The sequence below is a fragment of the Kluyvera genomosp. 3 genome, assembly GCF_011765685.1.
GTDB classification, from domain to species: domain Bacteria; phylum Pseudomonadota; class Gammaproteobacteria; order Enterobacterales; family Enterobacteriaceae; genus Kluyvera; species Kluyvera georgiana_A.
On the sequence record NZ_CP050321.1, the window covers coordinates 2888169 to 2943854 of the forward strand.

Genomic DNA, 55686 nt, shown 5'->3' on the forward strand with positions numbered 1-55686 from the left:
GGTAAAGATTGCCTCCGAGCGCGGGCCATCATAACGCCCGGTGGAGCAGCATCACTCCACGCCCTCATGGACGTTCAAGCGTTCGTAGAAATTTATTCAGGACCTCTGAGCGAATGATTCGATGACACACCAGGGTGAGTTCGCTCTCCTCCAGCCTGTCGATGATATCGACATAGACGACATTCTCCAGGCTGACCGCCCTCGCGGAAACGGGCAGCAACGCGATGCCGAAGCCGGCGGAAACCAGGCTAAGCACAGTGAGTACGTCGCTCACATTCTGGATAACATGCGGCTGAAAACCCGCACTATGACAGGCATCATAGAGATATTGCTCCAGGCCTACCCCTTCGGGATCCCGCAAGGAAATCCACTTATCGTCTTTAACGGAAGCCAGCGTCAGCGCCGATGAGCCCGCCAGAGGATGCTGCTTGCCGATCGCCAACACCGTTTTTTCTGTCGTAAAAGCGCGGCTTTGCAGGTCTTCCGGCAGAACCGGAATCGGTGCGCGGATGATGGCCACATCCAGCTGGTTGCTCTGCACGGCGGTGTAGAGATTTTGCACATTGCCCGTCATCATTGAAATTGATATGGCTGGCCACTGCGCGTGCAGTTGGCGCAGACAGGCTGGCAGCTTGCTATCGAGCATCACACTCGACACGCAGCCCAGATTCAGTACCCCCTGCTCACCTCTGGCCGTCTGTCTGGCATCAACAGCGGCCTGCTCGGCCATGGCGATGGCAATTCTGGCTTTCTTGAGAAATGCGGTGCCGGCAGGCGTCAACGTCAAACGGCGGTTTGCGCGACTAAACAGCGTGACCCCTAAACGCTCCTCGAGGGTTTTAATCTGCTGACTCAGTGCCGGTTGCGCCATATTTAACCGCTCTGCGGCTCGATGCATGTGGAGTTCTTCAGCCACCACAATGAAATTGCGCATCAGTCGAAATTGCATCACTCACACCAGAAAGTTGATAATAAAATTCATATCAAAATAGCATAAATGATGCAATTGATGATCTGTCTCGTTCGAATAAAAATGGAGGTATTGATTAGCAGGAGCAAAACATGAAAAACCAGATTAACGATCTCAGAAGCGCTATCGCATTACTCCAGCGCCACGAGAGCCAGTATATTGAAACCGATCATCCCGTTGATCCCAATGCAGAACTGGCAGGTGTTTACCGTCATATTGGCGCAGGCGGTACGGTAAAACGACCGACCCGCATTGGCCCTGCCATGATGTTCAATAACATTAAAGGCTACCCAAGCTCCCGCATTCTTGTCGGTATGCATGCCAGCCGGGAAAGAGCCGCGCTACTGTTAGGCTGTGAACCCGCAAAGCTCGCGCAGCACGTCGGCCAGGCGGTCAAAGCGCCGATTGCCCCCATCGTCGTTCCGGCCTCGCAGGCACCCTGCCAGGAACAGGTGTTTTACGCAGACGATCCTGACTTCGATCTGCGTAAACTTCTCCCGGCCCCGACCAACACCCCCATTGATGCAGGCCCGTTCTTCTGTCTTGGGCTGGTGCTGGCAAGCGATCCTGAAGATGCTTCACTGACCGACGTGACCATCCATCGTCTCTGCGTACAGGAACGCGACGAGCTATCGATGTTTCTTGCTGCCGGTCGCCATATTGAAGTGTTCCGTCAAAAAGCAGAAGCAGCAGGCAAACCGCTGCCAGTGACCATCAATATGGGTCTGGATCCGGCTATCTATATTGGCGCCTGTTTTGAAGCCCCTACCACGCCCTTTGGTTACAACGAGCTGGGCGTCGCTGGCGCATTACGCCAGCAGCCGGTGGAGCTGGTACAAGGCCTGGCGGTCCAGGAAAAGGCGATTGCCCGCGCGGAGATCATTATTGAAGGCGAGCTGCTGCCCGGCGTTCGCGTCAGAGAAGATCAGCATACCGATAGCGGACACGCTATGCCGGAGTTCCCCGGCTACTGTGGCGAAGCCAACCCCTCGTTACCCGTTATTAAAGTGAAAGCGGTCACCATGCGTCACCAGGCGATTTTACAAACGCTAGTGGGGCCGGGTGAAGAGCACACCACGCTTGCCGGGCTGCCAACGGAAGCCAGCATTCGCAACGCCGTTGAAGAGGCAATTCCCGGCTTTCTGCAAAACGTGTACGCGCATACCGCCGGTGGCGGTAAATTCCTCGGTATTTTGCAGGTGAAAAAGCGTCAACCGTCAGATGAAGGACGTCAGGGCCAGGCGGCACTCATTGCGTTAGCCACCTATTCCGAGCTTAAGAACATTATTCTCGTCGATGAAGACGTCGATATTTTCGACAGTGATGACATTCTCTGGGCCATGACCACCCGAATGCAGGGTGACGTCAGCATCACCAATCTGCCGGGACTTCGCGGTCATCAGTTGGATCCGTCTCAAGCGCCGGATTACAGTCACTCCATCCGCGCCAACGGCATCACCTGTAAGACCATATTTGACTGCACCGTTCCATGGGCGCTGAAGTCCCGGTTTGAACGCGCACCGTTTATGGATGTTGATCCCACACCCTGGGCACCTGATCTGTTCAATAAATAGCGGTGACTGCCGCGATGAAGTTTTAGCGTGAAAAAAACTGGCCATATACTGGCCAGTTTTACCAAAGAGCACACCAAGGATACTTACTGTATAACGTCGCCTGTTGATGCATCTACACATGCGTGCATCATCCTGAATAATGACCAACACAAGATACCAGGACATTTTATACAGCCTACGACCACAGCGTTTGGCAGGCAGTACCGATATCTTCTTCATACCCAGTTATTTCACTAACGTAAGCGTCCTCTCCATTCAACTTCCCCAACGCTTATGCTATTGAGCTATTTTCCCCAACCGCCCGAAACACGTAGCCCGGGTGTCTGAGTGTAAGTGTACTACTGCGAACAGTTAATGATGCCCAAATAACGGGCGACTCGTGCACTATTTTCCTTTTCCTGACTCACTCTATCGTAGAAATGTTCGATATAGTTTTATTTCCGATATGATAGCAAGCTAAGTAAAAATATCAGACCTGTAAAAACAAGGTGATTATTCGTCATACTCTATGTAAAATAATCAAAAACCATACATCCAGCATTGAAATAACCAGAGATCATGATAAAACAATTCAAGCAGTGCATATTGATAACATGCTTTCTTTTTTCTCTTTTTTTATTGTCAAAATTTACCTTAAGGGCGACGGGTGATTCTCACCCGGAAGTCTTCAACGTCATTGTTCTTCTGTTGTTAACAAGTTTTACTTTGGGATCAAAAAAATCATATTACCTCATTACCCTCCCGGCATCGATAATTGTTGCTCTGTATGCCCCTATAGGATTTACTTACGGATATCCATCATATCAGTACGTATCCTCTTTATTTGCTACTGACGGTCAGGAAAGTTTTGAGTTTCTTACATTGATACCTTACAAATCATATATATATGCAATTTCGATCCCTATTCTTTTTTATGCATTACACTTGCTATCATATAAATTTAAAATACGACCTATTAAAAACAGAACTTACGTTATGCTAGTCGCAATTATCCTGACAATCTCGTCCGGCGCACTTATTTTCATAAAAAAAGCTGAAAATTCTATTAAGAACTTTAATGCTGATCAGGCTGAACTATCTAAATATGTATACAAAAATGACTGGAATGATGTTAATCTGACAAATGAATCAAAATATGATGACTATATTCTGATTATTGGGGAAAGTGCCAGGAGAGATTATTTTCATGTATATGGCTATCCTGTAGAAAACACACCATTTCTGGACAGTGTGAATGGTGTCATCGTTAATGGCCTGACATCCGGAGATACCTACACCATAGGTTCTTTACGCATGATGCTGACTCAAGGAGACCCTTACAGCAGGCAACCACACTACAACAAGAATATCATGGGGATGGTAAACCAGGCTGGTATTGAGTCCTACTGGTTATCCAATCAGGGCCAGTTTGGTGAATGGGACTCTCCCGTATCGGCCATTGCCAAAAATGCCGGATACTCCTACTTTACTAAATTTCAGGGATACGACGAATCTAACATCCAGGATTCAGTGCTATTACGAAAGTTAACTAACATCTTATCCCGGAGTACGAATAAAAAAAGATTTATTGTGTTGCATACAATGGGTTCTCATCCTAATGTCTGTGACAGAATCAAAGACATGGATGTTCAGTACAAATCCCGCTCCAGGATAAATAATTATATTGCTTGTTATATTTCTAGCATCAGGCAAACAGACGATTTTTTAAAAGAAACTTATAATATATTGAAGAGTAATAACAAAGGCCGGTCATTTTCTATGATTTATTTTTCAGATCATGGACTGGTCCATCGTGAAATAAATGGTGAGATTAAGCTCAATAATAACTATACCAGTAAATACCATCACGACATCCCCTTGGTTAAAATATCATCTGACGATGATAAGAGAACTGTCGTTACATCGCAGAAATCAGGTCTGATGTTTGTTAATGGTCTGGCTAACTGGATGGGCATCACTGGCGATTCAATTAGCCCCTATAACTTGTTTGATGGTATATCCAGTACACAAGATTATGGTTTAAGTAAACAGGCGTACAAAGTGAATGACCCTGCGATAGACATCACGAACGATTTAAAGTCAGGGCTTAAATAATAAGCATGGTAATTATTTGACTTTCAGCAGTTATTTCACGTTTACCAATGCCCGGTTATGCCGGGCTTTGTTATGCGTAATCGTAGCTCACCGTTTTGTTGTTCTGATCACTGTCGCTGTTTGCTAACTTCCGTACGTTTCTCAATGAAACCGGGACCATCTATACAAGGTTTTGCAGCGTTAAATCGCCCCTGCTGGCCGGGATCACCAAGTGTGCGATGAATTGGTCAGGCTGTTCCGGCGGAACCTCAAGCGAAGAAATGGTGCCCTGATAAACTTCATTAATAAGCGGCATTCTGGCAGGATCCGGAAAGGTCGGCTGATCATTACCAACAACAAAATCCTGAATGATAATCCGTCAACGCGACACATTTGAAATCAGAGGACGGCGCAACCTACGGGCTGGCATGGAAAGTTCTTGCCAGGCGTTTTTTTCTAGTGTTCACGTGCTTTTTCTTCCGTCATCTGCACAATGAGCATACAGACGGATCGCATACGATGTTGTAACCCACCCAGCCATCAATCAGGTCAATTGTCTTACCAGTACGTGCCGGGCCAACAAAAACCACCACGTCGTACTCCCGGGGCGCCAGGCAGTTCATCGGCTTCTTAGGCGATCAGTTCATCCTGGTAGAACCAACCCTTTTTCATTCCTCACCTCGGTAGAAAAAAGACTAAAAGAAATCGCTGACCTGGCTACACATCATAGAGTAAATCGGGGCTTGTATGTTTTGCCCCATGGTGTCTCCGCTGCGCAGCAGGTATAGGTTGTTCAGGTCTATAACTGGAGTTTCACAGAACCCGATGGAATCAGCTGACCAGGTCAGGATTTCGCCATTTAAATCGTTTATGCGAATAACGATGGTGTACCAACAATTTCATCCGGTTGTAATGGCATGAAGGATATCATATCGCCGCTTCGGTATATAATGGCGCTGGCAAATGATGCAAGTCTGGCGACAATAACACTATTATCACACCTAATGATGACATACCCACGATCGGGCATATTATGTTCTTTTTCCACAGCTATCCCCAGCAACAGCCATAATTAGCGTCGAATTAACAAAAGCACTTAACTAAGCTTCCTTACAAAAGGCCGTGTAAAGACACAAATAATCTACAGGGGAAAATGATCAATTAAATAAATGCATTTTTGAAGTGAAAACCCACCGAAGTGGGTTTGTATCGATCTGATATTGCTTTACCAGGTACTTAACTGCTTCCTCACGGACACCCTGACCTGATTGTTGATCTTCGCAAGCACAAAACTGGGATGATACTCGTACTTAAAAAACTGAAGTACCTGAAGACGACTGCGCATATTTAGCATCTTAGCCAATCGATCGACTCGTTGATAAAACAACTTGGGGCGTACACCAATTTCATTTGCTGCATCAATCATAGATTCTTTAAGCAACAGTCCGTAAACCGTCGTTTTTTCTCTGTGTGAGAAATGCTCCATATTCCTATGCGCTAACAGAAGATCCATAACCGTTTCGTAGTCAACACCAGGACAGTGGCGAATTGCTTCATAATATCTGGACAATGGCCATTTACTTTCTATTGTGATGAGAGGCGACAATGCCCGAGAATGCACGCCGGCATCGCCAATAAACATAAATCGTGTGCTATAAACATTCCGCCTGACGCAGTGAATAATATCCTTTATAGAATAAAACGAAGTAACATCAATAATGCAGGTTCGATGAGAATATCTGTTTTGCAGATACAAAGATTCCAGGGCGAACCGCATGTAGTTATTGCTGGTCTCAATGCTATAAGTCACTATCATGCCCCACTTAAACAGGAAGATACGACCGCCTCTTCCTGTTTTCCATTCCTGACTAGAACTAACGTGAATACCCGCCACGCTCTGCACCGGCTCTTCCACATAGCTCGGCAACGTAATCCCGGGCAACAAGATACCTCCCCCTTGATGGACTCAGTATTCAGAATACTCTCTAGCCAAACAATATTATAATCCACTGTCACGCTAATTTATTGGAAGGAATATTGCGTAAAACATGAAATATAGATTTATATACTATACAATTGAATCGGTATGACATACCTGAACAGGAAGAAAAGAAAGATCTATCATGTAAAGATGCTCAATTAAAGGAGACGAGCGATGTTGTATACCTTTGATGAAAGGGTGATCTATGATTCCGTGAACGGCACATTGCGCCATACCAATAGAAAAGCGGACGAGACGACACAACTGACGATTATCGCCAGTAAAATTCTGCACCACCTGGTGCTACACCACGGCGAATTGGTAACCCGAGATACGTTGTTCACTGAAGTGTGGGAAAAAGCAGGGATCGTATCCTCTTCCAATACTTTAAATCAGTACATCAGTCAGCTGCGAAAAACCTTAGCCGGGTATCTCGGTGAAGGGGACATTATTGTCACTGTACCGCGGGCAGGATATTATCTCAGCAAAGACATCGATGTATCGACGCAGATTCGCCATCAGCGAAACCTCCTGCCTCATATGTTAAAATACGTTATGGTTGTGATGACTCTGGTTGTTATTTTCCTGGGTTCGTTTTTATATACAGATCAACCCAAAAAAATCACTCCACGAAAAATTGGTGAGTTGAAGGGATGTCCTGTTTATGATATTTCCGGGGTAAAGAGTGATGTTACAGATGCATCCATTTTTGCTGTTGCGAAAGAAGCGCTGGAAAAAAACAATCAAATTTGTACTGCAACAACTGCTTTCTATATTTACGCCCAGGAAACGCTACACTTACATAAACCAGCTAAGATATTATTCAGTCGGTGTATTGAATGGAGCGACAGCCGAAACACTTGTCAAAATATTTACTATTTTTCCTGGATACGTTAATGAAAAAGTTCACTATTTTATTTATTTCCGCGGGCGCGTTACTGGCAATATTTTTAGTTCTCGGATATTGGCATTTTCAACATAACCTCAGTTTTACTTGTTCGTCTTCAACTGCGTCTTTTTCAACGAATGAAGGAAATAGTCCTTTTTTAAATTTCACTCAAAATGTAACGTTCTCCCTGAAGGGAGAGGCATTAGTCAATATATCGGGTGAAATCCATAATGAAGATAATATATATACGATCAACCGAACCATCATTTATGACTATGTACGCATTGGCAGTGCTGACTATAAGTTACATGCTATAAGTGTTACCCCAACCGGTACCGATGATGTTCCTGCCGAACTCACCCGGAAATATCTGGGTCAAATACAGCCTGGTTCATATCGAGTTGTAAACATTCGGCAGCTCCCCTCAGGGGACATGGTCATTTCCAATACCTCAGGGCCTTACATTGTCTGTGCTGTGCATTAGCACCTTTGGGCTATGCAGGCAGCGGTGGCCTTTGCCAGCGCTTCTGGTTTTCTGGTGCAGAACACGGCGACTATCAGGCAATTCAACTTCGGGGATCTCAGCGCCTGCACGAACCCGGTTTTCGGGCGTAGCCATGACAGATCGTCACCACGATTCACGCGGGAAAGGATGGGAAAAAACTGGCCATATAATGGCCAGTTTTGCGGGAGAAATCAGAAGCGATAACCAGCCGAGAACATAAACACCCACGGATCCAGTCTGGTACTGACGCTCTGGTTCACGCCGTTAGCTTTAAACTTCACGTTGGTGTCGATATCCATATACCAGACCGACACTACCAAATGAACTTTCTATCTATCTGTTTTGTAAAACTAAATCGTCCATTTTCACTCTCAAAATAGGTTCATTTCTTGTTATTTTAACTATCTGATTTTCATAGAGATAAAAATAGTTTTGCAGAACGATTTTCGTGCGACGACGTCAGCTTTGTGCCAAGCGGGCACTGCTAACTTCATGAAGTACTGATCGACGGGGAGCAAATCATACGCATTCCATGAGAAGAGCAAAACATTACCTAATCTATAAATCTTCGGGGGATCCAACTTCTGATGGGCCATAAGAAACTGGAAAGCACTGTTCGTCATTTGGGTATTGAAGTCGATGACATGTTGGAGATCTCTGAGCCAATTAAGAGCAGAGTCTGACAGGACTGCATTAAAAGCCCTGCATAAAAATGCATCACACATTCAACAGCATGGTGCCCATACAGTTCGGTCTGATATCGTCCTTTAATCAGATTACACTGCGCTATATCGTGCAAGAAATGAAGACATATGCTAACGGGTTTATCGGCGTTCCTCATATTTGCTGCGTTTATGCTGATAAAGCAACTCATCGGCTTTCAGCATTGCCACTTCCAGTGTGTCTCCTGGCAGTAACTGATATGCCCCCCAGGAAAATGCCACCAGTTTATCCGTGTCAATCGCGTGTAATTGTTCCTGTGCACGTGTAATAACATCACGCGATTTATTCAGAGAATAATCGATAAGAACCAGACAGAACTCATCGCCCCCAAGTCGGATACCATAGTCACTTTTACGAATGGCATTACCCAGCGCCATACCCAGCATCTGTATCGCTTTATCGCCCATATGGTGACCGAGAGAGTCATTGATTCTTTTGAGTCCATCACTGTCAATGGCGATGACCGTGACGGGGATAGATCTGTGGACGAGTGAGCTAATTTTCTGTTCCAGATCAGGCGTAATCACTTTTCTGTTATACAACCCAGTCATAGCGTCCGTCACATTATCCCTGGAAAGCAACGTTTGTCTGATTAATTGTTTATGGGCATACCGGCATAATGCCCAGGTTACAAGGAAATAAAGCAGTAACAACCATAAATTCGCAATAATGACGTAGATAGCATCTAGTTTCACATGCAGGGTGTAATACTGAGTGAGCGCATCTTCATAACTGATCAAAGCATAAGATTTGACATATGGCTTATGGAAAGCAATATGACTGCCGGCTCCATTATCGGTGACATACAAAGAAAGGAACCGCCACAACAACGGACGGTCGACAGTCTTAAACGACACCACTAGATCGTCAATATTGATGTCTGTGATCAGAATGCCTTTTACTTTATCCCCCAAAAATACAGGGGTAAGCATGCTAATTATATTATTGCGGGTATAGCCATCCTGATAAATATGTGACAGCGTGGTTTCCCCCTTTAGCAGATCTTTTAGGGCATTATCATCAATCGAAATCGTGTGTGCGCTGCGAGCGATATTGATATTGCCATTACTCCCCTCCAGCCAGTTACTGAAGGTATAGTTTCGAGTATCAACTAGCTGATTAATATAAATATAGCTGTGAGCAAGATCGATATAGTATCTGATATTCCTGAACGTATAGCCGGTATAATTTGAAAAGCTGTACTTCGACTGAACTGCGCGTTCAGCAGCGTGAATAACAGATAGCGCGCCAATATCCTCCACCCACTCATTACACGAACTATTGCGGGTTTGCAGGGTGCCGTCGAGGTTATTCCTGTTTTTCTTCAACAGATTGAATCCGTAAATATCGCCCTCGGTTTCAAGATGCTGACATATTGCTGCCTGTTCGCTATCGTCGGAGGGCGCATCGGCTATTCGGTGATAAAATTCCCGTGAAAGCCGGGTGGCTATATTCTGGTTAATAGACTCTTCATGAAAAAGCGCTGATTTCCCATTTTCAGCGACATACCCCATATAGTTCTGTAAATCGTGTGCTTCACGAACAGCCAGCACGGTAAACACTGAGGTTGTGCAAATCACGATCAGGATAATCGCACTGATATATTTTTGACTGGACAAGATGGTTAATTCCCTGTTGTACCACCTGAAAATAATAGCAAGTATAGCACAAAACAACGTGCTCGATGCAGGTGCAGTAGTGCTTGAAGATGTGCCTAACGGCTTACTTGTCGCCAGAAATTCAGCCGGAATCATTAGAGCTATTGGTGAGAAAGACGTTCAGCGCTAGAGTTAAAACCTGTATCTGTCCAATAACGCTGAAACCAGTCAGCCTTCTCTATTAGCCGGCTGGTTTATGGTGAATTTTTAATCTCCGCTTTTCGCTCATGGCCGACATTCTGACCTGTTCGCATTCTGTCTGCAGTAGCAGTTGAGCGAGTCCATGCTAATGCAGCTAATGGGCTGGCGCTGCCCCCTTCATCACACCGATTTTCGAGACCGGAGGCAATTCACTGTAAATCAATAAGTTATCTTTAATAAGTGGTATATCCATTGATTTTTATATCTATTACATTCAATAAGTTATCCACTTTTAATCAGGTAGTATACCAACATGAATGATAGATTTACCCTATACTTGCGCCAGCGCCCCGGCATGAACACCTGGCCCAGCCGTAGTCTTTGTTAGCTACCACAGACTACGGCATCTTTAAATCAAGCTGGTATTACCGGCCATACTGGATCTGAAGTATCGACACGATTCAATAAAACGCTGTAGCGCTCCAGTTCCTCAAGCCGCGCCGTTTCTTCTGGTGTGGCGATACCCAGCTTTACTGCACGCTCAAGTGGTGCTATTTCCGCGCTGACCTGCGTCATCAGTATTGCTTTTTTCTCATCCGCTTGTTTCTTCAGTTCTTCATCTGTATAGGTGCGGGGCTGGATTGCACCATCGGCATAAACCCATTTACCGTCAATGTTGAAATTTTCAGGTGCAGCATCGCAATTTATTTCTGCGACACTAAGATTGGCTGGCCAGAGCATGGATACATCCTTATCGATGCTACGAATTACTCCGTTCGCGTCATAGGTAAATTTAATCGTATCAGCGGAAAATAATTGCTGGCAGTCGTACCAACTCTGTCCGGATTCCGAAAAAAGAAATAAGACACCATTTCCTGCCTTTTTAACGTCTTCAGGTGTACGTGGTGCGCCCTGGGTAAAATTATTAATATTCTGCATGTTCATGCCTCCTTTAACCGCCAATCGTTATCCATGCCCCGTTTAAAAATACCTGAATCGGCTTGAAAAATAGATTTGTAGGGTTCCCGCCACCGCCTTTTGTAATCCCTGTCACAACACTCCCCCAGGGAGCTCTATACGTATTACCATCATTCATCACTACTGATGTCTCCGCGCCGAGTCGCACGCCTGTGGCGAAATTTCCTAAATAGTCACGCAACCACCCGCCCCACGCAGAACCATAGATATTTCCGTCAGTAGCTAAGATATTACCTCCATAACGAAACTCGCCGTTTTGCCAGAATTCAAAATATGCATCGCCACCACCACCTACAACATGAATAGACAAAGAGTGCCGAATTCCCGGTTGTTCATAATGATAAATATCGGCATACATATCACCTAGTCCATACAGGCGCATACCATTGGTGCCATTAGTGCCGTCAGCATTGGTAATGACTTTACGTTTGCCAATAAAATCGGCACCGTCTATGTAAAGATTTTGCAGCACTAAATCGCCGCTCATGACGTCGCCGGTGCGTTGCACTGCATTAGTTATCCGCGGATCGTCCCCGGCCGCCACAGTGTTGGATTTATCCCCCACATCCAGCAGGGCCGCCCCCTTTAGATCCATATTTTTACGCGCCTGAACCACGTCCTTTAAATCTGAAAGATTGGCATCCTGGCGCAGGAATAATCCCTCCCCAGTAGCAACGTTCAGTTCAATTTCTGCTGTATCAGAAACAGCAAGACGGAACTGAAGGCTGATACTGACCCCTTTTTGTGGTTTTTCAATCGCCGCGCAGTTCGCCACGGCATACAGTTCTCCGGCATCCGTCAGTAATCCGGCTTCCCGTACTGTAAATCCGCCGCTACTGGCCGGAATAACAAGGTGCGCAATGAACTGGTTAGCCTGTTCCGGCGATACCTCAAGCGAGGAAATGGTGCCCCGGTAAACTTCATTAATAAGCGACGTTCTGACTGGATCCGGAATGGTTGGCTCACCATTACCATCACCAATGACAAAATTCTGAATGATAACCGGGCTCCCTTTTGCAGATGACTCTGCTTCAAGTTCCTTTCCCCGGCTGGTGAGTGTACTGTAATACCTGGTGTCCGCCATGCTTATTCTCCGGCTTCAATAATTACATCAATCCAGGCGGTGAGCGCACCGCCCGTATAAAATGCCCCTTCAGCGCCAAGATCAGCAATCACATCAATGCTGCTGAGTTGGCTGCGCAGATTCTTGGCTTTATCCACCTGCCGTCGGATTCGTGCATAGAGTGCATCATCAATTTCCTGTGTACTGTAGACTTCAACCCTGAACGTGTACGGCGCACGCCGTGGCGTTTCCTCCCACCACTCCACGACCGTCGTCGGCAGGCTGACCGCGCCCAGCGAACGCCGGACAGCGCCCGCGGTACCCTTGTGCTGATGCACATACGCGGCGTCGCGGATAACCTGCCTTTTTTCCGCTTCCGTCCAGCTGTCATCCCAGAAATCAACCGCAAATTCCCAGGCAAGCCAGGGCAGCAGATGAGCCGGACAGGTATCAGGATTTTTAACTTTCCTGACCATGTCGGTATCAAGTGCCATGATCTGCTCACTGCCTGCCTGCTCGATGACCCGTTCCGGCTTAAACGCGCCAGGCGGTAACAGGGAGCGAAATGCGTTTTCCATCAGGCCTCCGTTTTTCGGGTAATCGTGATCGCTGAGCACCACGGTGCCTGTCCGGCTTCTTGTTCAATATCTTCCGCAGGGCTGGTTAGTCTCACCCTTACGACTCCGGGCTGCTGAAGAGCTGCATACAGCGCAGAAAGCGGCACCAGCGCCTTTATACGGTGCGATAGCTCGGCATACCGCGTAACAACCGTCCGCGCATTCTCCAGCACGGTCTGGGCGTCAGGCCCGTCGGGGATCTCGAGTTCGGCGGTAATCGCGTAATCAGCTATCACCGCGCTTTTCACGTTGACCAGGTCGGTCAGGGGGCGGATCTCATCGGCATTTAACGTGCCAGCGACGGTGGACAACAGTGCTTCGCTGGCGGTGCCGTCCCCCGTACGGGACAGAACATACACATCGACTTCACCGGGACAGTTATGTGTCTCCGGGCCGTAAGCGTCAGCGTCCAGCACGTCCTTATCTGCCGATTTGGCATGGAAGCGGTAAGCATTTCTGGCACCGGCTGTATTAAGCTGCGCCCATGACAGTTGGATCCGTTCCCGAAACGCGTCGTCATCCTCCATCACTGCTTCAACGGGCGGAATAGATTCCGGTTCGGCGGGCGAAATCACTTGCCGCGGAACGTTGAACGCAGCACCGATCTGGTCAAGGTCATCCCCCTGAGCGCTGGCAAGCAGAACCGCCCTGACGGCATCATTGACCCGCTGAAACGCAAGCGTGAGCTGATAGGCGTTAACTTCCCCCTGTTTGTAAGTCGGGTCGGATTCAACCAGTGCGTCGAATTCAGGATCCAATTCCTGCAGGCGCGCCAGCCAACGGATAAAAATATCGCTGGCTTCCGGTACCACAATGGCGTCCGGTACGGCCAGTTCTGACAGGTTGATAACGTCATAGCTGCTTGCCATAAACAGAAATGCCTCCGGTGCTGTATAGGATATTTGTTTCCGTGTTGATGCCTTCAATATTCAACACACAACCGGATGAGTCTTCAGGGAAGGAAACCGCAACGCGGGTAACGCTCAGACGCGGCTCCCATCGCGCCAGGGCGGAGGCCGTGGCCGCAATAATCCTCAGTCTGGTCAGATCGTCGCGGGGATTATCCACAAGTGAAAAAAGGTCGCTGCCGTAGTCCCGAACCAGGATCCGGCTGCCGACAGGCGTGGTAAGTATGTCAGTGATTGACTGTCGCAGATGCGCCGCGCCGGACAGACGTTTGCCGGTTCGGCAGTTGACACCGTTCATAAAGATTATTCCGTTAGAAAGTTACTACGAAGGGGCAAGCTTCAGCCGAAGTAATCCGGCCCGGTTTTGTCCTGTTTGGCCGATTTTTTGGCAGCATCTGCGGCCCTGATATCAACAACCAGGTTCCAGGTAAAACTGAGGCCTGATGGGGTCAAGGAGTAGATAAGAGACTCAGCTACCCAAGCCCGATCCTCACGGGTGCCGAAACCGGAAGTCGTGACGCGCGATTCTGCTGTCAAGGGGATATGTTTCGGCCTGCAGGGTCCCGTCAGGGTCATTTTTTGCCCATTACGTCTGGCGTGAGTCTTTTTCGATTTTGCCTGTTCGTCAGCGGTGGCCTTTGCCGGATGGGTGTAAGGGCTGGAAAGCGAAGGACCATCATGATCGACCGTGGTGGTTTTCGTGCGACCGTCCACCTCGTCGTAATAGCGTACGCCAATTTTCCCGGTTGGTTTCTCCTGGCTGCCTGACGCTTTACCCGTGGAGCTGCCGCGCTCGCCTTCGCTGTAAGACCAGCTGGACACATCCTCCGGCGTAACCGTCACCGCCCCCGTCTGCCCGCCAGATGCATTCATGGCTGCGCCCTGCTGGAGAAAAAGCCAGTATCCGCCAGACGGTTTGCTGACCGCGTTATAGGTTCTGGCGAGTCGGGAGAGCAGATTTGCATCCGATTCTGCAACCTGATCAATATGGTCAATATGAATATCCGCCAGCGCATCAGCCACTTTTGCCACCAGGCCGTTATCCGTGGCCACGGTTTTAACCAGGTCTGCCAGCCGGATTTCATCCCAGCTCCTGGTTTTCTGGCTCGTCACGTCGCCGGGCTGTTTCTGGGCGTTCATCGGGGCTGCCGTCGCGTATATTTCGATGCGCCGGGGCGGCCCGCTGCTACCGACGCCCGACACCACAAACCAGCCCTTATCGGTGAGCTGATCATTCAGCCCTAGCCCCACCCGTAGCCGGGCACCTTTGGAGGGGAGCGCCAGCGTTTCGGAAAGCAGCGTGATTTTTACTTCGTCTGCTTTTGCGGTGGCGCCGCCATAATCAGTCAGCGTCAGCCCCTGCAGGCTTTCCTGCAGCGCACGGGTTATATCCTTCCCTTCCGCGCTGACGCTGAACACCGGCGCGTATTCAGGTTTAAAAAGCTGCTCAGCCATGCTAATCCCATAAACTGAAAGGTGAATCGGCAACCGGCGCCGCGAGGTCAGGCAGTAAAATTGTAATGCCAGCTGGATAAACAGCGCCCAGTGCTGCCAGGTTGCGATTGGCTTCAAGAACCTGCGTCACGGTGGAAGACAGGTTTGCGGTTCCATAGTGCCAGGCGCAGATAGCATCCAGTACATCCCCGTCACGGGTTTGATATGTCGTCGGCATAGTGTTTAAGCGTCATTGTCCAGTTTTTATTACGATGGCCACCACCGGGCAAAAACCGGCTCGTTGAGTCCGAGAAGTCGACCACCACCCACCAGCCCAGCACATCTCCTTCTCCGCTGACCAGTTGCTGGGGTTTGCGCTGGTCGGCAAGATCATAGAGATCGTTAACGGCATCCACGCCCTTGCGGAAAAAAGCGTGTGTCTCTCCCTCTAATCTGACAGTTCGCCCGGATTTTCCTGTGTACTGCAGCAAATCCTGTTTGCCGATACGCTCCTGCTCACTCCAGCGCCAACTGGCTTCGCGGGTTAGCTGGTTATAAGCCGTGGTATCGATGGAAAACGCAAAGTCGCCCAGCATCATCATGACCCTGGCTTCCTGCGCACCGCGCGCCGCCGATGACTGCGCCCGTCCGGAGTCTTCAATAAGGGGAATAATTTCACTCACCAGATATCTCCTGAATCCATCATGCTGTTATTACCGTTAAACGCCGGGCTGGTTTTCGTCACGCCTGCAACTGCATCAGCGATACCCTGCTCACTTTGCCCGGGGGCACCTTTGATTTCGAAGTGATATTCAAATTTTCGGTTGTCGCTAAGCTGTGCGGCCTGCGACTGCTGAGAGGCGGTATCGAGGCGATGCAACAATGTATCCCAGTAACCGTCGCCGGACGCGGCTGGGGTGTTTTTCAGTGCATCGCCCAGGCCAGACAAACCGCCGGGTTCCGGCGACAGATATTTATCCAATGATTTGTTGAAACTTTCATTATCATCCCGAAAGAACCCCCGCGTATCTGTGTAGGATTTTTTCACATCCCCGGGCAGATTCGGTTTTTCTCTCAGCTGTTGTTCAAACCATTCCCCCTGTCCGTTTCGCTGCGCTGTCATACGGGCTATATCGACCGAGCCAGTCATGGCCAGTGATTTGAGCACATCCCGCTGATCGCTTCGCTCATCAGGTAGCAACCAGGAGAGTTTTTTCGCCAGTGCGTAGGCCACTTTCCCGACGAAAACTATGCCCTGCCCGAACGTCAGCACGCCGGGATAAAGATCGTTACGCAGAAATGTCGCGATACGTTTGATGCCGCCACCCCTGAACCAGTCAGCGAGATCGTCAGTCAGACGACGGATGTCTGGGGCCAGTTCGTTGCCCAACTGACCAGATATTTCGGCCACGGCGGAAGAGAAAACGGTGCGCAGGTTGGTAATAGCCCGGTTACCTTCCATCGCGCCTTCGGCACCTTCTTTGGTCACGAGATTATACCGACGCTGTTCATCCATCAGCTCACGGTAACTTCGGCCTGACTGCTTCAATAACATAAGCAGCTTGCTGGCTTCACCGCCAAACAGCGAATCGAGGGCAAACGAGGCTTTTGATTCATCCTGAAGACTTAGGGCGCGCTCAACGATTTTTTCGAACTGCGCCATATCCGACAGACCGGCAAAGTCGCCGGCTTTGAAACCCAGCGTTTCGAAGGCGTCCTGAATAGCCCCCTGCTTACCGTTCTGTTTATATTCCCCGGATTTATGCAGATATTCTTCGAAGAGATCGCCAAAGTTCTCTGCGTTCATGTCGTACTGTTTTGCCAGCGTGTCCCACGCATCAAACGTCGTCACGTCGACGCCATAACTTTTCGCCGCGCCGGCGCGCCGGGCTGTTTCCGCGTTAGCCGCCGCCGGGGCTATCAGAGTACCGAGCGCGGAAGCAACAACGCCTCCGCCTCCAATCGCCAGACCCGGTGCCATCAGGCCACCCAGTTGGCCTGCAATCCCAAGGCCGCGGCGAAACAGTCCCTTTCCTGCCCCCTTAAAGGCGGCAAGCCGGCGGCTTTTCTCCATCTGCTGGTTTAGCTTCTGCTGCTCCGTTTCCGTTTTGCGGATTTCACGCGACACTTCGCTATAGTGGCGCTTAAGGCCATCAAGACTCTGGCCTGCCAGCTTTGCACGCTTGATTTCTGCCGCCAGCTTAGCCTGGTCTTTTGTCAGCTTTTCTGACTGCCTGCCGACATCCTTCAGGCTTTTCTGCAACCCGTTAGCTGAGCGGTTCCAGGAGCTGTCGATATTCCCGCCAAACGTAATGACGGCCTTAAGGTTCTGGCTTAGTCCGGCCACGGTTTACCGCCTCCAGTTCGTCAGTGAGGAAGTCTGAAAAGGTGCTGAACGGCATATCGAGATATTCCGTCATCGAAAAATGCAGTCGCCGACCGAGGAACCTCAGCGAGCAAAGGATCACTCTTTCGGTCGCTCCCCGGGCGGGAGCATAAAAACATTAAATGCATCCAGTAGCTGCGCATAATCCGCCGCGGTAAGTTGCCAGATATCCTGCTCGCTGAGATTGCACAGCAACGCAATCATGCGTGCTTCTTTTTCTTCTTCACTGCCGCGATCTTTGGAAAACGCAATGCGGTCGCGCACCAGCGGTTCACGGAGCGTGACCTGTTCAAGAAAACCGCCGTTTTCAAGTACAACGGGGGAATACAGTTTGATCACACGGGCTTCACCGGGAAAACTCATAAAAAACTCCTGAAAGAAAAAACGGCCCGGAGGCCGTTAGTATTGTAGGGGATGAATCAGAGGCGAACTTTTGCCGCAAGGCCGGAGAGCACGTCCACGCCGTTCACCCGGCGCGCAAAACGCTCTGTATCGATGGCGAAGAGTTCACGACCATCTTTCATCTGACGGTAGTAACTCACGGCAATATCGACCGTGACGGCATTTTCAGAGAGGCTGTCCTTACCGCGCGCATCCGGCGTGACCGTCTGGACAAATCCTTCAATCTCCTCGATGGTACCCAGCGCCGTACCGTCAGCCAGATAACCCTGGTAGGCCGTAAAGCGCGGACGGCTGCCGCTGACAAAGCCGAACGCGGTCAGCATGTCCGTATCGATGCCGTAAAACTTGACCTGGCACGTCAAAGCCTCCATCCCGTCATCAACCGGAGAAGGCGCATCCTGTGCGCCGGTGCGCAGGTCAGTTTTGACAATTGACAGCGTGGGCGGCGTAAACTCATGCGCCCCCTGAATACGAATGCCCTGCCGGAAAAACGTCCAGACACGTAGTGTGTTTTTTTCGCTCATGCTGCCAGCATCTCCTCAAGCGCGTAGTTGTTGTTCACCCGGACACGCAGGCTGATAAGTTCAGTCGGTGATTTCGGACCAAAGTCATAGTTGATATACAGCACACCGGCCGCCAGGCTCTCAGCGGTATTGAGCTCCTCGTCCAGCCAGGCACGGCCGCCAAAAATCGCGCCCAGTTTGACCAGCTGGCGCAGATAAGCGTTGATGGTTCCGATCACATCATCAGCGATTTCCCTGTCTAGCGGGCGATCGTTGTATTCCAGCATCGTCTCCTGAATGCTGTCCTCAATGACGTCGGCAGTGCGCCGCACCGACTCAAAGCGCCATTGCGGATCGGTGGCGCAAAGACGATTTCCCCAGTGTTTAAAGCCGGCGCGGCGGATAATGGTGGAGACGTTCTGCATGTTGAGCAGGTTCGCATCACAGTTTTCTTCACCCAGGATAAATTCGTCGACCTGTTCAACGCCGAGAATATTATTGATGTCCTGATTCGATTTGCTCCACCACCATCCCTTTTCATAATCGATACGTGCGCGCAGCCCGGCAGCAAAGGCTGAATACGGACGATAAACCAGCTGGCCATCCGCATTGCTGACCTGCACGCGCGGGCGCAGCAGTTCAACGCGGGCGCCATACGACTGGCGGCGCTGTACCACTTCCTGCAACGTGGCCCCCGCCGCACAGTCCACGTACGCTACCGCGCGCAGTTTACCCGCCACCGTTTCCAGCGCCTTGCCTACCGCATCGTCCTCGCTGAATCCGGTCGCCAGCACAATCCGCGGCTGGTAGGTTGTAACGGACCTTGCCGCAGTCAGGCGAGCGATACCCGCCAGCACCGCGGCGCGCTGCTCTGTTTCACTGGTCAGTTCCTCCACACGAACAACAATGGTCAGCGCATTTCGCTGATCGTTGATTTCATTCAGCGCCTGGCTGAGGGTGCCTTCACTGCCCAGGCGGGAGAGCATCGTCGTCCCGACGATGGCTACTGGCGTATTCAGCGGAAAGGGATCGTCCTCCCCGCCTGCCAGTTGCTGACTGAAAGGCGTGACGATACCGCTGCCGGTACCCGCGGCGGTCACTTTCGCATCGGCGAGCGCACCGACAATATTGACCACGTCTGCCGGTGTTGCAGTCAGTTTGCCAGCTTCATCACAGCCCAGCGTGATATTCAGGGTCAGGGTTGCTGCATCCCAAACTGCGGTGGTGTCCACCATGGACGGAGATTCTTTCTCCGGTATACCTGCCACGGCATTTACAGTAATAACATTCCCCGGTCTGCCGGCAACGGTTGCGGTAAAATCCACCACGTTATCCATAATCGGCGTGCCCGTGCTGGCGCTGGCCGGCGTTCCGACAGACGCATCAGGCGCCGTGCCCACCAGGCCAATAATTGCCGTCTGGATTGTCGAGACAGCAACCGTTCCCGACGTCAACTCGATTGTTTCCACACCATGTAAATTCGCCATATTTTTTCTCCAGGCGTAAAAAAACCTGCCGGAGCAGGTTACATTTTCTGATTGGGTTTCCCGGTTTTGCCGCCGTTGTCTCCGTTATGATCGTGATCGTTGAATTTCTCCCGAATCGCGCTCATTTTTCCGGTACCGTCGGAAATTTCCTGCGTTGCACCGATACTGCCGGCTACATTCGCGTTGGCGTTAATTTTCGTTTCACCCTGTACGGTCAGGGTGTCGGTAATTTCCACCGGGCCATCCAGCGTACCTTTGCCGGTAATTTTGTATGTGCCACCGTCCACCAGAGTGATGGTGAGCGCATGTGCCGCACGGTCATAACGGATTTCGGTACCGTCCCCGTATCGGGTAATGTGTTCGCTGTCGCTGCCTTCAGGTACGGGCTGACCGCCGGTATTCCAGCCAGGAAAAACGCGACCATTATTCAGTTCACCGGCTTCAGACAAAACCGTGACCGCATCACCCACCGCATAAGGATTAGAATCCGCACGGTTCGTCCCGGAGAACCCCTGGCAAAGAGGAAGCCATGTCGTGACGATATCCCCGAGGTCGACCCGACATTTGGGGATCTTTTCGTGCTTAACGGAATGAATAACGCCGCGACGCACAATGTTCGCCAGTCGGCGCTGGAGATCGCCAGCGAGTTCAGTCATCCGGTTTCGCCTCATAAATCAGACGATAGTCGTCAACATGGTCACTGCCGGTATCCGGCGCCCTGCCAAGCCACGCCTGCTTAAGCGGAGAGTTGAACTGAGCAAACGGATCCACGCCGAACGCGGCGGTCTGTGTAAACGAAATACGCCACACAAGGTAATCATCCATACGTGGATCAAACTCATCACGGGCAGCATCGATAAATACCGCGGGCGCCAGCTGCGGCAGGCCAAACTGCTGGCCGTCAAGCCACTGGGTGATATCAGCTGCCGCGGTGCGCACAAAAATTTCGGGTCTGCTGACGCCGGCGCCAGCGGCATCCACCACCACAAACAGATCGCAGGAAAGTGACACGTTAAGTTGCCCTTCGTTGCCGCCGCCCTGCTCCCAGCTGTTAATCGTGAAATACACCGCCGGCGTCACCAGCCCGTTGAAACGCGGAACGTTTTTTTCGGGATACGCGTCAGCGTCGCGGATCCAGTCGATTTTCTTCAGCGCGCCGGTCACGGCGTCGTGATACTGCCCCAGCAGTAATGGCTCGGCCATAGCCACCTTCCTTACACGAAGATGCGGGCCTTAACACGCCCGCGCAAATCGGTTTCAAAGTGATGCATGAAAATCTCCATCGCGTCAGCAAAAGCGTTATCTTCGATGTAGTTCAGCATCGGTTCATAAATATCGATCTCCGCCTCACGCGTGCGCCGCGTATCCGGATCCCGGATGACCACCGTCCGCTGGCCACCATATCGGGAGCGTGCCATCTCCCCGTTTTCAAACGGGCGGGGTAACAGCAAACTGCCCTTTGGCATAAAACCAGCAACTTCTGCCTGTCGTCGGGCCCTGATAAACCGTCCGGTTTTTTTATCCCTGCGGGTATGGTGTGGCCGCAGCCGCCCGGAAATTCGCCCTTTCAGATCCTTCACTTTGATGGCGTTAAGGCCGAACCAGAGGCGAAAATTATCGAGTCTGGACTGTGATGCGCGATCCAGCCGAAAAGAGAGCAGGCGCCGGCGTACCATATCCAGGCTGCGGGGCGCCAGCCCGCTTTTGAGATCAGCTACCGCCTGTTTGCGAAGCGTCGCCGCCGTTCTTGTCAGGGCACGGGAGTATGCCGCCCGGAATTGCTTCTGCGTGGCGCCAATGTTTTCGGCTATACGCCAGATGGCGTCCACATCGATATCGACCGGCAGATCGCGGCGCAGTCTGGACTCTCGTGCCATATCAGCTCCATTTATCAATAGCCGGTTGAGGTTTACCAGGCTCACCATACGCCAGCGTGACGCGTGTCCGCCCCTCTTCGTCGGTACCAACGTGCGTAACACGGTACGCCACCTGGTTCATCACCACGCTATCGTGCTTTGATAATCCGACAATATCCGCTGTCATGGCGCTGAATGCCGGTGAGTGGTCCTGAATTTCACCGCCACCCGGCACGCTGACAGGCGCATCCGGCGATTCAAAAATCACCGTCACCGCGCGCTGTTCATCGCCGATAGACAACATGGCTGGAACCTCTTCGGCAAATGCCCGGCTTATCCGGGCATCCGCTTTCATCAGACGTTCGCGAAAGCGATTCATCAGTAACCCAGTCGAACGGGAACCTGATCCACATCGGCAGCAGCATCCGCCCAGGCGGTACCTGCAAGGGAATTCGGTGCTTCAGGCGTGCCGGCTTCGATGCTCAGCTTGCCGTCAACCAGATACAACTTCTGGCCGACAGCCACAGCCTCAGCTGCTTTTGGCAAAGTAAACACTCCGGTCGTGTGCAGTACTCCCCATTCACCCGGAGAGATATCCCCGTGCGCCACGCCAACCAGTGTGCCAGCGGCAACCGATTCACCCGACAGAATCGTCGTCGCACCCGCGTTAAGAAAGTCGAGAGTGTGACCATCCTGCTGATAATTTGTAGCCATTGTAATTCTCCGATAAAAGGCAGCCTGGCTGCCTTCAGATAGAAAAAAACCGCCAGGCGGCGGTCATTATTTTTTGGTGACTTTAACCAGCCCACGCCAGTCAAGCGGTGCCACACCGGCATCAATGCGCACCTTAAAGGCCGCTCCATCAACGGTGAAGCCCTGCTGCTGTTCCAGATAAGGCGTATCAATACCGTCCAGATACGCCACTTCAATGGTGTCGCGTCCCTGTGCAGCGGTCAGGTAGTAATCCGTCGGGCTGCTGTCATCCAGGCGAGCCTCGGAGGCCACCGTCACAAAGTTCTGGATTGGGTTCACGATACCGCTGTTGGCATCTGCGCCCGGTACGCTTGCAGATTTGATCAACTGGTTTGCCCGTGACTCAATTGCCACTGGCGTGAGCATAAAGGCCGGGCGAATGTTCAGACGGCGATCGCCCGACCTTTGTAGCAGCATCGCTTTACGCGCCGTATCCAGGCCTTCGATACTCAGATCGGCGGATACAAGGTTGCCGTGATCGGCGTGGAACAGCGGTTTACCATCGGACATTTTCGGGTTGCTGGTCAGCACCGCCCACACCAGATCGCCCACGGTAGCTCGCGCAGCAAGACCCATTGCCTGCGGGATACGGGTCAGCATGTCCAGGTCATCGTTGATGATTGTCTGGCGGTCAATGCTGAAAAGTTCTCCGTAGGTCGCCAGGGCAATTGGCTCGCCGCGATCCTTGATGGTGACATACTTATATTCTGCCCCGGCGCGGACCTTACGAAGCGATGCCAGCGATTCCAGACCGACGCGGTGCGCGGTTTTGAAATCGGTCAGCGTGCCTTTACGGGTCCACTGTTCAAAGGTTTCGGTGGCTTCATCCCAGCCCATCAGAGCCGCTTTGTGTGCCACATCCATCAGGATATTGCCGAAATCGCTGCTGCTGTGGGTGAACGCCAGGCCGACCATCGCCTGTGCCGTGCCTGCGCCGGAGATACCGATACCGCGATCGACGAGGGAGGCACGTGCCAGTTCGCGCAGGGTGTAACCGTTGTATGCGTTATCCTTCTCGGCCTGCGCATAGCCCGCACGGGTCATTACTGCAGCACGAATGGAATCACCAACCAGATTGCCGTTACCGGCATAAAGATGAATCGCGCCCGGACCAGCGCTCGGCGTCGTTCCGGCCGCCAGTGCATTTAACAGCTTAGTGCGGGCCTGTTCAGCCGAGCAGGAAATATCACCGATACACTCCGCTTTCAGCGTGGCAAAAGCCGGGAATGCCTCAAACACCGCGGAAACAGCGGTGGTGCGCTCCGTATTCGCAGCCTGCATCTGCTGCTGAAGTTGCGCCGCCAGGGCAGTAATATCAATGTTGCCCATTTGCTGCTGGGCGGGTTGCGGTGCCTGAGCCTGTGGCGCTGGCGGCTGGTTAACCGGGGCTTCTGCGCGCGGCGTAAAAAGATGTTTAATCTGTTCTGGCATATTCTGATAGTCCTTCAGTTTATTTTCATTCACACAGGCCGCGGCCTGCAGTTCAGGTTCAAGCGTGTCGGCGAAACCTTTTTCCACCGCCTCGGCACCGTTAAGCCAGGTTTCCGCTTTCAGCATCGCTTCCAGTTCCTCCCGCCCCAGTCCGGTTTTGTTCATGTAGGCGCTGAGCATCAGGGCTTCGTTACGATCAAGCCATGCGGCGTAATCGCGCATGTCGTCAGAATCCCCGGCGATACCGCCCCATGGTTTGTGAACCATAATCCAGGCGTTTTCCGGCATGTGCACCGTGGCGCCCGGCAGGCAGACAATCATTGAGGCCATGCTGGCCGCCACACCGTCCACCCAGATATCGATCTTCGCTTTCAACCGAGACAGGGTGTTGTAGATGGCAAAGCCCTGCATGACATCGCCGCCGGGGCTATGGATATGCAAATCCAACGCGCTGGCCTCAAACACTCCCGCCTCTTTACAGTCAGTGACGAACTGCTGGGCAGTAATGCCCCAGTCGCCGATCACGTCATAAAGGAATATTTCGACCCGTCCGGCAGCCAGCGCGCGGATTTCGTACCAGCACTGACCGTTTGCCGCATCGACACCCGCCAGGCTGGCGCGGGGGTCAATCATCATCGTCCGGCTCACGCCGTTTATCGTCTGGTTTTGCCGTTGCATCTGGCATCGCTCCTTTGTCATTGGCGGCGTCGGAATCAAACACCAGCCCGTGTTTACGGTTAAATTCTGTTTCACGCAGTCGCTGGCGCTTAACCTCCTGAGGATTTTTTCCCCTGGCCCGCGCCCATTCCGCTTCGGTACCCGCGCCGCCACGCACAATGGCTTTCCAGGCGTTCGCCTCTTTGCCCGGATCAATCCACGGCATCACCGGCCCGAGATAAAGCGCGTTATAGAGAGAATTCGGATCCACATCCGGCGGGACTTCAACGCCGCTCAGCAACGCCATCGCCAGCCATGCGCGGTAAACGGGCCGGCTGTGCTGGCCGACAAACCACTGTTGCAGGACGTTGTACCCTTCGAAGCTCTCCACCAGCTCCTGACGCTGGGAGCTGTAGGTACCGTTATAGTCCCGGGCAATGCTGGAATAGCTGCCGCGCGTACCGGCGGCCACGGCCCGCATCTGCCCGTTTCGGAATTCGTAGAGATGAACGTTCGGGCGGTTTGATTCCACCATGCCCAGGTCTTCGCCGGGCCGGAGTTCGTCGTAAATCATGCCCGGCGCGATATCGTAGTGACGCTGACCACCGGGCGGTGAAAACTCACTTTCATCGCCAAGAGACTGTGCATCGCCACGCTTGATATAAAACCCCAGCGCAGCGGCAATACGGGCAGCCACGCGCTCGCTCTCTTCATAATCCTTAATGTCTGACAGACGGGTAATGACCCCGTGGATCAGGCTGATACCCCGCAGCTGGTGCAGTCGCTTGCGCTGCGCCAGGTGAAGCATGTTGTCAGCTGAGACGGTTTTGAGTTCAGCGCTGAACCGCGTCATGTTCGCCGGGTGGTATTTGTAGACCCGGTACCCGATAGGGCGGCCCCAGTCGTTCACGATGATGCCCTGCCGAACCTGCTGGCCGGCGGTGCTGTTCAGGTTGAAAGGTACAAAATCCGCCTCCAGCATTTCCAGCGAGAACGGTACGGAGGTGGCATGCTGTAGGCCCGGCACATTGCCCCTGACCAGCTGCGTGAACACTTCCCCGTCACGCAGTGCAGAACGCAACAGCAGGCGCTCGGCTTCCGGTCGGGTAAACATGCCGGTTACTTCCGGACGCACCGACCATTCCGCCCAGAGTGCCGAAAGCTGCCCGGCAAAATCGGAATGGAGATTGCCTTCCAGATCGAGTGGCTGAGGCTCAACATGGATGCCGTGGGCACCGATTACCCGGTCTTCCATTTTGTCGAACAGGCCGATCACGAGGTCATGGTTTTCATCAAGCCAGCGGGCCTGTTCCCGCAGGGACTGGCCTGCTGCAAATACCGAGGTGTCCGCAGACTGGCTTTGCTTTTTGGCCTTGTGCAGCCGTGACGGGTTGGCCGCTTCATATGCATTGAGCCGGAGACGGTCCCGCGCACGCGCTGCTGCCCACCCGGGGGAAATAGCCCCCAGTGTTCTTTCAAGAATGCCCATAAGACGCCTTACAGAAAGTTAGCGAGTTTGTACGAACCACCACGGCTGTTAACTGTGCGCCAACGTCGCTCCCAGTATTCAAGCTCGTCGCGCAGCGCTTTCGGATCGTGGTTGGTAATGGCGCGACCATTTACGCCGGTAAAGGAGATACTCTTGCCGTCCAGCGAGTCCTGGTAGGACTGGCGCACCATCAGCAGTGTTTTCCAGATATCGTCTTTCGTCACAGCCAGCCTCCCTTACCGGAAGACCCGAGCCAGTTGCCGGAGAGGGCTGTGTCCTTTTCAGGTTCAGCCTGGACAGGCGACTGAACAGGTTTTGTTTTTTTCACGGTTATCTCCCGGGGGCGTTCCCCTTCATGAATATTTGGATTGAGATCCTGCGGCTCAGCCCAGGCAGGAGGTTTTTCCCAGTCTCTTATTTTTTCGTATCCGCGCAGAACCGCCACGGCGTGCGCATAGCAGAAGAGGTCAAAGGCTTCGTTGGCGCCCTTGCCGGGTTTTCGCCATTTGCCATCAACACCGCGTTCTTCATAGGTCAGTTCCTCGTAGAACCACTCCCCCAGCCAGTCAGGGAAATGGATATACCCCGCGCCGGGGGTCTCACGGTCCAGATTGTTGCTGAGCTGATCTTTAAGCAGGTCGGTCTGCAGCAGATACACCGGCACCTCGCCACGCGCATCGGCGCGACGGTCGCTGCGTTCGGTATTGTTCGGGTGGGTTTTGGTGATGATTTTCTGACGCTTTGTGCTGTCGCCTTTGACCAGGTAAACACGTTTACCCAGGCCGTCACGACGACACTGTCGCCAGAATTTATAGGCGTTGTCGGTTACGCCCTCTTCACCGCCGCTGTCGACTGCCATGGCCAGCACCGACATACGCCGCGTCGGTTCAGCCTGAAGGGCATACGTTTTTTCCAGCACATCGGAGACCAGCAGTTGCCAGTCCTCCGGATACGCGCCTGGGTGGATCGGCTCCGCCTCGCCGTGCTCATTGCAGCGCAGCGACTGGCGGATGTTGTAGCGATCCACCAGCCAGCGTTCACCGTTTTCGCCGTAACCGATAATCTGCACGACGAAACGCCGCTTTTTGCCGCCCTGGACGTCCACGGCGGCCAGCAGGAAACGTACTTTTGGCGGCACCTGGCGTTTACCGTAATCCTCCGCACGCAGCATCAGCGCATCAGCGCGGCGTTGTTCGCTTGCCGATCGCGGCAGATACGGTAGCCCCCAGTCGGTATTGATTACCGCCTTGAGGGTTTCTTCACTGCCGGTGGCCTCATATTCCTGCTCAGCTGTCAGCAGCTTGTACACCAGCTGCGCCCAGGTCTGATAGGCAGCCGCCGGGCCTTCCATCCAGAACGACGCGATGCGGGAGCGGCGCGCTTCACCAGAGACGGCGCCATCACGATCAATGTGCTCCCCTTCACGCAGCCAGACGCCGCGCCCGTTAAGCTCTCGTTTCAAGTCAGCTGTGATGACGTTGCCACAATGCGGGCATAAAATATGCGCCGCTTCGCTGGCTTTCACCGGATCCGGTTCATCCCGGTAGCCAGTCATCGCCTCCATCGCTGGCTGAAAATATTCACCACAGTGCGGGCACGGCCAGTACCACCGACGGCGATCGCCGCGATTGTACAGAGAAAGCGCACCTGTCGTCGGTGGCGCTTCATGAGGAGACTTACGGCGCCATTTGCTGTCACGAATATCACGACCTGGAGAACACTCCACCAGCGTCATCCCGGCGGACATAAACGTCGTGGTACGTTTGGAGGCCAGGGTAAAGCCGTCACCCTCGCCGTCGATGTCCTCAGGGAAGCGGTCATAATCCGTGAGCGCCACACATTTGAAATCTGACGAGGACATGATGTTGATTGAAGGCCAGCCAATCTTGAGATAGTTGCCCGCCAGAAAAGTACGATCATGCACGTTGTTGTCATTTCGCAACGGGCTCAAGCGTTTTGCCACCTCAGGACTGACTCGGAAGGTTCGGGCCAGTCGCTTTTTTGAGTGCTCCCGGGCTTTCTCTTCGGTCATCTGAACGACGAGCATATCGGACGGGTCGCAGACGATGTTGTAAACCACCCAGCCATCCACCAGGCCAATAGTTTTCCCCGTTCGTGCCGGCCCAACAAACACCACCGCATCGTATTCACGCATCGCGAGGCAGTTCATCGGCTCAATCACATACGGGGCAACGGCAGGGTCCCACGGTACCGAGTTACCAGCCCCCATGGGTACGCGCATAAATTTCTGAACCGCCTCAGCCACAGGCATACGGCGCGGGGCTTTGAGAATGGCGGAAGCATTACGCCTGACTTCCGCTGCCGTGGCCTGTCGCATGACTTACTCCTCTTCTGGCGTATCCTCCTGTTCCGGTGAGTCGGCCTGCTCAACTTTGAGGGCTATCTGATCGCGCAGATCGTCAATAACCTGCTGCACCCTGACAACCGCTGCAGGGGTCATGGCGCAATCCCGCTCAAGAACATCGGGTAACGTTTCCAGCACCTGAACCATCGCTTTCGCCATGGAGGAAAACTCCCTGGTGACTTCAGAAGCTGGGATCAGCTCCCCGGTTTCCTGCTGAAACTTGAGCCTTTCGCGCTCTGACTGAAACCAGGCTTTACGATCCGGGGGGATCATTTTGTCGACGTCCACCCGCTCGGATGGTGTAGTGCTTGTCAGCAGCTCCCGCAAAATATCGGTGACGGCATAAAGCTTGAGTTTCGGATTGCTGCCGTGTGCGGGTTGCACATTTGCCAGCTTGCCTGCGACCGTCTGGCGGTGCAGATCGGTAATGGCTGCCAGCTGAGTGATATTCAGCCGGAGATTTTTCAGTTCGTTATCCATGATGGTGAACAAAAAATAGTCATTTCGACATCCTGCAAATGCTCAGGACTGAAATATCAAGAGGTTAAACGGATGATGATGAAACCCATAAAATGCAAAAAACTAGCCGTTTTCCGCGTGTCCTCGCCCCCTCGGTGTTCAGAATTGTCAGGAGGACCCGCGAAAATGATAGTAATTATCAACAAATGTAATAAAAAAGGCCGCCTTCGCGACCTTCTTCTACATTATGTGTAATCAGTAATTTGCATCACGTCTTTGCTGCTCGATGATGTCTTGCTGCTCATTCCGTTCTTCATCTTGTGAATCATGGTAAGCCTTAGCCTCTATAATTTCCCCTATAAGACCATCAACAAACTCTTCGGACTTATCTTCAAGAGATACACCTTCAGGAAGGAGATCGTACTCCCTAGCCAGCTGCTCCAACTCTTCATCACTCAAGTGTTCAAGCTGTTTGCGCTCGTCATCCCAGCCAAAGTTGTCAGTCATTTACATTCTTCCGTCAGTAATAAGGAGGTACCATTATGTCTGACGCATTTTTACATTCAATAACCATTATTAACCCCACTTCCATGTGAGCATTTGTAATGCTTAATTCATAGTTCACGGATTGTTATTCGAGTCCCTTACTGATTCGTAAATACGCTCACACGTCATTCCAGCGCGGTAGCGTTCGTCAGCGATTCCAGCATAATATTTAGCTTCTTCTGCAAGACTTCCGAGCATGTCGGCGAGCATTGCGGCATCGGCTCCGGTTGTTTTGCTTCTGACGGCAGCGGCAAGATCTGCGGTGTGCTTTGCGGCGTCCAGGCGGGCAGCGAGTTTTGTTGCTTCGGCGCGCAGCTGGCTAACAGTGGTAGCCAGGCTAGCAGAAGTAACGGCAGCTTTCGCTGCTTTAGCTTGAGCATCTTTAACGGCCTCATCACGGGCGATAGTCCGCCCTTGTTCAATCATTCGGGCTGCCGTCTGCGCGTTCGCCACCTTTGATAAATTAGCGCTATCCCGTTCGGCCCACCTTGTTTTCCAGCTGTGACTCGTCCACTGGCTGCCAGCGAGAAACGCACCAACCATAGAGACAATCACGAAAATGCATACCGTGCCCGCTTTCACTAGTCTATCCCCCAGCACGTCAGCGCGCTTTCCTGGTCCCGCCGTTCCACCTGACCATAGCATCCATTCTTCTGGCCTTTGGTCAGGCGGCAATCGCGGCCACCGTCTTTAATCCACCAGCGGATCGCTTCACAGGCGCCTTTCGTATCACCGGCGTTCATACGCTTATAGAATGTTGACGGGTAACATTTGCCCGGCCCGATGTTATAGGGGCAGAAAGACGCGATACCGACTTTTTGCGGCTCAGTAAGCGGAACCTTGATATTGCGGTCAACCCACGCCAGTGACTTGTCGCGCTCAATGGCGTTAACCTTTTTGCATTGGGCCTCGGTTGCAGTTTGACCTTTCACAACGGGCTTACCATCGATAACCGTCACGCCATGGCATAAGGACCAGACACCACCGGGATCGACAACAGCCACCAGCGCATTGCCTTCTTTCTCACCAACGAACTGATCAAACAATTCAGGAGCAGTTGCCCCGGCAGCGAGAAGTGCCAGCATGGCGGCGCTGAACTTCACTTTGTTTGACATTACTCACCCCGCGCAGCCTTTCGCCTGTCGTCTTTAATTTTGAAATAGAGGTTTGTCAGGTACGTCATCAGGCCAAACATCAGACTTCCGAGTACGCCGATGGCAGCCCATTGCGACGGGCTGACTCTGTCCAGCAACTGAAGCACCCAGAATCCGGCGTTACCGGCTGACGCACCGTAGGCAATGCCCGTTGTCAGTTTATCCATTCGATACATGCTCTCACCTCGCTGCGTGGCGGGTGCTGTGTGTGGTGGAAGGGATCAGGCTCGCGGGCTCATAGGTAAAGGGGGATGTAAGAAGTGATTCCTGGAGCCTGAAATGAAAAATCCCCGGCGGGTGCCAGGGATTGAATGTATAGTGTTTTTTTATTTCGGCGGCTGCAGCGGCCCTTCAAGAACCTCGGCTTCACCGTTGTGGCAGATATCGTCATTCATGGCCAGATGCCAAACCCCGATTACCGTTTCTCCGGTTTCAATATCTTCAAACTCTTCCGGAGTAAAGTACGCTACCTGCACAATCCCGCCGTGCTGGATCCAGTAATAGCCTTCTTTCATAGCTTCTCCTTCACTTGATAAGCGAAGTATAAGCAGCATTGGATCCATATGGCGTTAGAAAAACTACAATCTGATTTAAGCAGAATAAAGCCGACGATGTGACAGGGGTACTGATGCAATGCACCTTCGCGAATACCCCTGTCGTATCGCCGAAAAACAAAAACCCCGACTGGCGGGGCTTTCGCTATATTCAAATTGTCGCTTAACGTCGCTGCCATCGTGGCGCAGCTCTGCCAAGCATGAATGGATTATCTTATTTTCTGGTCAGTTTTCAACAGAAAAACCAATTCAGAGCACAAATAGCCAAAACAACTTTATTTTTCCATCAGCTTACGGGATGAGAGAAATACCTTTGCCCGGAAAATCTCAAGACACCAGCGAACCCGCTTCCGGGCCTCTCCATCAGTCAGCCATGGGGCTATCGATTGTAGTTCCCTGGTAATATCCGCTATTTTCTTTCGCGTGGTGTAATACTGAAGGCCGATAATGTAGACGGGATCGTTGATATCAAAGGCCGACAGTACAGACTCTTCTATAAAATCCACATCATCATTAGTCATTGCCTCATCAATGATACTGTGTGGAGCTTGAGGCCAGAGTATGCAATGCGCCCTCTTTAAAGCCTGCTCCCCCTTGAAACCCTCGTGCCTTGCCTGGTCAAGAGCAACTGTAAATCGCTCCAGAGCTTTGTCTGACCATCGGCCTCTTCTGATTACGTTCCAGCATGCATGCTCGCGCGGCATACGCGGAGCGGCTCCGCCTCGAACCCCTTCCCCCCATGTTGAAAGCAATGATTTGATCCATGCGGACTGAATGCAGGTTAGGAGCATACTTTTACCCAGCCAGCTTTTGCGTGGTGCTGCAGCTGCTTTCCCAAGCGCTTCAATATGATTACGGCGTTGACGTGGTGTCATGATGATTCTCCTTTACGCCAGAACGCCGAGCGCATAGGCCCGGTCCAGCAATTGAATGATTAATACTGGCTGCGGCGCATACTCGCGCTCGAATGCGGCGGGATTGTCATGTAACTGCCGATGATGGACCCGGCATAGCGGTATGGTGAAAATGTCGTGGGCTTTGGTTGCCATGCCACCCTGTCCCCAACCGATAAGATGGTGGGCATCACCGGCCCGCTGCCCGCAACACACACACGGCTGGGTTTTAACCCACTCAATAAAGCGCGGAGAGATCCAGCGAATACGCTTGGGCCGCGCGAATAATGTGGCCGGGGCTTCAGCGTCCACCTGAACCTGAACAACTGGTTTTACGGCTTTAGGTTGCGTTTGTGGTTCAGCAGCGACTGGTCGAGCGGGAACAAGACTAGCTCGTTCGGCGAGTATGTCCGCTGCAGGACGTGACGGAACTATCTCGCTTTCTTTGTAGACTGACTGGATAGGGTCATCTTTGAGTCCAAGGGAGCGGCTCGCCATATTTTCGGTTATTGCATCGCCTATCCCCTCAGATACAGCCCACCAGCACAATTCAGCCAGCGAAAGCATTCTGTCCGCCGCGCAGCCGGTTTTGATCCGCACACATTCAATCACCCAATCAGTGAGGTTTCTGGCAATCAAATCATCCAGAACTTTGTCGCTCTGGTTACGTAATTCGTTGTCACAATGCCAGCAGGCAACTATCGTCCCCGGTTCATGCCGGAACATAACCAGTTCGCGGTGGTGGTAGTTGCTGTGTGGCCACTGGCATTTTGAAACATGCCGTCCCAGCCAGTCTTCAAGCGCCGAAACGCCACCAGCAGCGCGAACAACACGCTCATCCAGAAAGAAAGGGGTTAATGTCGGGTCTTCCGCCAGCAACTGCCGGGCATCCGCTATTTTTCCCGACGGTAAATCCTTCATGGAGTCCGGTTGCTGTTCAATTAGAACGCGGCCGACGCTGAATAAGCCCATCAGCTCCTTGCCGGGCTTCAGCAGAACAATTCCCATATGACGGGCAATCTCAGGCATCAGGAGAGCTCGCACGGTTCCCCCTCCCGGATGATCATCTTTCCGGTCTCGCCCCAGATTTTGGTTACACGGCCATCCCAGATATGGCTATCCTCGCCAAAAATGGCATCCAGCAGCGCCTTCTCTAAATTGTCTTTATCGGGCTTTTGCTGGTGGGGCTTCCCGTCCATCAGGGACCGTTTCTTTTTGCTCCAGCTCGGTGGCATCGGCAGCACAAAAATAACGTGATACCCGCTTTCCGGGAGTGAAACATTGTTTAACCTCACCTCATCACAGAAAGCACGGTACCGGAGAACCTCCGGGCGCTTTTTCCATTTATCGGCGCGGGTCATACGTGGTTTGCCCAGTGGGGTAATGCTGAAAACCTTCTCGTTCATTTCCACCCTCGCGAGCACATAGAGCGCTGTGTACGCTGGTGGTCGTTTGATACAGGCAGATACGCTGATACAACCCAAAAGCGGGGATCCACATCGAGGCTTTTTTCTACGGTGATGTTATTCGCACGATAACGGGCCACCAGCTCTTCGGCCTGTTCTTCAGTCAGGTTGTCCTGGTAAAACCAGTCTCTTTTCATACCGTACCCCGGCAGAAAAAAGACAAAAAGAAACCGCTGACGTGACTGCACATCAGGGAGTAATTCGTAGTGTGTATTTTTTGCGCCATGGTGTCTCCGTGGCGCAGCAGGTATAGGTTGTTCAGGCCTATGACGGGAGTTTAACAGAACCGGATGGAATCAGGTAACCAGGTCGGGACTTTGCCATTTCAAGCATTTGTGCGAATAACGACGGTGTGCCGACAATCTCGTCTGGTTGCAAAGGCATGAAAGAAACCAGATCTCCACGGCGGTACATCAGCGAACGTTCGCTGGCAGGAAATGATGGAAGCCTGGCAACAATAACGCCATCATCACATCGAATTACGACATAGCCCTGATCAGGCATATTCTGTTTTAGATCCACTACAACCCCCTAGCTACGGCACGTCGAAGAGTCTAATAATAAAACAAATCAGAGCTCTGCCACGCAAATACTGTATGCATGTACAGTATACTTATGAGGATAAATTATCAATCCTATAAAGGCATTTTTTGCGAGGCTTACTATGTTGTTTCTAATGAGTTTTTCTGCAGCTAACAAAAAACCCGCCGAAGCGGGTTTTAATGATTAGCCGAAGTAAAATGAATATGGAAGATAGAGACTACGGAGTATCCTCCGGTCTCTATGGCATCAGAAGTTATACTTGATACCCACCATAGCGCTAGAATCACTGTACCCTTTATCACCTACCTGTGTACCGATATTCCCCCATAGATTCACACGAGAGTTAATCTGCCCTTCAACACCCACTTTAACCTCACCAATATTGCGGGCCCCAGCCTGGGAAATGCGCTCACCATCCATAGTCGTGCTGTAAGTACGAGTATTATGCAACCAGTTCGCCTCTATGAACGGTTCAAAAGTACGACCTTTGCCTTCATCCATTGCATGGTGGCTTTTAAGATAGGCCCGCATGCCAAGACGGGTCTGAACGTTACCGTCTCCATCACTGCTGACACGTGTACCATTCTCTTCACGATGATCGTCCGCCTTCACGCCCATCCATATTGCCTGAGCTTGTGGTTGGATAAACCATTCATTGAGCGTACCTTGACTACCAGCAAATTCGCCCATCTTAATGGTATAACCAGTCTCAACAGAAGCCGTCAAACCTTTTGACTTGTAACTCTCGCTGGCAAGTTGTTGTCCATTAATCTGGTTGTTAAACCAGCTATACTGCAACCAACTGTCAACATACAACCCGGTTTTATCCGCATCGTTTGCAAACCAGGTACCGTAAGTACCAACACTGTAACCGTTAAGTGAGCCCTTTGAATTGTAATCCGTAACTGAAGAACGGGTCGTGTTGTGGTTATTACCGTAACCTGCCATCAGGCCAATGTGCCCTCTGTTCAGACCGTTTGTGGACCACTGAGCTACATCCCCTCCTAGTTGCGCGACATAGCTGTTGCTCTGTGTTTTCAACTGGCCACTACCATCACGCCAACTATTATGGTTACCAACCTGACGTAGCCATAGGCTGGTGACTTTCTTCTCACCAGTCAGAGCATCAACATACTGTGTTTCACCCAAGCGGTCATGTAGGCGAGTGTTGAATAAGGTGTTAGCTGCTGCCATGTTGGCAATATAACTACCTGCCTCCGGGCGATTTACATGCTCATCCGGAGGATCAACCGGTGTCAGACTGCTGGTTAAATACCAGTTACTGCTGTTAGCGCCCGTACCACGAACCAAAGAATAGTCATATGCACCAGCAACAATTCGACCATTCTGAGTGAAGGTGCCGTCAGATTGTCCACCAACACTGATAAGCTCAATACCATTCAACGTGCTGTCACCTGTACCTCCAGCATTTGTTACGCTAACGAAAGTATCCCCTGACGTATCTCCCGTGACCACTAGTTTGTCGGTGACCGAGCTATCATTTCCTAACACAGTATTAAATAACAGGTGCCCATTATCTCCTGCATAATTACCGTTGACCGTCAGTGTAGTCCCCGCGACTGCATTACCTGCAGCATCATTATGACCAATCATAACCGTGCCGCTATTGCTCAAAGAGCCGGTTTGGTAACCGGTAGGTGTGGTACCGGTGGTGTTTTCCCCAAGTACAAGTAATCCCTGGTTATCTACATCACCGCTACCAAGTGCATCGGTAGACAACATATTGATTGTGCCATCGGAAGCAATCGTTGTTTTAGCTGTCATTCCGGTGCCGCTGCCACTAACCGTGACAGTGCCACCAGTAACGGTCAGATCACCTGCACCGGTCATATCGCCAGCAATTGTTCCGTTGCTTAAAGTCAAGCTACCCTGGTTAAAGTCCAGTAAACTTCCAACTTCCGTCTGAATATTCTGCAATGTCTGAGCGTAGCCGTTCATATTGAATCCGCTACCACTCCGGAGATTCAGCAACTGGGTCAGCCCCAGAACATTGTTGTTCCCCATTTTCAACGTGCCAGCGACCACATCTGTAAGACCGCTGTAGCTATTTTCACTATTGGATAGACTCACATCGGTATCAGTATCAATGCGCAAGTCCCCTGTCCCAGTTACTTTGGCACTAAGATCGGCTGCATTTCCAGTATTGCCCTCGGCATTCAGAGTCAAAGCATTGCTACCCTGTGCCAGTAATTCGACCTCTGTTAATCCATAGTTAACATATAGACCATCGGCATTATCACCACTAGTGAGACGATAATCATAGGTGCCTTTCGCGACCGTTTCGCCATTTTGAGTAATATCAGAAATCACCGGTTGGGAAATAACATCACCATTTTGATCGATGAAAGACAGATTCCCGCCATCACCGGTTACTGTACCACTGGCCCCTGCCAATTTTACCATTACTCCGGCGCTATCTTGCTGGAGCAGAGGTAAGCTAGTGTTTGGCGTTTGCGGGAGGTTTTCAAATGGCGCACCATTATTAATCTGGACTTGACCGGAGCCAGTCAAATCAAGTTCTTTGCTGGTTTCGATATAACGATCGCTGGTCGCGTCGCCAGGATTAACATCACCAAAAATGAGTTTGCCGCCATTAAAGGCCAGCCCCCCGATATTCTGGGTTCCAATTCCTACCGTAGTTGCGTTTCCAGTACCGACATGCAAAGTAGCATTAGTAAGTGCTGTGGTATTAATGTTTTCCAGATCGAACGTATTATTTTTTAAAACAACATCCCCGGCAAACTGATTGCCAGCACCCGCGGTAAAATTAAACTCGGCATTGTTATTGTCAGCAATGAGAGTGCCATCCCCGACTAACAGGTTAACGAAATCAAACGCACCAGCGGTTTGCGCTATCAGGGTACCACTATTGTCAATTTGAATTTCACCAGTACCAAAATTAGTGAGGGTTGAAGACACGTTCTCATCAGTCATTGCAGTACCAGTGATATTCCAGTTACCTGCATAAGCCTGGTTAGAACCAACAATGCGCGCTTTCCCAGAAACTGTTGTATATCCCGAACCTGATAGTTGATTTCCAAACGATGCGCCGTCTGCATAGGCAATATCGAGCCCTTTTGTATTATCGTTGTTAGCGGTGTTAATGGCGACTCCGGCACTACCCAGAGCCTGGCTGTTGGCAATGGAAAGCAAACCGCCGCTGATGACCGTTCCCCCATTGAAGCTGGAAGCCGCACTGAGGGTTGTATGGCCAGATTGTTGCTCAACAGAACCATTACCGTTAATTGCAACATCAAATAAATAACCGGTACCAGTTTGAGTGTTTATATTATTGTTAAATATAACTTTATTGTCACCATCTCCTGTCATATCAATGCTTTTTGCTGAAATGTCGGTTGGAGCTCCGTACATAGAATCACCTATGTAAAGATTTGTTGCACCACCAGCTACGCTGTTAAGTGTAATATCCTGGTAACTTGTCACTTTGGCCGCGTGACCAAAAATCACATCGGTTGTGTTTCCACTCACTGTTGACGATATATTAAAGTCGCCAAGAGATGTTATGCCTGTACCAGCACCATTAATAATCTGCAGCCCAGTACCGCCGACATTTTTCCCTATCACATTGATATCGCCATCAACGTTTACAACAGTAGAATATATCCCAGCCTCTGAACTTACCGAATTTATATCAGAAGATAACTGAGTATTGTTTGTCAATGTAAGATCGCCGCCAACATTGATCCCACTGCTGTTACTATTATTAGTCGCAAGAAATGAACCATTGGTTGTATCAAGATACAGATTCCCACCAACATTTAGCTGCGAATTGCCAACTATTAGGAAGCTTCCTCCAACCTTATTAATGACTGTCATATCGTTGACTACGTTGATCTCTGCCCCCAACTCCGAGCTGCTAGGGTTAGAAATGTACAAATCATTCTTGTCAGCTTCCAGATCAATACTGTCTGCATATAATTTTGCTGTCGATGAGGCAGAACCGAACATCCATAATGTCGCATTCGTTGCCCCTGATACCGTTTTTAACTCACCAACAGACAACGTTCCTGCAGAACCACCAGACTGCGCTGAGGTCAACCCACCTATCTGAGCTCCCCCTATTTGCAACATGCTATTGGTACCCATCAATAGAGTGCCGTTATTACTAGCGGTCAGCGAACCACCATTCATCCATAGAGAAGTATAACCCCCAGCGGCAGGATTCATATTCAATGCTGAGCTACCTGATGTATTTGAAACAGTAACATCAGCCCCCTGATCTACCTGGACTACTGCAGTACCATTCCACTGTAAGCCATCAGAAATCGATGTCGAAGAATTAAAATTAGTATATCCATTAACGTCATACGCATACACATTACCGCTCGCAACAAGTAGTGCTGAAGCAACCAGACTCGCATTTCTAGTGGATTTTGAGTTTGCTTTTGGAGTTGAGCTTTTTGTTCTTCCTCTTCCCAATTCAGACACGACAGTCCATGCCAAAAGAGAATGATTCCAGACGACATTATAAATGTGATTCATTAATTTTAATCCTGATTTTGTGTTGGCTCACTATCAAGCCTAGCTTAAAAAACTTAGTCCATTAACCTTCGCAGGCTAAGCAATACTAATAACGTTTTCCCTACGAGTTTATTATGCATCAGACCTGAACACTTACTGGGTACGGCTCAACATCTAAAGCATATGAGGGAAAACATGCCATTTATGATACAAATTTATTTTAAATTTTTTACGGGGAACAAGTAATCAGTCCTTACTCAACAAATATTTCAAAATATTTCAAATGATTAATAGGAATTATCTTATATTTCAAATCACAATCTTAGCATGCTAACAGTAATTCAACCCTTAACACCCTTGATTATAAGGAAATTTATCAACACCCTATTTATTTTGTTCCTCGCATTAAATACGTACTTTAGAAATTATCCTATTATGGCAACCAACATTTTGTAATACAAATGAACTATAATACCTAGGCATAATTGATAACAAAATGCTAAAAAAAGCATGCTGCGCAACAAAAACAAAACAATACCGGTACATTCACCCACTTTTAGTTACAGTATAATTCCAATTAAAAACAAATAAAGCAAGAAATGAAAGGACATATAGATGTTACCAAATATTGAAATAAACAATATTTCTCGCATAGAAGACAATAAGTAAAATACCTCATTAGTAGTTACTGTGAATCGCCACGGATAGTCCAATATGTTTCGACTTAGTTTTTTAGCTGTCGAAGTATAGTTATTCTGACATGCTCATTAATCTTTGCTCTCACGAAATCAGGATGGTACTCATACCGAAAGAAATGATGAGCCTGCAACCCATTACGTAAGTTGAGTTTCTTTGTCAGCCTTTCTACACGCTGGTAGAGCATCCTGTTAGAAATCCCGATTAATTGAGCGGCCTGTTGCATGGACTCCCTTTGCAGTAAACTGTACACCGTAGTTTTATCCCGGTGTGAATACCCATCCATACTCTGATGCTCCAAAAGCAGATCCATCGCAGCATCGTAGCTAACCCCCGGGCAATGACAAATTTTTTCATGAAATCTTATCAGAGGCTCACTGCTTTCCACTGAGATAAGAGATTGCAGCGCACGAGATAGCGCGCCATCGTTACCAATAAAAATAAACCGGGTAACATCATTGTGATGCCTGACGCAATGCAGGATCGCTTGTAGGGATTTATAAGAACTTAAATCAATAATGCATGTGTCTTGCCTATTTTGTTCATGAGGAGAAAGGACTTCCAAGGCATAACGTAGATAGTAATTTCGAGTCTCAATACGGTAGGTCACGGTCGTATTCCATCAGAAAAGAAGAGGCACTCTGGCCTCTTCATTGTTTGGGCAGGTTTAAAAACTGATGCGAATACCGGCCATGCCCTGCACCGGATCTTCCACATAGCTGCCCTGGCGGTAGTTCAGCTCACCGTACAGGGTGACGTCTTTCGCTGGGCTCACGGTGATACCAGCGCCGTACTTGCCGGATGTGCCATTCTGGTGGTTCTTGAAGCGGTTCACGTCGTTAATGACTGCTTCATTCGAGTGGGCCAACTCCTGCTCGACGCTAATGCTCAGGTACGGACGCAGCGCAGTGTTACCCAATGAGAAATTGCTGGCCACACGGCCGCCGGCTTCGGCGGTCAGGGAACGGGCTTTCCCGGTTTTCGCGGTCATACCGTTATTCAGCTTCACGTTTGCATCGTTGATGGTGGTACCAGTCATACGGGCAAACGGCGTCACGCTCAAGTTGTTCATCGGGGTGAAGGTGTAGCCGGCTTCCAGTGCCGTACTCAGACCGTACTGGTGCCATTTGCCGCTAGTCATGTCACCGTTGGTCATGCGGGCGCTGAGCTGGCTTTCCAGACGGTTGGCCTTCAGGGTGCCATCGAGGTAGAAGCCGCTGTTGTCATACCAGGTGGCATACGCGCCAAGGCCGTAGCTGTCGACGGAGCTGGTGCCGCCGCGGGCGTGCTTCACGTTGTTGCCGGTCAGGGAGACAAAGCCACCGGTGACCAGTTGGCTGTTGCCCAGGTCCGTGACCACGTCACCGCCAAGCTCCATGCCATTCTGATAAAGCTTATAGGCTGCGCCGTTACTGGTTTCAGCGGCGCTTTTCTTGCCCAGATAGTGACCCCAGACGCTGCCCTCACCGTGCTGACGGTCGCGACTCTGGCTCTGACGTGCCGCGCGCAGGCCGTCCATTTCACCGCGCATGATGTTGAGGCCGGCATTGGCCAGACTCAGGATGGCATCGGTGGACGGGGTGGTGACCAGGTTGCCACCGCCGTTGCTGCCACCATTGCTACCGTTGTCACCGTCACCGCCGCCGTTGCCACTATCACCGCCTTCCTCATCGGTCATAGCGCCGAGGTACCAGACGTTGCCGTCCATGCCATTCTTGCCGGTTTCCTGTTTCAGCACGTACATGTAGGCCCCGCCATCGACCGCACGGGTGCTGCCGCCACGGGCGGACTGCAGGGCGAAGTCAATGTCGCCGCCCTGGTCGTTAATGAGGTTCAGCGTCAGATCGGTGTGATCAGCGATTTCTTTCCCGGAGTCCTGAACAATAACGCCGAAGCTGCCACTGCCGTGGCCAATGGTGACGAAGCTGCCAGCTTTATCGGCCAGCGAGGTTTCAAACCAGATATTGCCATTACCATTCAGTTCCCCAATGTTCAGCTGCGCGTAACCGTACGTGTATCCGGTATTAAACTGCACAAGCCCACCGTCCATCGTGAGCTTTTCCACTTGGGCACTTGGCTGCCCAGACGAACTACCAGATAAGGCCGCCACTTGCAGCGTGCCTCCGTTAAGGGTGATGTCTTCGGCCACAGCGTTGGTATAGATAACCAATGCGGCATCGCTGTTCACTTCTGTATACCCTTCAGCCCGGGAACCGCTAAAAAGCAGGGATTTTCCAGCATTCAGGGTGGTATCTGTGATCGTGCCATAGACATGCTGCTGACCACCGTTAACAATGGTTCCGGTGGCATGCCCACCGCTGTAAATGCGCTGCAAGCCATCATTCACTTTTGTGCCAATGGCAGAAGAGCCATTCATGATATTCTGCAGGGTCGAACTGCCGTTCAGTTCGGCATTACGGGAAGTACCGGAAACAATTGTTTGGATTGCCGAGTCGGTGAGCACAGAGCCATTGGATACACCATCATCTGAAATATTTTCATATGCATAACCCGATAACTTGTTGTCGTTATTGGTCCCACCAGAAACATAAACTGTGTCACCCTGGGAAAAGGTGCTGTTCGCTGTGCCACCGGCATTGATGACCACTGCACCCGAATAATGCATGGCGTCATTAGCTACGCCATTCATATTAATTGTCATGCCACCACCGTTAATCACGGTATTATTTGCCGTGCCGTAGACAACCTGCCCCCCGGTAATGTTCAGCGTGGAATTCTCCGCCAATCCACCAGCATCAACAGTCTGAGAGCCCGAATTCACCACAGTGTTGTTTGCAACGCCACCACTGTTAACCGTCTGGAAGCCGCCGTTCAGAACCGTGCCGTTCGCGCTCCCTCCGTTATGAACGGTTTGCATACCATAACTTCCCACTTGAGTCCCGTGACTAACCCCTCCGTCAGATATCACCTGCTTTGCAGCACCGTTCAATACACTTCCCGTTGCCGTTCCATCCACCAATTGAGTGCCACCACTCTGGATTATTGTGTTGTTTGCATTCCCGCCGACCAGCACCGTTTCCAGCCCGCCATTGTTGACCACCGTGTCGTTAGACTCTCCGCCGGAATTGATATTTAACTCATCGCCGTAATCCACCTCCGTATTATTGACAACCTCACCATTCCCGACATCGGTAACGATAGCCTGCGCCAGTGGCGTAAAAGCGAGTGCAGAGGCAATCAGCAAAGAAAGAGGCTTGATTTTATACTGTGACATTTAAAACACCTTGGTTTATTTAATTCGATGAAAAGCAGGAGCCATAGCTCCAATTATTAACCTCAGACAACAATCAGGTTCTGTCGATTCCACAGATAGCCCTGACCAATATCGGCGCCATATTTCATACTTTTATTTTTCACGCCTTCCGTTTCTACACCCTCAATAAGAATCGGTAGATTACCCAGCACTTGCCTCACTAACTGGATAATATTTTTAAGGTGTGTTGAATTAATTTCACCCTTGTCGATTTTGATTCCATCAATATTATTTTTATACGCGGGCAGCGTGATCAAATCGTCAATAGAAAAATCGTCAACCCAGATATTTATACCGGTGCAACGCAGGCGACCTATGTTTTTAAAAAAAAGATACTGTTCTTTATCATTCAGGCATTTCAGCGCCGATGCATCGGAAACTTCCAGACAAACACCTGCATAGTTGGCAATACACCCAATATCGCAATGGTTTAAATTCAGAAATCCTTCTACCGTCAGATTATAAAAACAGGTGTCTTTTACCTGTGCACTGACACAGTGGATTTGCTGCAGCAGAATATCAATCTGCTGGCGCCCTGACAGTCCGGTAAACCAACGCTCCGGGTCGATTCCATCACGTAACTGACTTAACACCTCATAACCGATGGCACAGTTTGCAGTGAGATCCATAAACGGCTCTAGGCGGAAGTGTTCAATGTTGGGATGCCAGGTGTATTTCCGGCGGGTAAAGAGGTTTTTCATGTCTGTGCCTTATCCTGTTACGGTCCGGAGCGACAGGATGCCGTCCGTTTTGATGGGCTCAGTATTCGGATAATTCCGCCTCCAAACAACATTATAATTCATTGTCGCGTTAATTTATAAGATTCAATATCGTAATATAGCAACAATACAGATTTAAATTCTGATTATTGATGTTCACATGAATTGTCGGCACGAGTAAAAAAGAAAGGACTATCATGTAGACATGCTCAGTACGAGGAGACGAGCGATGTTATATGTCCTTGATGGTGCGGTGATCTATGATCCCGTAAACGGCACCTTGCGCCGCACCGATGAAAATGTAACCGACGCTATTCATCTGACAGAGATAGCCGGAAAAATTCTGCACCATCTGGTGCTGCATCACGGGGCGCTAGTTACTCGCAATACGCTATTTAATGAAATCTGGGAAAAGGCGGGGATCGCCCCCTCCTCCAATACCCTGAACCAGTACATTAGCCTGCTGCGAAAAACACTGGCCGGATATATCGGTGAGAAAGATATTATTGTCACCGTACCGCGGGCCGGTTATTACCTCAGTAAGGAAGTCAGCGTCGAGTCGCATATTCATCTGCGGCGGCGGATACCCCATATCCCGAAGTACATCGCGGCAATAGTAACGCTGGCGATTATCGTATCGGGAACATTTTTATATACAACCCAGCCGGAGACGATCACGCCGCGAAAAATCGGCGAGCTGAAAGGTTGTCCAGTGTACGATATTTCTGGGGTGAAAAGTGATGTCGCCGATGCGTCGAGTTTTGCGGTGGCGAGAGAAGCCCTTGAACGCAATAATCAGATTTGTACCGAAACGACTTCGTTTTATATGTATGCCCAGGAAGCGCTACATTTACATAAGCCGGCAAAAGTCTTATTCAGTCGCTGCATTGAATGGGAGGATTCCCGGGATACCTGCCAGAATATTTATTACTACACTTGGATACGCTGATGAAAAAAAAACATCTGCTTGCTTATAGTGCCGGCACAGGCGTACTCATTATTTTTATGGCTCTGGGTTACTGGTATTCCCAGCATAATCTGAGTTTCACCTGTTCGTCATCGACAGCATCTTTTTATTCTAATGAAGGGGAACAGCCATTTGTGAATTTTACTCAGAACATCTCTTTTAACCATTTTGGTAAAGCCTCAGTATATTTATCCGGAGATTTGCATACTCAGGATGGTCAGAAATATCCAATGAACCGCAGTGTTTTTTATCGCTACGTGCGGATCGGAACCAGCGACTACCGCCTGCAAGTAACTGGGGAAGTACGCTCCGGCAATGACAGGGTACCCGCCGATCTCGATAATCAGTATCTGATGCCTGTACTGGAAGGAGTGAGCCGGATCTTCGGCATTCGCCAGCTGCCGACCGGTGATATGGTCATTTCGAACAATGCGGGCCCCTACCTAATCTGTGCGGTACACTAATTTCGACCCCGTTATTTTCTATGCTCTGATACCTGCAACACTAATGAATGCTCATAGTGTTGCAGTGTTATTCCTATACTAGTTCTATCTCATTGACGTCCCATACATCTGGGCATTTCTGAGGCAACGTTTCCTCTGCCTAGCGATGTCCCATAGTTCGCCTGAAGTACTGACCATCCCCATCATCGAGGTGTAGGCCGTCGCAGCTCTCCGCCAGAGCCCTTTGCTCTCCAGCGCTTTGGCCTTTGCCATCGCCTCCTGAACTTCCTGCAGGTTTTCTGGTACAGAGCGTAGCGCTATCTCTGGCAATTCAACATCGGGGATCTCAACGCCTGTACGTACCTGGTAAACGTACTGAGTGCCGTTGTTAATACGTCCCAGCTTTCCTGCGTAGTACAGCTGGCGCAGGTGATTTCCAGCACTGCTTGACGGAAGATCCAGCGCTTCGCAAATATCCTGCATGACGCAATCTGGCGTTCTGTCCACAATGGCTAGCACCAGCTGCGCCTGTGTTACTCGGTTTTTGTTTTTTTTGGTCATTGGTCAAAACTCGCTTACTTAGTTAAACCTGCCGCTTTGCGGCGCTTGTACTCATCCATCAGAATCTGTGCCGGCGTCGCTCCCGAAGGGTGATGAGGCGCGGCTAACTGGCGACGTATCGGCGGGATTGAAAAGCCGTTTGCCAGATGCTTCGTCCACTTCGTCAGTAAATTCTCGGCCAGCTTTTTTAGCTCTCCTTCTGTCAGGTTTCTTTCCACCCCGGTTCTACGCATTTCAATGCAGATGTGATAGAGCACGTCCTGTTTCCAGGGGTATTTGTCGCTCCCTGAATAACGGTATGATTCGTTTCGCCAGAGTCGGTACTCTGCAAGAACGGCGTCAGAGGTCAGATTGAACGGGTTAGCTCCACTGGCGGAAACCAACGAAACAAACTCGGCGAGATCTGGCGGCCATGTGTGGCCCAAAGCACACCGCTCCATGCACTGACGACACACCAGCGTAATCTGGGCTTCACTCATCGACCCAATCTGGGCAATCCACATATCCGAGGGCGCCGCCCCGTTCTTCTGGGTCCACCGGTTCGAGAATATCTCTCCCATGACCGTCCATAGCCGCCACGCCGTATCCGCCGCCAGCAAGTCCGCGTTGTTTCTCCCAGAGTTCTCTGGCTTCCTGAATTTGCTGGACTGCCCGGGATGCGGTGTTAACTGGTTGAATTCTTGCATTACCGTTACCTCTGGTTGCTTGTTGTGGTTTGGATTGGGCTCTGGCATTTATCACGCTGCGAGCAAATTTCTGCTCCCACTGAACCTGCGTAAACACTTTTCCCTCGGACTTCCAGTACGCCGTGAACTCTGCCAGCTCTGCCGGCATGTATGCCGGTTCGGGAAGCGCTATTCCCCAGGTAGCAGCCAGCCGCGGCCAGTCCTGTGACGGTAGCCACAGGTCGTGCATCGTGAATTTCCCGATCGGAATATCCAGACCTGGCAAATACTGAGGTTCCTGAAAAACATTTCCCTCGTGCGCGTAGAGAGAGGGGTTTGATCCTTTTCCCTTCCCTTCCCTTCCTTTTCCGTCAGTGAGCTCTCCTTGAGGATTCATTGAGTCCTCATTGAGTCCTCCTTGATTAGTCACTCTCTTTTCTTCTTTTTTTGCCTTAGGTTCAGTGAATTCTGGCGGCAGGGGTATTTTTGTAGCCGAAGGCCTGTTAATTTTTTGGTGCTTAAGGAAACCTTTAATCTGCAGATAGCAGACATCACTCACTGAGTATTCAGTGAGTAATCCATGAGAAATCAATTCATGGATCAATGGTTCGCAATCAAGAGAGTCAGCCGGGAAGATTTGCATCTTCAACCGTTTTGGCGAACGCTCAAGGCATCCCATATCGTTGGCGAAGTTGAACAACCCGATAAACAGGAGACGCGCCGGAATTGAACATTCCACCACCTTCTCATCTGTCCAGAATTCAGGTTTAACTGTTCTGATGCGGGCCATCTGAAACCTCTTATTAACCAGCTGGTGCTGGTGGTCATTGGTAAAAACTCGATTAAAAACACTGTGGCGCTACGGCGGCTACGCTCGCCAGTAGTGGTCCCGCCAGATCTGCAGGTAGCAGGTTAAACAAAGCAATTGCGGCCTCCCTTATCTCGCGTTCAAGCTTCTGAACTGGAGCGCCTAACAACTTCGCCTGGTGAGCTTCGCTGCATTCTTTGATCGCACTGGCCACCAGCTCTGTTTCCGTTAACCCGTGCTTCAACCCATATTTACGGGCGACTTCGATCGGCATCGCATCAGCAATTGCTGAGGAAAGCTGGATCACGTAACTGGTGTACTTTTCGGAACCGGCTTCGTTCTTCAGATAGCGGTACAGGTTTTGTTTGTTAACGCTGATTCCTCGACCGTTTTGTTTTTCCCATTGTTCGGCCACCAGCTGAGCCACCACCTCCTGAGCTTTTCCTGGAATCGTAGATTCCCACTCCTGTACCGCGGCATAGATTTTTTGGCACTGCATGCCATCCCGGCGACGTAGCGAAGACTGATTTTTTGTTTTCAGTTCCATACCTTTCACTGCGGTATGATTTTGATAAGAGATGCTTTGCATAATCACCCCTTCGGTATCCCATCAGTCGGGTTTGGGTATAAATCAGGCCGCAGCTCATGAGGAGTAACCCCTGTAGCGTTAAATACCTGTAGAACCCGTGATGAAGGGACTGTGCCTTTTGCTTTCCACTGACTTACAGCCATCCCACTTACACCAATCGTGGAAGCAAGTTTATTGGCTGAGCCAGCAGCTCGAATTGCGTTATCAAGGGCAGTCATGTCTATCTCCTAGTTAAGTTAGGCATAATAAAGCATAGGTTTATACATTATGCAAATTATAAATTTATTGTGACTATAAACCAAACATTTACAATGGGTGTATGAAAAAGACTGAACAACTCAACAACCAACTGGTTGCTCGTTTAGAAGAAATTACCCACAGGGGAATCAGCAAAGCTGATATGGCCCGTATTGCAGCCGTCACGCCCCAAGCAGTGAATGGGTGGTTTAAGAAAGGAGTGATCAGCAAGAAGTCTGCGATAGCAATTGCGGACGCTGCCAATGTTTCTGTTACTTGGCTGTTGGGTGAAGAGGTTTCAGAAGACTCAGGGCTTAAGCCCAATGAGAATAAAATGCTGCGGCTTTTTAGGCAGTTGCCAGAGGCTGAGCAGGAAAGAATGATCGATACCTTTGAGTTACGTTTAAAGGAAATCGATGATTATGTTGAGAGATATCTCCGTAGTCGCTATAAGGCTGATGATAACAACTAGCCACACAATACGTTAAAACATGCAAACCGGCTCTTAGCCGGTTTTTTTACGCCCCTCATACAGCACCACTCAAGCCCCTCTCTCGCTCCTGTTAAAGCAAAAGTTTATGATGATATAAATACAAGATTGACACAAAACATAAATCAATGCTTTAATCATTTTATCGCAACGCGTCATCTAGGCAGGAAGCCCACGAAGTAGCTGCCGGCGGCATACGAAACACCGGATGAGATGACAATAATCAACGCGCAGCAGGCAGTACCGTTCCGTCAGCCAGACGTTAAGGGCACACAGGAGAAATCATGATTGATTTTGCACGCGAACCAGCACGGCAGCAGGCCGTAAAGTTGAATTTTATTGAGGCATGGATCCGCCGCCTCTGCTACTTCCTAGCCCAGAAAGGCGACCCGGCTGCCGACCAACAGCCTGTAAAAAGTTACTAATCGAGTTTTGACCAATGGCCGTTATGGCCGGAGAAGTGATCATGGAATTTGGAATGAAACGCGTTCTGGCATCCGTCCAGGCCGCAGCCACTTTGAATAAGCTCTATAACGGCTCGCCCGTTTCTCTGACGGCTATCAGCAAAGAGTCAAAGCTGTCGACTTCATACCTTGAGCAGATCTTCAAAAAGCTGCGTACGGGTAACCTGGTTATTTCACAGCGCGGTCCCGGTGGCGGATACAGCCCTCGAAGCGATGACATAACCGTTACAGACGTGATCACCGCGGTATCTAAACTGCCAGCCCATAAAACCTTTGAGCCTATCCTGCGAGCGCTTGATGGCGTTCGCGTTTCTCAGTTGCTGCGGGGCGATTCGCCAGCCCCATAAAGCACAAAACCCGCGCGAGGCGGGTTAAGCCCCCGGAAAGCCGACCAAAGCGTTCCGGTTTCGAGTTTTGACCAATGACCACCACCAAGGCGGCTGCCATCAGCTGCCGGGTATCTTACAACCTGAAGGAGCCCGAACGCAATGAACAACTATGCGTACCTGATAAAAGCAAAAGCAAAAGCCACAGAAGCAAAAAGCCTTTTCTGCTGGTTTTCCGCAAAGTCCGATTCCCGTGCTGAGCGTGAAATTCTCAACATCCTTGAAGATGAAGGGATCACCGTCGGTCGCGCGGCTGACCACCAGCTGCCTATTCGTACTAACTTCCCTGTTCTGGACGATCTGCCAGAAGAAAGTGTTTTAGACAGCACCTGGTGCGACCGCTATCAACTCGATGACAAGAACTGCTGGCAAAAGATTGAAGCTACTCAGCCTGCTGATGCTGATGCTGATGCTGATGCTGATGCTGATGCTGATGCTGATGCTGATGCTGGCGAGGATGACAACAGCAGCAACGCAAAAAGTAAAATCATCGATACTCTCGACAATATCGCGCCTATGCCCTTTCGCATCCAGCTGCTGGCACAATTCAATGCTGAAGATCTGCACGTCTACTGCATCAACAAAAAAACCCGCGCATACCTTGCCAGCCTCGAACTGGACACGGATAACACCTACGTTCAAAACCTGCTGCTGGCCATTGAGAACTGTCCGGAAGTTAAAGCATTCGACATGCCGACGCTCTGGAAGCTTACCGACGCGGTGAAAAAGGTATTCCCGCAGGATAAGCGAAGCGAACTGAACCTGCTGATCCAGTTCGTCAAAGCGTGGGTAGGCACCGAACACATCGAACGTGGGCTACTGGTCAAAGAGTGGTTGAGTGGTAACCGTGTGGCGCAGGTTCAGCGCACCGACGTCAATACAAACGCCGGCGGCGGCAAGACAGACCGCAACCCGACTCTGACTCATACGCTGGACACTCTGGACGTTGATATTGCGCTGGCCACGCTGCCCATGGATTTCAATATCTACGATATCCCTGGCGGAGTTTACCGCCGAGCAAAAGAGATCATCACTAAAAACGAAAGCCCGTTCAAAGAGTGGTCCGCCGCCCTGCGAAAACGAGCTGGCATTCTGGATTATTCCCGCGCCGCTATTTTCGCACTTATTCGCGGAGCCGAAGAAAACACTCACCATTTCCCGGAACTGTTGAGCCGTTACATCAACAAGAACCTGACGGAAACAGACCACCAGCACCCATCAGAAGAAATGCTGGCGGCAGCTGGTCACGTTCCAGAAAAAAGCTGGGAAAACGAGATAAACCACCGACTGGCAGCCGAACGCGGGGAATTCGTTCCGGGTATCAGCGACCCTACGGATCCAAAGTGGGTGCATGAAGACTTGACCAAGCCACAGCCAGAAATCGCCAACATGGGCAACGGCGTTTTCTCCATCGATGGCCTGATTGGGGAGCAGCCGGAACCAGCGCTTTCTGTCGTTGACCAGGTGCGCCAGCGCGCCGCTGAAGAAAAACGGCATCAACCCAATAGCGAGGAAACCACCAGCGATGTGCAGATTGAAAAAGCTCTCAATGATGAAAACCCGGCTGAACCTGAAATGCCAGTTAGCGAATCAGCAACTGACACAGCTACAGGCCATGCTGAAGATAGCGATCAAGCAGATACCCCAAATACCGATACCGTTCATCATAATGATGATTTCCGTCACGTGATGGTAGACCTCGAAACCATGGGTAAAAAATCCAGCGCTCCTATAGTCGCGATCGGCGCCGTATTTTTTAATCCAGATAGCGGCAGAACTGGCGCAGAGTTTTATGCCGTCGTTTCTCTGGAATCATCCATGCTTTTGGGTGGGTTGCCGGATGCAGGGACAATTTTATGGTGGTTAAAGCAGTCTCCAGAAGCGCGTTCTGAAATCACAATGAGTGACACAATGCAGCTCGGGGATGCACTGGAGTTATTTTCTGACTTTATCAGTGAAAATTCCGATGCAGGTTCTAACGTGCAGGTCTGGGGTAATGGCGCATCATTTGACAATGTCATCCTACGTTCATCGTATGAGCGAGCAAATATCGAATGCCCGTGGAAGTTCTGGAATGATCGTGACGTGCGAACCATTACAGAAATGGGCGAGGCAGTTGGGATAAAACCTCGCTACGACATTCCATTTGAAGGGGATATGCACAACGCCCTTTCTGATGCCCGTCATCAGGTCAAATACGTTTCCGCTATCTGGCAGAAATTGATTAAGAACTGATTTTTCATTATCAGCATGTGGCCCAGCAATGGGCCATACTCTGGAGGAAAAATGGCGAGACTTGTACTGCTCTCGGAATGGGCTGAGCATGAATTTGGTAACCCGATTCCCGGCCCCTCAACATTAAATAAATACGCAAAGAATGGGATGATCTCACCACCAGCCTGTAAGGTCGGAAAGAGCTGGCGCGTTGAGCTGACAGCTCGGTTCGTTGGCTTCTCATCCCAACCCGAAATGAAAAAGCAGGATCATCCGCTGTTGAGGAGAATCTTAGAAGATGGGCAGACCACGGAAACATAATGTCACGATCCCGGGCCTTTCCCCCTATTTAGACTCAAGAACAAATAAAGTGTATTGGCGTTACAAACACCCTGTTACAGGGAAATTTCACGGACTGGGCACCGACGAAAAGATTGCCAAAGAAATTGCAGTCGAAGCTAACAGCCGGTTAGCTGAGCAAAAAATGAGGCATATACTCAAAATAAAAAACGAAGTTAATTCGCGCCTCGGCGGCTCATCGACTATTTCTGATTTTATACCGAGATATAAGAAAATTCAGGAGGAAAGACTGGTTCGGGGAGAGATAAAAATGTCCACCCTGAAACAGAAAGATTCCCCCCTAAAGGTTCTTGAGCAACATCTCGGCATGTCTCAGATGGATCAAATAACAGTTAAAGATATCGTTGCCATCCTCGATGAATACAAAGATAAGGGTCATAACAGAATGGGGCAAATATTCAGGAAGATTGTGATTGATGTGTTCAAAGAGGCTCAGCAAGTGGGGGAAGTTCCCGTGGGATTTAATCCGGCGGAAGTTGCGAAAAAACCACATGTAAAAATATCTCGCCAACGATTAACCTTTGCCGAGTGGGAGTTGATCTACAAAGCAGCAGAAAAGGATAATTATTTTTTACAGCGCGCGATGCTGCTGGCGCTTGTAACCGGCCAGCGCCTTGCTGATATATGCAACATGAAATTCAACGACATCGAGGACAACTATTTGCTTGTTGAGCAGGGTAAAACAGGTGCAAAGATCGCAATACCACTGGCTCTCAGGAATCAGCAGTTAAATATTAGCCTCGGGGAGATAGTATCGATGTGCAGAGATAAGGTATTGAGTCCTTTTCTTCTACATCACCACCACGCGAAAGGAAAGGCAAAGCGCGGAGGGAAAGTCATGCCAGCAACGCTAACTGTAGCCTTTAGCAAGGCAAGAGATGAAGTGGATTATAACTGGGGAGAAAACGGCACGCCGCCAAGCTTCCACGAACAGAGATCACTCTCAGAGCGACTTTACAGAACGCAAGGAATTGATACCCAGGTTCTCCTCGGTCATTCGAGCAAAACTATGACAGATCGTTACAACGATTCACGGGGAAAAGAATGGAAAAAACTGGTCATTTGATGACCAGTTTTGCAGAAAGGTTTTGCAGGAGTTTTGCAGAAGAAATCAGAAGCGGTAGCCAGCCGAGAACATAAACACCCACGGATCCAGTCTGGTACTGACATTCTGGTTCACACCATTGTGTTTAAACTTCACGTTGGTGTCGATATCCATGTACCAGACCGACATGTTAATCAGCCAATCACGGTTAATCAGATAATCCAGCCCCACCTGCCCGGCTGCGCCCCAGGAGTCGTCCAGGCTCAGATCGGAAAGTCCTGCCTCTTTGCCGGTTTTGTTGAAATCATTATCAAAGAAGGTGGTGTAGTTGATGCCCGCGCCAACGTACGGGCGAAACTTACTCTGCGCATCACCGAAATACCACTGGGCCATCAGCGTAGGGGGTAACTGGTGAACCGTCGCGATATTACCGGTTGGGCCGGTGCCGACTTTGTGGCGGAACGGCGTGGCGGCCAGCAGTTCAATACCGATGTTATCCGTCGCCATATAGGTAAAGGTTAAGCCAAGCTGCGTATTGTTGCTGACGTTAAAGCTCCCCAGACTGCCGAGAACATTATCGGAACCCTCGGTAGGCCTCACCGTTGCAGAACCGGCACGAATGAAAAACTCCCCTGCCTCATGCGCCCAGGCACCGCCGGAAACGGTACTCAACATCAATGCAACCACTGCTAACTTTTTCATATCCACTTCCTCATTATGGTTTTTCAAGCGCGGCAAATATACCCACAATGAGTTACTTTTGAACCATCACAGATCACACAAAGTCATTAGATTTAACATTTATTAATCCAGATCAATTTTCACAACCTATGTCAGACGGGAAATTATCACCCACATCAATTTCATTGGTTTTGTCGGAAAAAATTTTTTGCCCCCTCTTGTCGGCATCAAAGCGGCTGGATAATTTAGAGCGTGACAATTTTGTTGATGCGTTTTTATCAGGTGTAATCATGAGTGAAATCAACCCGTGCATGACGTGCGGTGCCTGTTGTGCGTATTTTCGAGTCTCTTTTTACTGGGCTGAAGCCGATGATGCCGGTGGCCCTGTTCCCGCGCAGCTCACCGAGCCCGTTACCCCCTTGTTACGCTGTATGACCGGCACCAACCAGCGCCAGGTTCGCTGTGCGGCCCTCTCGGGGGACATCGGCGGTTCGGTCAGTTGCACCATCTATGCCAATCGCCCTTCTCCGTGCCGCGAATTCGCCATGTCCGGTGAAAATGGCGAGCCCAATGAAGCCTGCAATCGCGCCCGCGCGCGATACGGCCTGCCGCCGCTGAATCCTATTTACAAAGATATACTTAGCGGAGCCGGCGCAGAGGCTGCTACGCAGGGGAGATTTGCGGTACAATTGCCGGCTAATTAACACCTGCAATACTCAAGGAGAGTGCATGTCTATCACGGCGCAGTCTGTATACCGTGACACGGGTAATTTTTTCCGTAATCAGTTCGTGACCATTTTGCTGATTGCTTTGCTCTGTTCATTTATCACGGTGGTGCTTGGCCATGCCTTTTCCCCCAGCGATGAACAGCTCGCGACGCTGACTACCGGAGAGCATCTGGCAGGTAGCACAGGGCTGTTTGATTTGGTGCAGAACATGACGCCGGAGCAGCAGCAAATTCTGCTGCAATCCTCTGCGGCTTCCACCTTTGCCGGGCTTATCGGTAATGCGATTCTGGCGGGCGGTATTCTGCTGATGATTCAGCTCATCTCCGCGGGTCAGCCGGTCAGTGCGCTGCGAGCGATTGGCGCCAGCGCGCCGGTGCTGCCGAAGCTGTTGGTGCTCATTTTTATCAGTACGTTCCTGATTCAAATGGGCGTCATGCTGATCGTGATTCCCGGCATCCTGCTGGCCATCGTGCTGGCGTTCGCCCCGGTGATGATGGTGCAGGATAAACTGGGCGTTTTTTCCGCCATTCGTCACAGCACTCGTCTCGGCTGGGCCAATATTCGTCTGATTGCCCCCGCGGTGGTTGGCTGGATGCTGGCGAAAACGCTGCTGCTGTTGTTTGCATCAAGCTTTGCCTTCCTGACGCCATACCTTGGTGCCGTGGTGGCTAACACGCTCAGCAACCTGATTTCCGCCTTGTTGCTGATCTATTTATTCCGCGTGTATATGCTTATTCGTCAATAATCTGATGCCGCCCATAGCGGGCGGCATGAACTACGGAATCGAAGTATGAAGCAGTTTCTTGATTTCTTACCACTGGTTGTCTTTTTCGCCTTCTATAAAATCTATGACATCTATGCGGCCACCAGCGCGCTGATTGTCGCCACTGCGGTGGTGCTGATTTATAGCTGGGTACGCTATCGTAAAGTCGAAAAAATGGCGCTGATCACCTTTATTCTGGTGGCTGTGTTTGGCGGCCTGACCATTTTCTTCCATAACGATGAGTTTATTAAGTGGAAAGTCACCGTGATCTACGCGCTGTTCGCCGGTGCGCTGCTGATTAGCCAGTGGGTGATGAAAAAGCCGCTGATTCAACGCATGCTGGGCAAAGAGATCACCCTGCCGGAGGCGGTGTGGTCGAAGCTGAACCTCGCCTGGGCGGTGTTCTTTATCCTCTGCGGGCTGGCAAATATTTATATCGCCTTTTGGTTACCGCAAAACATTTGGGTAAACTTTAAGGTGTTTGGCCTGACGGCATTGACGCTGGTATTCACCGTGCTGAGCGGCGTGTATATCTATCGTCATATGCCACAAGATGACCATAAGTAAGCACAGAGAATAATAATGACACTACAGAATGACGCTCCACAGGGAGAGCTGGTATTACGCACTTTAGC

Annotated in this window: 62 protein-coding genes and 6 pseudogenes (2 of these 68 running past the window's edge); 18 read left to right on the forward strand and 50 right to left on the reverse strand. The window is 50.5% G+C overall.

Annotated features, from left to right (window positions below; genetic code table 11):
• Positions 1-34, forward strand: a pseudogene (locus GY169_RS13580) (LysE family translocator); it begins 601 nt to the left of the window's first position.
• 30 nt (positions 35-64) lie between these two features.
• On the opposite strand, the gene GY169_RS13585 reads toward GY169_RS13580, so the two are convergent.
• Positions 65-949, reverse strand: a complete 885-nt coding sequence (locus GY169_RS13585) for a LysR substrate-binding domain-containing protein (protein WP_167576065.1) — start codon at positions 947-949, stop codon at positions 65-67.
• 113 nt (positions 950-1062) lie between these two features.
• Here GY169_RS13585 and GY169_RS13590 point away from each other — a divergent pair, with 113 nt between their 5' ends.
• A complete protein-coding gene (locus tag GY169_RS13590; RefSeq protein WP_167576066.1) occupies positions 1063-2544 on the forward strand; it encodes a UbiD family decarboxylase in 1482 nt (493 codons plus the stop codon).
• A 975-nt stretch (positions 2545-3519) separates the two neighbouring features.
• Entirely contained in the window at positions 3520-4638 is a 1119-nt protein-coding gene (locus GY169_RS13595; RefSeq protein ID WP_163445632.1) for a phosphoethanolamine transferase, read from the forward strand.
• A 160-nt stretch (positions 4639-4798) separates the two neighbouring features.
• On the opposite strand, the gene GY169_RS23625 is transcribed toward GY169_RS13595, so the two are convergent.
• From GY169_RS23625 to GY169_RS13615, 4 genes and pseudogenes are all read right to left on the reverse strand, one after another.
• Entirely contained in the window at positions 4799-4993 is a 195-nt protein-coding gene (locus tag GY169_RS23625) for a phage tail protein (protein WP_163445733.1), read from the reverse strand.
• A 43-nt stretch (positions 4994-5036) separates the two neighbouring features.
• Positions 5037-5246, reverse strand: a pseudogene (locus tag GY169_RS13605) (phage terminase large subunit family protein); the annotation flags it as partial.
• Between the two features lie 239 nt (positions 5247-5485).
• The gene (locus GY169_RS13610) at positions 5486-5665 is read right to left on the reverse strand and encodes a hypothetical protein (RefSeq protein ID WP_163445631.1); all 180 of its coding nucleotides are present in this window, start codon (positions 5663-5665) and stop codon (positions 5486-5488) included.
• A 177-nt stretch (positions 5666-5842) separates the two neighbouring features.
• Complete coding sequence (locus GY169_RS13615) at positions 5843-6520, reverse strand: hypothetical protein (RefSeq protein WP_167576067.1); 678 nt, start codon at positions 6518-6520, stop codon at positions 5843-5845.
• Between the two features lie 252 nt (positions 6521-6772).
• Here GY169_RS13615 and GY169_RS13620 point away from each other — a divergent pair, with 252 nt between their 5' ends.
• The gene (locus tag GY169_RS13620; protein ID WP_167576068.1) at positions 6773-7495 is read left to right on the forward strand and encodes a transcriptional regulator; all 723 of its coding nucleotides are present in this window, start codon (positions 6773-6775) and stop codon (positions 7493-7495) included.
• The gene (locus tag GY169_RS13625) at positions 7495-7971 is read left to right on the forward strand and encodes a hypothetical protein (RefSeq protein ID WP_167576069.1); all 477 of its coding nucleotides are present in this window, start codon (positions 7495-7497) and stop codon (positions 7969-7971) included. The genes GY169_RS13620 and GY169_RS13625 overlap by 1 nt, the downstream gene beginning before the upstream one ends.
• Before the next feature lie 212 nt (positions 7972-8183).
• On the opposite strand, the pseudogene GY169_RS13630 reads toward GY169_RS13625, so the two are convergent.
• Positions 8184-8312: pseudogene (locus tag GY169_RS13630) on the reverse strand (OmpW family outer membrane protein); the annotation flags it as partial.
• A gap of 203 nt (positions 8313-8515) precedes the next feature.
• On the opposite strand from GY169_RS13630, the pseudogene GY169_RS23435 reads away from it, so the two are divergent.
• Positions 8516-8675: pseudogene (locus tag GY169_RS23435) on the forward strand (integrase); the annotation flags it as partial.
• 141 nt (positions 8676-8816) lie between these two features.
• Here GY169_RS23435 and dgcJ read toward each other — a convergent pair.
• The 37 genes and pseudogenes from dgcJ to GY169_RS13815 all read right to left on the reverse strand — a co-directional run bounded on the left by dgcJ (position 8817) and on the right by GY169_RS13815 (position 43632).
• The gene (gene dgcJ / locus GY169_RS13635) at positions 8817-10334 is read right to left on the reverse strand and encodes a diguanylate cyclase DgcJ (RefSeq protein WP_223882097.1); all 1518 of its coding nucleotides are present in this window, start codon (positions 10332-10334) and stop codon (positions 8817-8819) included.
• A 594-nt stretch (positions 10335-10928) separates the two neighbouring features.
• The gene (locus tag GY169_RS13640) at positions 10929-11453 is read right to left on the reverse strand and encodes a tail fiber assembly protein (RefSeq protein WP_167576071.1); all 525 of its coding nucleotides are present in this window, start codon (positions 11451-11453) and stop codon (positions 10929-10931) included.
• 13 nt (positions 11454-11466) lie between these two features.
• The gene (locus tag GY169_RS13645) at positions 11467-12576 is read right to left on the reverse strand and encodes a phage tail protein (RefSeq protein ID WP_167576072.1); all 1110 of its coding nucleotides are present in this window, start codon (positions 12574-12576) and stop codon (positions 11467-11469) included.
• Between the two features lie 2 nt (positions 12577-12578).
• Positions 12579-13133 (reverse strand): phage tail protein I, encoded by a 555-nt coding sequence (locus GY169_RS13650; RefSeq protein WP_167576073.1) that lies wholly within the window; start codon positions 13131-13133, stop codon positions 12579-12581.
• Positions 13133-14041: a baseplate J/gp47 family protein gene (locus GY169_RS13655; protein WP_167576074.1), complete on the reverse strand. Its 909-nt coding sequence runs from the start codon at positions 14039-14041 to the stop codon at positions 13133-13135. The genes GY169_RS13650 and GY169_RS13655 overlap by 1 nt, the downstream gene beginning before the upstream one ends.
• The gene (locus GY169_RS13660) at positions 14025-14378 is read right to left on the reverse strand and encodes a GPW/gp25 family protein (RefSeq protein ID WP_167576075.1); all 354 of its coding nucleotides are present in this window, start codon (positions 14376-14378) and stop codon (positions 14025-14027) included. The genes GY169_RS13655 and GY169_RS13660 overlap by 17 nt, the downstream gene beginning before the upstream one ends.
• Positions 14379-14419: 41 nt before the next feature.
• A complete protein-coding gene (locus tag GY169_RS13665) occupies positions 14420-15535 on the reverse strand; it encodes a contractile injection system protein, VgrG/Pvc8 family (protein WP_167576076.1) in 1116 nt (371 codons plus the stop codon).
• Between the two features lies 1 nt (position 15536).
• Entirely contained in the window at positions 15537-15752 is a 216-nt protein-coding gene (locus GY169_RS13670; RefSeq protein WP_167576077.1) for a tail protein X, read from the reverse strand.
• A complete protein-coding gene (locus GY169_RS13675; RefSeq protein WP_167576078.1) occupies positions 15727-16197 on the reverse strand; it encodes a phage tail protein in 471 nt (156 codons plus the stop codon). The genes GY169_RS13670 and GY169_RS13675 overlap by 26 nt, the downstream gene beginning before the upstream one ends.
• Positions 16194-17861, reverse strand: a complete 1668-nt coding sequence (locus GY169_RS13680; protein ID WP_167576079.1) for a hypothetical protein — start codon at positions 17859-17861, stop codon at positions 16194-16196. The genes GY169_RS13675 and GY169_RS13680 overlap by 4 nt, the downstream gene beginning before the upstream one ends.
• A gap of 117 nt (positions 17862-17978) precedes the next feature.
• Positions 17979-18263 carry a phage tail assembly protein gene (locus GY169_RS13685; RefSeq protein ID WP_167576080.1) on the reverse strand — a complete coding sequence of 95 codons (285 nt, stop codon included), beginning with the start codon at positions 18261-18263 and terminating at the stop codon, positions 17979-17981.
• Between the two features lie 56 nt (positions 18264-18319).
• Complete coding sequence (locus GY169_RS13690; protein WP_167576081.1) at positions 18320-18826, reverse strand: phage major tail tube protein; 507 nt, start codon at positions 18824-18826, stop codon at positions 18320-18322.
• Positions 18823-20292 carry a phage tail sheath C-terminal domain-containing protein gene (locus GY169_RS13695; RefSeq protein WP_167576082.1) on the reverse strand — a complete coding sequence of 490 codons (1470 nt, stop codon included), beginning with the start codon at positions 20290-20292 and terminating at the stop codon, positions 18823-18825. Before GY169_RS13695 ends, GY169_RS13690 begins: the two co-directional genes overlap by 4 nt.
• 38 nt (positions 20293-20330) lie before the next feature.
• Positions 20331-20948, reverse strand: coding sequence for a phage baseplate assembly protein V (locus GY169_RS13700; protein ID WP_167576083.1), 618 nt, complete (start codon positions 20946-20948; stop codon positions 20331-20333).
• The gene (locus GY169_RS13705) at positions 20941-21495 is read right to left on the reverse strand and encodes a hypothetical protein (RefSeq protein WP_167576084.1); all 555 of its coding nucleotides are present in this window, start codon (positions 21493-21495) and stop codon (positions 20941-20943) included. Before GY169_RS13705 ends, GY169_RS13700 begins: the two co-directional genes overlap by 8 nt.
• 11 nt (positions 21496-21506) lie before the next feature.
• Positions 21507-22169: a hypothetical protein gene (locus tag GY169_RS13710; protein WP_167576085.1), complete on the reverse strand. Its 663-nt coding sequence runs from the start codon at positions 22167-22169 to the stop codon at positions 21507-21509.
• A 1-nt stretch (position 22170) separates the two neighbouring features.
• On the reverse strand, positions 22171-22527 hold the full coding sequence (locus tag GY169_RS13715) for a head-tail joining protein (protein ID WP_167576086.1): 357 nt from the start codon (positions 22525-22527) through the stop codon (positions 22171-22173).
• Entirely contained in the window at positions 22527-22862 is a 336-nt protein-coding gene (locus GY169_RS13720; RefSeq protein WP_167576087.1) for a DUF2190 family protein, read from the reverse strand. Before GY169_RS13720 ends, GY169_RS13715 begins: the two co-directional genes overlap by 1 nt.
• 66 nt (positions 22863-22928) lie before the next feature.
• Positions 22929-25010, reverse strand: a complete 2082-nt coding sequence (locus GY169_RS13725; RefSeq protein ID WP_411908091.1) for a ClpP-like prohead protease/major capsid protein fusion protein — start codon at positions 25008-25010, stop codon at positions 22929-22931.
• Positions 24958-26478, reverse strand: a complete 1521-nt coding sequence (locus GY169_RS13730; protein ID WP_167576088.1) for a phage portal protein — start codon at positions 26476-26478, stop codon at positions 24958-24960. Before GY169_RS13730 ends, GY169_RS13725 begins: the two co-directional genes overlap by 53 nt.
• An 8-nt stretch (positions 26479-26486) precedes the next feature.
• Positions 26487-26702: a hypothetical protein gene (locus GY169_RS13735; protein WP_167576089.1), complete on the reverse strand. Its 216-nt coding sequence runs from the start codon at positions 26700-26702 to the stop codon at positions 26487-26489.
• On the reverse strand, positions 26699-28816 hold the full coding sequence (locus GY169_RS13740; RefSeq protein WP_167576090.1) for a phage terminase large subunit family protein: 2118 nt from the start codon (positions 28814-28816) through the stop codon (positions 26699-26701). The genes GY169_RS13735 and GY169_RS13740 overlap by 4 nt, the downstream gene beginning before the upstream one ends.
• A gap of 3 nt (positions 28817-28819) precedes the next feature.
• On the reverse strand, positions 28820-29323 hold the full coding sequence (locus tag GY169_RS13745) for a DUF1441 family protein (RefSeq protein ID WP_167576091.1): 504 nt from the start codon (positions 29321-29323) through the stop codon (positions 28820-28822).
• A 234-nt stretch (positions 29324-29557) separates the two neighbouring features.
• On the reverse strand, positions 29558-29809 hold the full coding sequence (locus GY169_RS13750; RefSeq protein WP_167576092.1) for a hypothetical protein: 252 nt from the start codon (positions 29807-29809) through the stop codon (positions 29558-29560).
• A 114-nt stretch (positions 29810-29923) separates the two neighbouring features.
• The gene (locus GY169_RS13755; protein WP_223882176.1) at positions 29924-30448 is read right to left on the reverse strand and encodes a DUF2514 domain-containing protein; all 525 of its coding nucleotides are present in this window, start codon (positions 30446-30448) and stop codon (positions 29924-29926) included.
• Positions 30430-30963, reverse strand: a complete 534-nt coding sequence (locus GY169_RS13760; protein ID WP_167576094.1) for a lysozyme — start codon at positions 30961-30963, stop codon at positions 30430-30432. Before GY169_RS13760 ends, GY169_RS13755 begins: the two co-directional genes overlap by 19 nt.
• Positions 30963-31178, reverse strand: a complete 216-nt coding sequence (locus GY169_RS13765) for a class II holin family protein (protein WP_049056836.1) — start codon at positions 31176-31178, stop codon at positions 30963-30965. The genes GY169_RS13760 and GY169_RS13765 overlap by 1 nt, the downstream gene beginning before the upstream one ends.
• 150 nt (positions 31179-31328) lie before the next feature.
• The gene (locus GY169_RS13770) at positions 31329-31517 is read right to left on the reverse strand and encodes a hypothetical protein (protein ID WP_167576095.1); all 189 of its coding nucleotides are present in this window, start codon (positions 31515-31517) and stop codon (positions 31329-31331) included.
• Positions 31518-31831: 314 nt separating this feature from the next.
• Positions 31832-32431 carry a hypothetical protein gene (locus GY169_RS13775; RefSeq protein WP_167576096.1) on the reverse strand — a complete coding sequence of 200 codons (600 nt, stop codon included), beginning with the start codon at positions 32429-32431 and terminating at the stop codon, positions 31832-31834.
• A gap of 12 nt (positions 32432-32443) precedes the next feature.
• Positions 32444-33493, reverse strand: coding sequence for a DUF968 domain-containing protein (locus GY169_RS13780; protein ID WP_167576097.1), 1050 nt, complete (start codon positions 33491-33493; stop codon positions 32444-32446).
• Positions 33478-33855 (reverse strand): RusA family crossover junction endodeoxyribonuclease, encoded by a 378-nt coding sequence (locus GY169_RS13785; protein WP_167576098.1) that lies wholly within the window; start codon positions 33853-33855, stop codon positions 33478-33480. The genes GY169_RS13780 and GY169_RS13785 overlap by 16 nt, the downstream gene beginning before the upstream one ends.
• Positions 33852-34052 (reverse strand): hypothetical protein, encoded by a 201-nt coding sequence (locus tag GY169_RS13790; RefSeq protein WP_167576099.1) that lies wholly within the window; start codon positions 34050-34052, stop codon positions 33852-33854. Before GY169_RS13790 ends, GY169_RS13785 begins: the two co-directional genes overlap by 4 nt.
• Before the next feature lie 127 nt (positions 34053-34179).
• On the reverse strand, positions 34180-34437 hold the full coding sequence (locus tag GY169_RS13795) for a hypothetical protein (protein ID WP_317983349.1): 258 nt from the start codon (positions 34435-34437) through the stop codon (positions 34180-34182).
• A 267-nt stretch (positions 34438-34704) separates the two neighbouring features.
• A pseudogene (locus GY169_RS13800) lies at positions 34705-38970 on the reverse strand (autotransporter outer membrane beta-barrel domain-containing protein); the annotation flags it as partial.
• Positions 38971-39685: 715 nt separating this feature from the next.
• Positions 39686-40267 carry a hypothetical protein gene (locus tag GY169_RS13805; RefSeq protein ID WP_167576101.1) on the reverse strand — a complete coding sequence of 194 codons (582 nt, stop codon included), beginning with the start codon at positions 40265-40267 and terminating at the stop codon, positions 39686-39688.
• A gap of 57 nt (positions 40268-40324) precedes the next feature.
• Entirely contained in the window at positions 40325-42892 is a 2568-nt protein-coding gene (locus tag GY169_RS13810) for an autotransporter outer membrane beta-barrel domain-containing protein (protein ID WP_167576102.1), read from the reverse strand.
• Positions 42893-42954: 62 nt separating this feature from the next.
• A complete protein-coding gene (locus GY169_RS13815; RefSeq protein WP_167576103.1) occupies positions 42955-43632 on the reverse strand; it encodes an EAL domain-containing protein in 678 nt (225 codons plus the stop codon).
• Between the two features lie 247 nt (positions 43633-43879).
• Between GY169_RS13815 and GY169_RS13820 the strand changes: the two genes are divergently transcribed.
• Together GY169_RS13820 and GY169_RS13825 are read left to right on the forward strand one after the other, a co-directional pair.
• Positions 43880-44599: a transcriptional regulator gene (locus tag GY169_RS13820; protein ID WP_167576104.1), complete on the forward strand. Its 720-nt coding sequence runs from the start codon at positions 43880-43882 to the stop codon at positions 44597-44599.
• Positions 44599-45081 carry a hypothetical protein gene (locus GY169_RS13825; protein WP_167576105.1) on the forward strand — a complete coding sequence of 161 codons (483 nt, stop codon included), beginning with the start codon at positions 44599-44601 and terminating at the stop codon, positions 45079-45081. Before GY169_RS13820 ends, GY169_RS13825 begins: the two co-directional genes overlap by 1 nt.
• An 84-nt stretch (positions 45082-45165) precedes the next feature.
• Here GY169_RS13825 and GY169_RS13830 read toward each other — a convergent pair whose 3' ends face one another.
• Genes GY169_RS13830 through GY169_RS13845 form a run of 5 tightly spaced genes read right to left on the reverse strand, consistent with a single transcriptional unit; the run spans position 45166 to position 47901 of the window.
• Positions 45166-45621, reverse strand: coding sequence for a PerC family transcriptional regulator (locus tag GY169_RS13830; RefSeq protein WP_167576106.1), 456 nt, complete (start codon positions 45619-45621; stop codon positions 45166-45168).
• Positions 45622-45635: 14 nt separating this feature from the next.
• Positions 45636-46181 (reverse strand): replication protein P, encoded by a 546-nt coding sequence (locus GY169_RS13835; protein WP_223882098.1) that lies wholly within the window; start codon positions 46179-46181, stop codon positions 45636-45638.
• On the reverse strand, positions 46093-47076 hold the full coding sequence (locus GY169_RS23440; RefSeq protein WP_223882099.1) for a DnaT-like ssDNA-binding domain-containing protein: 984 nt from the start codon (positions 47074-47076) through the stop codon (positions 46093-46095). Before GY169_RS23440 ends, GY169_RS13835 begins: the two co-directional genes overlap by 89 nt.
• Positions 47077-47128: 52 nt before the next feature.
• Entirely contained in the window at positions 47129-47683 is a 555-nt protein-coding gene (locus GY169_RS13840) for a toxin YdaT family protein (RefSeq protein WP_167576108.1), read from the reverse strand.
• A 2-nt stretch (positions 47684-47685) separates the two neighbouring features.
• Positions 47686-47901: a transcriptional regulator gene (locus GY169_RS13845; RefSeq protein ID WP_167576109.1), complete on the reverse strand. Its 216-nt coding sequence runs from the start codon at positions 47899-47901 to the stop codon at positions 47686-47688.
• 101 nt (positions 47902-48002) lie between these two features.
• Between GY169_RS13845 and GY169_RS13850 the strand changes: the two genes are divergently transcribed.
• The 6 genes and pseudogenes from GY169_RS13850 to GY169_RS13875 all read left to right on the forward strand — a co-directional run bounded on the left by GY169_RS13850 (position 48003) and on the right by GY169_RS13875 (position 52900).
• Positions 48003-48392 carry a helix-turn-helix domain-containing protein gene (locus GY169_RS13850; RefSeq protein WP_123651420.1) on the forward strand — a complete coding sequence of 130 codons (390 nt, stop codon included), beginning with the start codon at positions 48003-48005 and terminating at the stop codon, positions 48390-48392.
• A gap of 302 nt (positions 48393-48694) precedes the next feature.
• Positions 48695-48835, forward strand: a pseudogene (locus GY169_RS13855) (hypothetical protein); the annotation flags it as partial.
• A gap of 41 nt (positions 48836-48876) precedes the next feature.
• On the forward strand, positions 48877-49221 hold the full coding sequence (locus GY169_RS13860) for an Rrf2 family transcriptional regulator (RefSeq protein ID WP_167576111.1): 345 nt from the start codon (positions 48877-48879) through the stop codon (positions 49219-49221).
• A gap of 141 nt (positions 49222-49362) precedes the next feature.
• Complete coding sequence (locus GY169_RS13865) at positions 49363-51495, forward strand: exonuclease (RefSeq protein ID WP_167576112.1); 2133 nt, start codon at positions 49363-49365, stop codon at positions 51493-51495.
• Positions 51496-51546: 51 nt separating this feature from the next.
• On the forward strand, positions 51547-51795 hold the full coding sequence (locus GY169_RS13870) for an excisionase (protein ID WP_064546140.1): 249 nt from the start codon (positions 51547-51549) through the stop codon (positions 51793-51795).
• The gene (locus GY169_RS13875; RefSeq protein WP_167576113.1) at positions 51773-52900 is read left to right on the forward strand and encodes a phage integrase Arm DNA-binding domain-containing protein; all 1128 of its coding nucleotides are present in this window, start codon (positions 51773-51775) and stop codon (positions 52898-52900) included. Before GY169_RS13870 ends, GY169_RS13875 begins: the two co-directional genes overlap by 23 nt.
• A gap of 45 nt (positions 52901-52945) precedes the next feature.
• On the opposite strand, the gene ompW is transcribed toward GY169_RS13875, so the two are convergent.
• Positions 52946-53581, reverse strand: coding sequence for an outer membrane protein OmpW (gene ompW / locus GY169_RS13880; RefSeq protein ID WP_167576114.1), 636 nt, complete (start codon positions 53579-53581; stop codon positions 52946-52948).
• 112 nt (positions 53582-53693) lie between these two features.
• A complete protein-coding gene (locus tag GY169_RS13885; RefSeq protein WP_167576115.1) occupies positions 53694-53852 on the reverse strand; it encodes a hypothetical protein in 159 nt (52 codons plus the stop codon).
• Between GY169_RS13885 and GY169_RS13890 the strand changes: the two genes are divergently transcribed.
• The 4 genes in view from GY169_RS13890 to yciA are tightly spaced (at most 45 nt apart) and all read left to right on the forward strand, a layout consistent with a single transcriptional unit that may run on beyond the window.
• Positions 53851-54264, forward strand: coding sequence for a YkgJ family cysteine cluster protein (locus GY169_RS13890; protein WP_167576116.1), 414 nt, complete (start codon positions 53851-53853; stop codon positions 54262-54264). The genes GY169_RS13885 and GY169_RS13890 overlap by 2 nt on opposite strands.
• A 25-nt stretch (positions 54265-54289) precedes the next feature.
• Positions 54290-55033, forward strand: coding sequence for a YciC family protein (locus tag GY169_RS13895; protein ID WP_167576117.1), 744 nt, complete (start codon positions 54290-54292; stop codon positions 55031-55033).
• 45 nt (positions 55034-55078) lie between these two features.
• Positions 55079-55618, forward strand: coding sequence for a septation protein A (locus GY169_RS13900; RefSeq protein WP_065357604.1), 540 nt, complete (start codon positions 55079-55081; stop codon positions 55616-55618).
• 15 nt (positions 55619-55633) lie between these two features.
• Positions 55634-55686, forward strand: the 5' end (the start) of a protein-coding gene (gene yciA, locus GY169_RS13905) for an acyl-CoA thioester hydrolase YciA (RefSeq protein ID WP_106926567.1). Its footprint extends 346 nt past the window's final position; only the first 53 of its 399 coding nucleotides appear in the window; it begins with the start codon at positions 55634-55636; its stop codon lies off the right edge, out of view.

What these genes read in the sequence shown, in the direction of transcription:
- GY169_RS13585 (WP_167576065.1), bottom strand. Translation starts at nt 949, where the DNA reads ATGCAATTTCGACTGATGCGCAATTTCATTGTGGTGGCTGAAGAACTC.
- GY169_RS13590 (WP_167576066.1), top strand. Translation starts at nt 1,063, where the DNA reads ATGAAAAACCAGATTAACGATCTCAGAAGCGCTATCGCATTACTCCAG.
- GY169_RS13595 (WP_163445632.1), top strand. Translation starts at nt 3,520, where the DNA reads ATGCTAGTCGCAATTATCCTGACAATCTCGTCCGGCGCACTTATTTTC.
- GY169_RS13620 (WP_167576068.1), top strand. Translation starts at nt 6,773, where the DNA reads ATGTTGTATACCTTTGATGAAAGGGTGATCTATGATTCCGTGAACGGC.
- GY169_RS13625 (WP_167576069.1), top strand. Translation starts at nt 7,495, where the DNA reads ATGAAAAAGTTCACTATTTTATTTATTTCCGCGGGCGCGTTACTGGCA.
- GY169_RS13640 (WP_167576071.1), bottom strand. Translation starts at nt 11,453, where the DNA reads ATGCAGAATATTAATAATTTTACCCAGGGCGCACCACGTACACCTGAA.
- GY169_RS13645 (WP_167576072.1), bottom strand. Translation starts at nt 12,576, where the DNA reads ATGGCGGACACCAGGTATTACAGTACACTCACCAGCCGGGGAAAGGAA.
- GY169_RS13650 (WP_167576073.1), bottom strand. Translation starts at nt 13,133, where the DNA reads ATGGAAAACGCATTTCGCTCCCTGTTACCGCCTGGCGCGTTTAAGCCG.
- GY169_RS13655 (WP_167576074.1), bottom strand. Translation starts at nt 14,041, where the DNA reads ATGGCAAGCAGCTATGACGTTATCAACCTGTCAGAACTGGCCGTACCG.
- GY169_RS13660 (WP_167576075.1), bottom strand. Translation starts at nt 14,378, where the DNA reads ATGAACGGTGTCAACTGCCGAACCGGCAAACGTCTGTCCGGCGCGGCG.
- GY169_RS13665 (WP_167576076.1), bottom strand. Translation starts at nt 15,535, where the DNA reads ATGGCTGAGCAGCTTTTTAAACCTGAATACGCGCCGGTGTTCAGCGTC.
- GY169_RS13670 (WP_167576077.1), bottom strand. Translation starts at nt 15,752, where the DNA reads ATGCCGACGACATATCAAACCCGTGACGGGGATGTACTGGATGCTATC.
- GY169_RS13685 (WP_167576080.1), bottom strand. Translation starts at nt 18,263, where the DNA reads ATGAGTTTTCCCGGTGAAGCCCGTGTGATCAAACTGTATTCCCCCGTT.
- GY169_RS13690 (WP_167576081.1), bottom strand. Translation starts at nt 18,826, where the DNA reads ATGAGCGAAAAAAACACACTACGTGTCTGGACGTTTTTCCGGCAGGGC.
- GY169_RS13695 (WP_167576082.1), bottom strand. Translation starts at nt 20,292, where the DNA reads ATGGCGAATTTACATGGTGTGGAAACAATCGAGTTGACGTCGGGAACG.
- GY169_RS13700 (WP_167576083.1), bottom strand. Translation starts at nt 20,948, where the DNA reads ATGACTGAACTCGCTGGCGATCTCCAGCGCCGACTGGCGAACATTGTG.
- GY169_RS13705 (WP_167576084.1), bottom strand. Translation starts at nt 21,495, where the DNA reads ATGGCCGAGCCATTACTGCTGGGGCAGTATCACGACGCCGTGACCGGC.
- GY169_RS13710 (WP_167576085.1), bottom strand. Translation starts at nt 22,169, where the DNA reads ATGGCACGAGAGTCCAGACTGCGCCGCGATCTGCCGGTCGATATCGAT.
- GY169_RS13715 (WP_167576086.1), bottom strand. Translation starts at nt 22,527, where the DNA reads ATGAATCGCTTTCGCGAACGTCTGATGAAAGCGGATGCCCGGATAAGC.
- GY169_RS13720 (WP_167576087.1), bottom strand. Translation starts at nt 22,862, where the DNA reads ATGGCTACAAATTATCAGCAGGATGGTCACACTCTCGACTTTCTTAAC.
- GY169_RS13725 (WP_411908091.1), bottom strand. Translation starts at nt 25,010, where the DNA reads ATGCAACGGCAAAACCAGACGATAAACGGCGTGAGCCGGACGATGATG.
- GY169_RS13730 (WP_167576088.1), bottom strand. Translation starts at nt 26,478, where the DNA reads ATGGGCATTCTTGAAAGAACACTGGGGGCTATTTCCCCCGGGTGGGCA.
- GY169_RS13740 (WP_167576090.1), bottom strand. Translation starts at nt 28,816, where the DNA reads ATGCGACAGGCCACGGCAGCGGAAGTCAGGCGTAATGCTTCCGCCATT.
- GY169_RS13745 (WP_167576091.1), bottom strand. Translation starts at nt 29,323, where the DNA reads ATGGATAACGAACTGAAAAATCTCCGGCTGAATATCACTCAGCTGGCA.
- GY169_RS13750 (WP_167576092.1), bottom strand. Translation starts at nt 29,809, where the DNA reads ATGACTGACAACTTTGGCTGGGATGACGAGCGCAAACAGCTTGAACAC.
- GY169_RS13760 (WP_167576094.1), bottom strand. Translation starts at nt 30,963, where the DNA reads ATGTCAAACAAAGTGAAGTTCAGCGCCGCCATGCTGGCACTTCTCGCT.
- GY169_RS13765 (WP_049056836.1), bottom strand. Translation starts at nt 31,178, where the DNA reads ATGTATCGAATGGATAAACTGACAACGGGCATTGCCTACGGTGCGTCA.
- GY169_RS13770 (WP_167576095.1), bottom strand. Translation starts at nt 31,517, where the DNA reads ATGAAAGAAGGCTATTACTGGATCCAGCACGGCGGGATTGTGCAGGTA.
- GY169_RS13775 (WP_167576096.1), bottom strand. Translation starts at nt 32,431, where the DNA reads ATGACACCACGTCAACGCCGTAATCATATTGAAGCGCTTGGGAAAGCA.
- GY169_RS13785 (WP_167576098.1), bottom strand. Translation starts at nt 33,855, where the DNA reads ATGAACGAGAAGGTTTTCAGCATTACCCCACTGGGCAAACCACGTATG.
- GY169_RS13790 (WP_167576099.1), bottom strand. Translation starts at nt 34,052, where the DNA reads ATGAAAAGAGACTGGTTTTACCAGGACAACCTGACTGAAGAACAGGCC.
- GY169_RS13810 (WP_167576102.1), bottom strand. Translation starts at nt 42,892, where the DNA reads ATGTCACAGTATAAAATCAAGCCTCTTTCTTTGCTGATTGCCTCTGCA.
- GY169_RS13815 (WP_167576103.1), bottom strand. Translation starts at nt 43,632, where the DNA reads ATGAAAAACCTCTTTACCCGCCGGAAATACACCTGGCATCCCAACATT.
- GY169_RS13820 (WP_167576104.1), top strand. Translation starts at nt 43,880, where the DNA reads ATGTTATATGTCCTTGATGGTGCGGTGATCTATGATCCCGTAAACGGC.
- GY169_RS13825 (WP_167576105.1), top strand. Translation starts at nt 44,599, where the DNA reads ATGAAAAAAAAACATCTGCTTGCTTATAGTGCCGGCACAGGCGTACTC.
- GY169_RS13830 (WP_167576106.1), bottom strand. Translation starts at nt 45,621, where the DNA reads ATGACCAAAAAAAACAAAAACCGAGTAACACAGGCGCAGCTGGTGCTA.
- GY169_RS13835 (WP_223882098.1), bottom strand. Translation starts at nt 46,181, where the DNA reads ATGGGAGAGATATTCTCGAACCGGTGGACCCAGAAGAACGGGGCGGCG.
- GY169_RS23440 (WP_223882099.1), bottom strand. Translation starts at nt 47,076, where the DNA reads ATGGCCCGCATCAGAACAGTTAAACCTGAATTCTGGACAGATGAGAAG.
- GY169_RS13840 (WP_167576108.1), bottom strand. Translation starts at nt 47,683, where the DNA reads ATGCAAAGCATCTCTTATCAAAATCATACCGCAGTGAAAGGTATGGAA.
- GY169_RS13845 (WP_167576109.1), bottom strand. Translation starts at nt 47,901, where the DNA reads ATGACTGCCCTTGATAACGCAATTCGAGCTGCTGGCTCAGCCAATAAA.
- GY169_RS13850 (WP_123651420.1), top strand. Translation starts at nt 48,003, where the DNA reads ATGAAAAAGACTGAACAACTCAACAACCAACTGGTTGCTCGTTTAGAA.
- GY169_RS13860 (WP_167576111.1), top strand. Translation starts at nt 48,877, where the DNA reads ATGGAATTTGGAATGAAACGCGTTCTGGCATCCGTCCAGGCCGCAGCC.
- GY169_RS13865 (WP_167576112.1), top strand. Translation starts at nt 49,363, where the DNA reads ATGAACAACTATGCGTACCTGATAAAAGCAAAAGCAAAAGCCACAGAA.
- GY169_RS13870 (WP_064546140.1), top strand. Translation starts at nt 51,547, where the DNA reads ATGGCGAGACTTGTACTGCTCTCGGAATGGGCTGAGCATGAATTTGGT.
- GY169_RS13875 (WP_167576113.1), top strand. Translation starts at nt 51,773, where the DNA reads ATGGGCAGACCACGGAAACATAATGTCACGATCCCGGGCCTTTCCCCC.
- ompW (WP_167576114.1), bottom strand. Translation starts at nt 53,581, where the DNA reads ATGAAAAAGTTAGCAGTGGTTGCATTGATGTTGAGTACCGTTTCCGGC.
- GY169_RS13890 (WP_167576116.1), top strand. Translation starts at nt 53,851, where the DNA reads ATGAGTGAAATCAACCCGTGCATGACGTGCGGTGCCTGTTGTGCGTAT.
- GY169_RS13885 (WP_167576115.1), bottom strand. Translation starts at nt 53,852, where the DNA reads ATGATTACACCTGATAAAAACGCATCAACAAAATTGTCACGCTCTAAA.
- GY169_RS13895 (WP_167576117.1), top strand. Translation starts at nt 54,290, where the DNA reads ATGTCTATCACGGCGCAGTCTGTATACCGTGACACGGGTAATTTTTTC.
- GY169_RS13900 (WP_065357604.1), top strand. Translation starts at nt 55,079, where the DNA reads ATGAAGCAGTTTCTTGATTTCTTACCACTGGTTGTCTTTTTCGCCTTC.